Source organism: Komagataeibacter saccharivorans (genome assembly GCF_003207825.1).
GTDB classification, from domain to species: domain Bacteria; phylum Pseudomonadota; class Alphaproteobacteria; order Acetobacterales; family Acetobacteraceae; genus Komagataeibacter; species Komagataeibacter saccharivorans.
Genome location: NZ_NKTY01000022.1, coordinates 1 through 52,323 on the forward strand (window position 1 = coordinate 1; position 52,323 = coordinate 52,323).

The window sequence follows — 52,323 nt, forward strand, 5'->3', positions numbered from 1 at the left end:
CTTCAACCACATCATCGTCAGCCGCAACAGCCAGCTTTACGATCTGGTCGGGCGGGACGGAAACTCCGTCGCCGGACGTATTCAGGCCGCTTTCTAAAACGGGGCATATTTCATAATTCAGTCATAACGACCTTCCAGTTCATAAGATGTTTTACCTGTATCCCCGCATGGATGTACCGAAATGCGGGGATACTTTATTTTTCAGATACGTAAATATGTTCAGAGGGCAGATAGAATAATAAACAAATGTAGAAATAATATATCTGTGCTGCATATATGTGGAAAATGAATAATGAGCGTGGGCTTCGTAGAGAAAACCCGTAACAGTTTTCTTTCAATGGGGGATATTGCCAAGAAGGGGCCGATTGTACGGCCAGATGACCCCGGTGAGTGCCTGTTTACCCTGTTCCGTAATGATGAAGCCCTTCTGCTTGTGACCGTCATAAACACGGAAGACGAACCCGTGGGCCTTGTGGAAAGGCAGGCTTTTTTTCTCAAGGTTTCGGGGAAATTTGGACATGCGCTTTTCAGTCGGCGGCCTGTTGCCCTTCTGATGGATGCAAGTCCCGTTATTATTGATGCGCAGGTTTCATCATCCGATTTTACGGCTCTTGCATTGCGTGGGCAGGCATCTGACCTTTTGCGTGGTTATATTGTTACTGAAAACGGGCGCTATCTTGGTACGGGGTCGGCGCTGGACCTGATCAGTGCTTCCCATTCCAATGCAATTGCATCAGCCGCGAGCCTGAAGCATTCAGCCGAAGAATTACGCAAGGCCAACCGGAAGATTTTACGCGACAAGCTTTTTATTGATACGATCATAGAAAATATTCCCTCTGCCCTGATCGTACGTTCCATCCGGCATGAACGTCCGGTTCTGGTCAATCGGGCGGCTGAACACATGATCGGATGTGGGCGGGAGTTATTACTTAGAAAGAACGTCGACAACATATTCTGTGAAGATGAAGTCGGGCATTTTCTGGTCAACCGTCCGGATGTGGACCAGCAGGGAGAGGCCGAAAAGACACTGCGCAACAATCAGGGCCACAGACGGGTGGTTTCCACCCGGCGGGTCATGATTACGGATGAAAGCGATGCGCCGCGATGGGAATTATGCGTTGCGGATGATGTGACGGAACAGCGTAATGCCCAGCATCAGGTGGAACAGTTCGCGCATTATGACCCGCTGACCGGTCTGGCCAATCGTGCCCTGTTCAGTTCACGTCTGAATGCGGGTTGCCGCAAAGGGCTGAATGCAACATTGCTATGTATCGATCTTGATTACTTCAAGACGGTCAATGACGTGTATGGGCATGCGACGGGTGATGCGTTGTTGCGACTTGTCGCGGCTCGCCTGCGGGCATGCAGTCGGGAAGAAGATCTTGTCGCCCGTCTGGGCGGGGACGAATTCGCCATTATCTGGCCCGCTGTCCCCACGCAGGCTGAACTGAAGGGCCGGGCGCGCGAAATCGTCGAGACCGTGGGGCGGCCTTATATTATTGACGGCCATCATATTGTTATTGGCGCAAGTATTGGCGCGGCGCTGTATCCGTTTGACGCGGATTCATCAGAAACATTGCTGCAATATGCAGATATAGCACTTTATCGCGCCAAATCGTTGGGGCGCAATGGTTTCCAGTTATTCGATGCGGAACTGCGCGATGAGATCCAGACCCGTGCCCGTCTGGGTAACGAATTGCGTGCCGCCATTGCGAATGACGAACTGACCCTTCATTTCCAGCCGCTGTACACAATGCCGGGGAACCGGATCTGTGCATGTGAGGCCCTGACGCGGTGGCAGCATCCCGTGCAGGGGATGATACCCCCGGACCAGTTTATCGGTCTGGCTGAAGAAAACGGCCTGATACACGATCTGGGGGAATGGGTCCTGCGGGCTGCGTGCAGGGAGGCCGCGACATGGCCGGAACACCTGAAGGTGGCGGTCAATGTTTCGCCAATACAGCTTCGTAATCCGCGGTTTGTGGATATAGTTGAAAGCGCGTTGCAGCAGGCTGGCCTTGAGCCGGCACGTCTTGAGATCGAGATTACGGAAAACATCTTCGTCCAGAATAGCGCGACCAATCGTGATATCCTGCAAAAGCTGGGTGAGATGGGGTGTGGCATCGTACTGGATGATTTTGGCACGGGGTATTCCTCGCTGGGTTATCTGCGTTCCTTCCGGTTCCAGAAAATCAAGATTGACCGCTCCTTTGTGCGTGAACTGCCGGAAAAGGGGGCATCCAGTATTATACAGGCCATTATCAACCTGGCGCATGGCATGGATATTCCGATCACGGCGGAAGGCGTGGAAACGCAGGACCAGTGGGCGCAGCTTAACGCGCTTGGCTGCAATCAGGTGCAGGGCTTCCTGCTTGGCAGGCCGCAGCCTGCTGACAGCATCCGCCAGCATATCCAGTGCGCAGCCGAAATGGTGTGATGTAAGGGGGCGAGGCCAGACTTCGTGCCCTTGTCATGTAATGTCCTGCGGGTAAGGGCAGGGGACATATAGGCACCGCAGGTTTTTCACGGGAGGAGGGGAGCAGTTCTCCGTCCTGCCATAAAAGCTTGCCGTCGGGGCGGAAAATGCCTAGCATCGCACCTGCATCAAGAGTTGGGGCGACGCCCAACGCCAACCTGCCGTTCCGGGCAAGGTGGCGCTCCTGAAAGGGAGGATGTGGCCGAACCGGCAACCAAACGGAGCAAGCCACCATGTCGTCCCTGCCTGAATGGAGGAACGACGTCGCAATGCCTATCAGAATTCCGGATGATCTTCCCGCCCGCAGCACGCTTGAGGCTGAGGGCGTTATGGTACTGGGTGAGACCGATGCCACGCGTCAGGATATCCGCCCGCTGCGTATCGGCCTGCTGAACCTCATGCCCAACAAGATCTGTACCGAGACGCAGATTGCCCGTCTGGTCGGGGCAACGCCGTTACAGGTGGAACTGACGCTGGTACGCATCAACAGCCATGTGCCGCGCAATACGCCAGCCGATCACATGACATCGTTTTATCGGGCATGGGAAGATGTGCGTGATGAACGGTTTGACGGCTTCATCATAACAGGTGCGCCGGTTGAGCGGCTGCCTTTTCATCAGGTGAAATACTGGGACGAACTGCGGCGGATATTTGACTGGACCCAGACCCATGTGCACCGATGTTTCAATATCTGCTGGGCTGCGCAGGCGGCGGTGCATCATTTCCATGGCATGCCCAAGCATGCGCTGGCGGAAAAGGCGTTCGGTGTCTATGACCACCGCATTCTTGTTCCATCCTCACCCTATCTGGTCGGGTTTGCCGATGACCTGTCCATTCCCGTCTCCCGCTGGACCGAGGTAAGGCGGGCCGATATTCCTGCCCGCAGTGGCATGACCATACTGGCGGAAAGTGCGGATACGGGTCTTTGCCTGCTTGATGACCCGGATCATCATGCGCTGCATATGTTCAATCATCTTGAATATGATTCCACCTCACTGGCGGATGAATATTTCCGGGATCGGGCGGCGGGTCTCGACGTTTCCGTGCCGTATAATTACTTCCCTGGCAACGATCCCGAACTGCGCCCCATAAACCGCTGGCGTGGTCATGCCCATCTGCTGGCGGGTAACTGGATCAACCAGATTTACCAGACCACGCCCTTTGACATATCAGCGATCGGTCGGGATGCAGTCGTGCGCGATAAGGTGCCTGCATAAAAGGGGAGGCAGTAAAAACGCCGTGGGGGCAGGGATGGCTGTCCCCTTCATGTCATGCGGCGGATGGTATTTTCCGAAAGGAAAGGGAGCGTGACGGGCACGGGACAGGTGATTCACACCTGTTCTTTTTTGTAAAATTACGTCACAAGTCCGGGCATGACGTTACGTAATCTCAGGATCGGGTTCCTGTTCAATCATGACTGCACCCATCAGGTTTCCCATACCGCCCCGATAGTTTCCGAGCTTGTCCGCCTGGGGCAGGATGTAACGGTCATTACCTCCTCAATCGAGCAGGAAGCCCACGCACGCCGGACAATAGGGGCGTGTTCGGCCCGCATCAAGTATGTCCGCATTGACATAAGCCGGTTGTCCAAGGCGATCAATGTGGTCGCCCGTGCTGTCGTGCCCTTCCGCCGGATTGCCAATCTGCGGGAGAATGTGGACCTGTTTGCAGGCTTTGACGCACTGGTGGTGCCGGAGACGACATCGGCCCTGCTGAAAAGCCATTTCCGGCTGGATACCAGACTGATCTATTTTCCCCATGGGGCTGGCGACCGTTCGATCGGCTTTCGGGACGTGACGCGGTTTTTCGATCTGGTCCTGTTGCCCGGAACCAAGACCCGTGACCGGATGCTGGAAAAACGGCTGATCCGCCATGGTCATCATGCGGTGGTGGGGTATCCCAAATTCGATACCGTGGATATGGCGACGCGCAGGCGCTTTTTTGATAACGACCGGCCCACCGTTTTATACAATCCGCATTTCGATCCCGTCCTGTCCTCGTGGTGGGATATGGGGATGGAGGTGCTGGAATGGTTTGCGGAACAGGATAAATACAACCTGATCTTCGCCCCGCATGTCATGCTGTTTCGCAGGAAGATGCATATTTCGGTCGAACACCGCCGCATGCGCCTGCGCAGGCTGATCCCCCCGCATTTACGTAACCTGCCCCATATCCGTATCGATACCGGCAGTCCGTATTCAGTGGACATGTCCTACACGCTTGCGGCGGACATCTATCTGGGCGACGCCAGCAGCCAGATCTATGAATGGATCTGTCAGCCGCGCCCGTGCATCCTGCTCAACAGCCATGGCGCACGGTGGCAGGGCAATCCCAATTATGCCCACTGGAACATGGGGCAGGTGATCGACCGGGTGGCTGACCTGCCACATGCGCTGGCGGTGGCCCAGGAACAGCAGCGCGTATATGCGCAGCGGCAGGAAGCAGCCTTTCAGGCCACATTCCATACTCAGCCCCCCGAAACCGCTGCCCAGCGCGCGGCCCGTGAAATCGTTTACTTTTTGTCACAGGATAAATCCCCCGCCGCCTGATGGGCGGGCGGGTAATGCGGTATGTTCTTCTCCAGCCTGAAAGGGGCAGTCGAGAGAAATATGCGCATTGCTTACATAATCAATACGTTTGAAGGGGGTGGCGCAGCCTTGCCCATTCCGGCCATTGTGGATGTGTGCCGGGGGCGGGGGCATGACGTGCATGTTGCCGCCCTGATACGGCGCAATGGCCGTGCCGTGCCCGCAATGAACAGCGCTGGCATAACAGGCGACGTGCTGGCGGCGGATACGGCTTCTGCCCCCCGGATCCTGCATGCACTTGACCGCTGGGTCCGGCGCGTAAGGCCGACCCATATCTGGACATCCCTGACGCGGGCGACCGTACTGGGGCAGATGGTGGGCGCGCGACAGAGCATCCCCGTTGTAAGCTGGCAGCATAATGCGTTTCTGAAACCCGCGAACCTCGCGCTGTTACGGCTGATGAAAAAGCGTAGCCGGCTCTGGATCGGGGATTCCGATTTCGTAACCGAACTGACCCGTAAAAGGCTGGGACTGGCGGATAGCGAACTGGCGTGCTGGCCGATTTTTCGTACACGCCCAGACATTCAGCCTGCGTCCCCATGGGCAGCGGGGGAGGAGATACGGATTGGCACGCTGGGGCGCCTGCATACGGCCAAGGGGTATGACATACTCTGTCGCGCCCTTGTCCTGTTGCGGGCTGCTGGCGATCTGCCACCATTCCGCGTCATGATCGGTGGGGAAGGGGCCGATTATCCGGCCCTGCGCGACTTCTGCGTCCGGCATGGTCTGAAAAACGTAGAGTTCATGGGCTATGTCGAGGATACTGCCGCGTTCCTGCGGCCATGCCATCTGTATGTGCAGCCATCGCGCCGGGAAGGGTTCTGCATTGCCGCGCATGAAGCCATGAATACGGGGCTGCCCGTACTGGCCAGCAATGTGGGTGAGATGAGCCACTCCGTACAGGATGGCGTGACGGGATGGAAAATACGCCCGCAGCGCCCGCAGGAACTGGCGGATGCGCTGGCGGTAGCCTTGCGTCACCCTGAACAGCTTGCCGCGATGGGGCAGGCTGGCCGCGATCTGGTCATGCAGCGTTTCAGTCCGGCGACCTTTGCGCAGGCGGGGGAAGCAGTTCTTCAGCGGATGGAGACGCTTTGAACGCCGACAGCCGCCCCGCATTGTTACGGAGCGGCCGTTTGGTGACGGATCGATTTAGATAATTTCGTCCGGCTGGATCAGCTTGGTCAACTGGTCATAGCGCTGCAGGCAGGTCAGCAGGTCTTCCATGCACGAAAGCGGCAGCATGGTCGCGCCGTCGCTGGGTGCGTGGTCGGGGTCGGGATGGGTTTCGATAAATACCCCACCAACCCCGATGGCCAGCGCGGCACGTGCAAGGATGGGCGCGAATATCCGCTGTCCGCCCGAAGACGACCCCAGCCCCCCCGGCTGCTGCACCGAATGGGTGGCGTCGTAAATGACCGGATAACCCGTCCCCGCCATGATCGGCAGGGCGCGCATGTCATTGACCAGCGTGTTGTAGCCGAAAGACGAGCCACGTTCGCACAGCATGATGCGTTCATTGCCGGTGGAGGCGACCTTGGCGGCTACGTTCGCCATGTCCCACGGGGCAAGGAACTGGCCTTTCTTGATGTTGATCGCAGCCCCGGTTTCCCCCGCCGCCAGCAGAAGGTCTGTCTGGCGGCACAGGAAGGCCGGGATCTGGAGCACATCCACCGTTTCGGCAACGATGGCGCACTGGTCAGGCTGGTGAACATCGGTCAGGACCGGCACGTCGTAACGCTGGCGCACCTGCCCCAGAATATCCAGCCCGCGCGCCATGCCGACGCCGCGCGCACCGTTGATGCTGGTACGATTGGCCTTGTCGAACGAGCTTTTGTAGATCAGCCCGATACCAAGGCGCGTGGTGATCCCGTGCAGCGCATCAGCCACTTCCAGCGCATGGCTTGCCGATTCGATCTGGCAGGGGCCAGCGATCAGCACAAAGGGGGATTCGTTGCCAACCTTCAGCGAACCGATGGATATGGTATGACTGGTCGCCATCATTTCGCCGCCGCTTTGGCCACGGCCGCCCCGATAAAGCCGGAGAAAAGCGGATGCGGGTCAAACGGCTTCGACAGCAGTTCGGGATGGTACTGCACCGCGATGAACCACGGGTGGTCGGGATATTCCACGACCTCGGGCAGGATATCGTCGGGCGACATGCCCGAAAAGCGCAGGCCCGTCTTTTCCAGCTTGTCGCGGTAATGGACGTTGACCTCATACCGGTGACGGTGGCGTTCACGGATGTCCGTGCGGCCATATGTATCGGCTGCACGTGACCCCGGCGCCAGTTTGGCGGGATAGGCCCCCAGACGCATGGTGCCGCCCATCTCGCCGCCTTCGCGGCGGCGCAGCAGTTCATTGCCACGCGCCCATTCGGTCATGAGCCCGACCAGCGGCTGATCCGTCGGCCCGAATTCGGTGGAGGACGCATCGGCAATGCCCGCAAGGTTGCGTGCGCATTCGATCACCGCCATCTGCATGCCGAAGCAGATACCCAGGAAGGGTATGTTGTTTTCACGCGCATAACGTACGGCGCGGATCTTGCCTTCGGACCCGCGTTCGCCAAATCCGCCGGGTACCAGTATTGCGTCGCTGCGGGCCAGCATCTGCACGGCGTCGTCCGACTTCTCGAAGCTTTCCGCCTCGACCCAGTTCAGCCGCACGCGGGCACGGTTGGCGATCCCGCCATGCTGCAGGGCTTCGATCAGGGATTTGTAGCTGTCCAGCAGGGCGGTGTACTTGCCAACCACCGTCACGATCACTTCGCGGTCCGGGTGGCGGACGGCGTCGACAATCTTTTCCCACCGCGACAGGTCGGGATCCGGCGTGGTGGGCAGGCCGAAATGGCGCAGCACCTCGGTATCCATCCCTTCCGCATGATAGGAGATGGGGCAGGCATAGATCGTGTCCACATCGCGCGCGGCGATTACGGCCTGCGGGCGGACGTTGCAGAAGCTTGCGATCTTGCGGCGTTCGTTTTCGGGAATTTCCCGGTCCGAACGGCAGACCAGCATCTGCGGCTGGATGCCGACATTCTGCAGTTCCTTGACGGAATGCTGCGTCGGCTTGGTTTTCAGTTCGCCCGCCGCCGCGATCCACGGCAGCAGGGTCAGGTGAATGAACATCGTCTGGTCAGCCGCAAGGTCGTTGCGCAACTGCCGGATGGATTCAAGGAAGGGCAGGCTTTCGATATCGCCGACCGTGCCCCCGATCTCGACGAGGACAAAATCCAGGTCCTCGGTATCCGCCACGATCGTTTCCTTGATCGAGTCGGTAATGTGGGGGATGACCTGCACGGTCGCACCCAGATAATCGCCACGCCGTTCGCGCGCGATCACGCCGGAATAGATCTGCCCCGTGGTGGCATTATCCGCCCGGGTGGCATGCACACCGGTAAAGCGTTCATAATGGCCAAGGTCGAGATCCGTTTCCGCGCCGTCGTCGGTCACGAAGACCTCGCCGTGCTGGTAGGGACTCATCGTCCCCGGATCGACATTCAGATAGGGGTCAAGCTTGCGCAACCGGACCCGATAACCACGGGCCTGAAGCAGGGCAGCAAGGGCAGCCGAAGCGATGCCTTTGCCGAGGGAGGACACCACGCCGCCGGTGATGAATACAAACCGCGTCATGGATGGCCTTCCTACACTGCCTGCGCGCCTGCTGCAAAGGCTACGATGGGGAATGGGGGAAAAAAATAAAAAAAGCCCCCGCGCACTGCACGGGGGCCATTCGTCCTGCCCGGACTGACCGGACCGGTCAGTTGGTGCTGGCGGGGCTGGAGGATGCCGGGGGCTGGGACAGGATGTCATGCCCGGTACCGGTGGACGCCCCGCGGTTCATGACCGCAAGCGCCAGCGACAGCACCATGAAGGCCGTGCCCAGCACCGCGGTGGAGCGGGTAAGCAGGGTGGCCGTGCCCCGGCCGGACATGAAGGAGCCCATGCCCTGTGACCCGCCGATTCCAAGCCCGCCGCCTTCGCTGCGCTGGATCAGGATGGTGCCGATCAGTGCGATGGTGACAAACAGGTGCAGTAAAAGAAGAACTGTGATCATGCGTCTTTCCAGTTGATCCCCGCTGGCCGCGCGGCAATCACGATGCGCGGGCGGCGCGGACAAGCGGCACGAAGGCATCGGCCTTCAGGCTGGCATTGCCCACCAGCGCCCCGTCCACGTGTTCGACAGGCAGGATATCGGTGACATTGCGTTCGTTGACGGACCCACCATAAAGGATTCGGATCGTTTTGCCAGCTTCCCCGAACTGGCGCACCAGTTCCGCGCGGATAAAGGCGGACATGTCGGCAATATCCTGCTGCGACGCCGCCGTGCCGGACCCGATGGCCCAGATCGGCTCATACGCCACGATGCCCCTGAAACCCTGCGGCAGGGACCCCTGGATCTGCCAACCCACTGTCTCCTGCGAATCCCCGGCGGATCGCTGGTCATCATTTTCGCCAACACACACGATGGGGGTCAGGCCCGCTTCCATGGCGGCGACGGCCTTCTCGCGCACCGTCTCGTCAAGTTCGTGGTGTTCGCCCCGGCGTTCGGAATGGCCCAGGATGACATATTCCACCCCAAGGTCCACCAGCATCGGGGCTGAAATGTCCCCCGTATGCGCGCCCGCCCTGTCCTGATGGCAGTCCTGCGCGCCCAGGGCGATTCCGGCCCGTTTCAGGGTGGGGGCCAGACGGGCAAGCTGCGTGAAGGGGGGGCATACGACAACATCGGCCCGCGTGGGGAGTTCACCCAGCCCCTTCACCAGACCGTCCACCAGCGCATCGGCATCAGCGCTCAGCCCGTTCATCTTCCAGTTGCCGACAATGATCTGCTTCATGCTTCCACTCCTCGGCCCGCGCCCGCGCCGCGTTATCCGCATTGTCTGCCGGGCATGGCCATCATGGGCGGCAGCCTACACCATGGCGGCCCCGGCGTTGCAACCCGCACACATGCACAACGGATGCGCGGGCATGGTAGTGCTGGTCAAACCGGCGGCGTGACCGTATGGTGCGCGACCGGAAAACAGGGTGCCCGGCAGGGGGCGCATCATGCGCATGCCATTTTCCGTCCGCCTTATGTCTTGGTCCTGGTGCAGGGTTTTTCATGCTTTCTTTTCTGTGTCGCGTGTTTATCGATTCATGGGTGGGACGCATCATCGCGGGGCTGTTTTTCCTTGCCTTCATCGGCTGGGGGGTGGGCGACGTGCTGATGGGTATCGGCACGGAACGCGCCGATGTCGCCGCCCGCGTGGGGGGCAGGCCCATTCTGGTGCAGGCTTACCAGAACGCGCTCCAGTCCGAGATGCCGCAGGTGGCGCAGTCCATGCACCTGTCCGATCCATCGCAGATCCCCCCCGGCACGCGTGAGGAAATTGCCCGGCAGGTGCTCCAGCGCCTCGTGCTGCAGGCTGAAATCGCGGAAGCGGCGGACCGTCACGACCTGATCGTTCCCGATTCCGTCGTGCGTGACGAGATATTCTCCATTCCCGCGTTCAAGGGGCGTGACGGGCATTTCGATCGTGCGCTGCTCAATGCCCGCCTGCGCAGCACGGGCATGTCGGAAGGCAGGCTGGTTGATCTGGTGCGGCAGGAACAGGCGTCGCGCGTGCTGCTGCAGCCGATTCGCGATGGCGTAGGCGTGCCGGATGTCATGGTCCGCCGCCTGTTCGATTTCGAGGCCCAGACCCGCACCATCGACCTCGTGCGCGTGCCCTTCGCCAGCCAGCAGGTCACGGCCATCCCGACCGATGCCCAGCTTGCGCGCTATCATGCCAATCACCCGTGGGAATTCCATGCGCCGGAATACCGGCATGCGCGCATCGTCGTTCTTTCTGCGGATACGATCGGCCACCAGATCGATATATCGGATGCCGACCTGCACAAGGCGTATGAAGCACAGGCCCAGACCTTCAACGCGCCCGAACGCCGTAACGTGCAGATCGTGACCGTGCCGACACAGGAACGCGCCGCAGCCCTGCGCGCGCAGTGGGCGGATGCAGGTAGCTGGGCGCTGGTGCAGAAAAACGCGGGCAAGGACGCAGCCGCCGTGGAGCTGCCCGGCGTGCGCCAGAGCGATGTTCCTTCCACTGATCTTGCGAAGCAGATTTTCTCCGCCCCCGCCGATGCGACGCAGGGACCGGTCAAAAGCGAAGGCGGCTGGGTTGTCTTCCGTGTAACCGGTGTCACCTCCGCGCATGTGACACCGTTTGATGAGGTGAAGCAGGCCCTGCATGACCAGATCGCGCATGGCCGCGCGCAGGCGCTGCTGGGTGATCGCGTGCAGAAGGTGCAGGACGCGATCGCAGGTGGTGGTCTGGACGCCATTCCTGCCGATCTGGGTGCCGCCGCCGTGTCGGGCGAGCTTGACCAGAATGGCATGACCCATGAAGGCGCGGCGGCCCCGATACCCGGTGGTGATGCTGCGCGGCAGGCAATCGTGGCACGCATCTTTTCACAGGCGAAAGGCGCCAGTCCGGAACTGGTGCAGGGGCCTGATGGCGTATGGTACGCGGTATCGGTCGATAGTGTGACGCCGGGCCATGACCTGAGCCTGACCGAGGCTGGTCCGCGCGTTGCTGCCGCATGGCAGGCTGAAGCGCGCCGTCACATGGCGGACCAGCAGGCGACCACGTTCTATACGCAGGCAGCCGGGCAGGGCGGTCTGGCCCATGTCAGCCCGGCCATTGCGGGGGTTGAACACAGCCAGCCGATTTCGCCCATGCAGCCTTCGCCGGAAATCCCGCGTGAGGTCGCGGCCCTGATCTTCCGCCTTGACCATCCGGGACAGAGCGTGATGACGCAGGCAGGTGATTCCTACGTGATCGCAACGCTGACGGCGATCAACCATCCAGACCCCGCCGCGCAGAAGCCGCTCTACGACCGCGTGCGCGCCGGGCTGGCGCAGTCGATGGGTGATGATATTGAAATGACCTACGGCACGGCGCTTGAGGGCATCGTAAAGCCCAAGCCGAACAATTCCGCCATCCGCGCGGTCATGACCGAGGTTACGGGTAGCCAGAACACGGGAACAGGACAGTGACAGCAGACGCATCGCGCATACGCCCTTCCTTCCGGCAGCCGGATGCTGCCATGCGCGCGGCGGCACTCGCCGCGCTGCGCAAGGGTGATGCCACGGTTACATGGCGCGTCGAGCCTGCCGATCTGCTGACACCTGTGGCGGCGTTCCTGCGGCTGTCGCATCTTGCGCGCAGCCATGGCGGGGCCAATGGCGGCCATAATGCGTTCCTGCTGGAAAGTGTGGAAGGCGGCACGTCACGCGGGCGCTATTCCGTAATCGGCCTGCTGCCCGACCTGATCTGGCGCTGTCACGATGGTCAGGCCAGTATCTGCCATGACCCGGCGGCAGGCGTGCATGAATTCGTGCCGGAGGCGGACGCCCCGCTGGTGTCCCTGCGCCGGATGCTGCACGAAAGCCGGATGACCCTGCCCGAAGAACTGCCCCCCATGACGGGTGGCGTCTTCGGTTATCTCGGTTACGACATGATCCGGCAGGTCGAATACCTGCCCGATATGCCTGTCGATGATCTGAACCTGCCTGAAGGGATACTGATCCGTCCCGGCCTGTTCGCGATATTCGATACGGTGCGCGACGAACTGTTGCTGGCCGCGCCGCTGCGGCCGCAGGCGGGTGTCGCGCCCGAAGCGATATGGGATGATGCGCAGGCGCGGCTGCAGCAGGCCCGCGCCGCGCTGTCCACCCCCGTCGAACTGCCGGAAGGGAACGAGGGCGAGATCGCGCCCCCCGTGCCGGAATCAAACATGACGCGGCAGGCATTCTGCGACATCGTGCGCCGGTTGCAGGATTATATCGCGGCGGGCGATGCGTTCCAGATCGTGCCGAGCCAGCGTTTCAGCGCGGCGTTCAGCCTGCCGCCGTTCGCGCTGTACCGCGCGCTGCGCCGGATCAATCCAGCACCCTTCCTGTTCTATCTCGACCTTGACGGGTTCAGCCTTGTCGGTTCATCGCCGGAGATACTGGTCCGCCTGCGTGAAGGCACCATGACCGTCCGCCCGCTGGCCGGAACCCGCCCGCGTGGGCGCACGACGGAAGAGGATCTGGCGCTGGAAGCCGAACTGCTGGCCGACCCGAAGGAGCGCGCCGAACACCTGATGCTGATCGATCTCGGTCGCAACGATGTCGGGCGGGTGTGCGAACTGGGTTCGGTCAAGGTGACGGAACAGTTCGTGATCGAACGCTTCAGCCATGTCATGCATATCTCGTCCAACGTGGAAGGGCGGCTGCGTCCCGATCTGGAGGCGCTGGACGCCCTCATGTCGGGCTTTCCCGCAGGCACGCTGACTGGCGCGCCCAAGATCCGCGCCATGGAAATCATTGATGAGGTTGAACCGACCCGGCGCGCGACCTATGCGGGGTGCATCGGCTATTTCGGCCCTGATGGTGACATGGATACCTGCATCGGCCTGCGCATGGCGGTGGTGAAGGATGGCCGGATGTATGTGCAGGCCGGCTGCGGCGTGGTGGCGGACAGTGTTCCCGATGCGGAATACGAGGAAACCCGCCAGAAAGCCCGCGCCCTGTTCCGCGCGGCGGAGGAAGCGGTCCGCTTCGCTACGGGCGATGCCGGATAAGGCGATTTTATAACATCCGCGAACGTGATATGATGTCTTGAGACATGCCGGGTCAGGCCCGAAGGTTTGACCCGGCCCAGCGGAAAAGCCATGATACGACCATGCTCCTTCTGATCGATAATTATGACAGCTTTACCTTCAACCTCGTCCACTATCTGGGGGATCTGGGGGAAAAGTGCGCCGTCTACCGCAATGATGCGATCAGCGTGGCGGACGCGCTTGCGCTCCGCCCGGAAGCCATTGTCATCTCCCCCGGTCCGTGTTCCCCGAACGAGGCCGGGATATGCTGCGACCTGATCGCCCAGGCCGCGGGGAAGGTGCCCATATTTGGCGTCTGTCTGGGGCATCAGGCCATAGGGCAGGTTTTCGGCGGCAAGGTCGTGCGTGCGCCAGTGCCCATGCACGGCAAGGTCTCGCCCGTCTATCATGACGGGACGGATATCTTCGCCGGTGTGCCCGACCCGTTCAACGCGACCCGCTATCACAGCCTGACCATCGATCCCGACAGCCTGCCCGATACGCTGGTGGCCACTGCCCGGTCATCCGACGGGGTCATCATGGGACTGCGGCACGCCACCCTGCCGATATTCGGCGTGCAGTTCCATCCCGAAAGCATCGCTTCCGAACATGGCCACGACATCATGGCCAATTTCCTGTCGCTTGCGCGGGGCAGGAACACACCGCGCAAGGCTGCCTGACCGTATGTCCGGCATTACGGACGCGGCACAGGGCCAGCAGGCGGAGTTCAGGGATATTCTGGCGGTCCTGCTTGCGCAGCGGGACCTCTCCCCTGCCATGGCGGGGATAGCGTTTGAACAGATCATGGATGGCGCGGTGGGCGAAATACCGCTGGCCGCCTTCCTGACCGCGCTGCATATCCGTGGAGAAACCGTAACCGAACTGCATGCCGCTGTCCGCGCGGCGCGCGCGCGCATGCTCGCGGTACCGGGCATGCCTGCTGGTGCGCTGGATGTGTGTGGCACGGGCGGGGATGGTCTGGGCACGCTCAATGTGTCAACCGCCGTGGCGTTCGTGCTGGCGGCCCTTGGGGTGCCGGTGGCCAAGCATGGCAACCGGGCGCTGTCGTCGCGGTCCGGGGCAACGGATGTGCTGCTGGAACTCGGCGTGCCGCTGCCCGTCGGCAATGCGCCGATAGGCCGGATGATGGATGCCTGTGGTGTCACGTTTCTCGCGGCCACCAATCACCATCCCGCCATGCGCCACTTCGCGGCAGTGCGGCGCGGGCTGGGCTTTCGCACCATTTTCAATCTGATCGGTCCGCTGTGTAATCCCGCGGGTGTTACGCGCCAGCTTGTGGGTGTGTTTTCCCCCCAGTGGCTGGAGGTGATGGTCAAAACGCTGCACGAGGCCGGGTCCGATCGTGTATGGGCCGTAAGCGGCGCCTGTGGCGATAGCCGGTTTGTGGACGAACTGACGCTTGCCGGTCCCACGCGGGCCTGCGTGCTGGAAGATGGCCAGATCCACAACCTGACTGTCTGGCCGGAGCAGACGGGACTTGAGCCCGCGCCCATCGACGCCATAGCCGGTGGCACGCCCGCGCATAATGCACGTGTAATGCGGGAACTGGCGCAGGGCGCGCGCGGTGCCTACCGCGATACCGTGCTGCTCAATGCCGCAGTGGCATTGCATGTGGCGCAGCGGGGCGACAATATCATTCATGGCGGCGCGATTGACTATGCCGCCTTGCGTGGGAACATCGCCATGGCTGCTGATGTTCTCGATCGTGGCGCGGTTCTGGCCGTGCTGGACGCTGTCCGGAGTTTCCGGGTGGATGAGCCTAACAGAGTAACAGGGTAGAAAATGAACGACACGCCAATGACCTCCCCCCAGACAGGTAGTGTCCAGCCAGCGGATGTAGACAGCATCCCCGATGTTCTGGAGCGTATCTGTGCACGGACACGGGTGGACGTGGCGCAGCGGTCAAAGGTCATGACGCTGAAGGAAATTACGTCCCGTGCGCGTGAAGTGACAACGCCACCACGCGGTTTCGGGCAGGCGCTGAAGCAGAAGACCGCCGATCACCAGATCGGGCTGATCGCGGAAATAAAGAAGGCGTCGCCTTCCGCCGGTATCCTGCGTCCCGACTACGAACCGACGCTGATCGCGCAGGAATATGAAAAGGCGGGGGCCGCCTGTATCTCGGTGCTGACCGAAGGGTCATGCTTCCATGGCAGCGCGGAGGATCTGAGCCGGGTGCGCGAAGCATGCAAGCTGCCGCTGCTGCGCAAGGACTTCATCGTCGATCCGTGGCAGGTTCATGAAAGCCGCCTGATCGGGGCGGACTGCATCCTGCTCATCATGGCGATCCTGACCGATGCGGAAGCGGCCGAACTGCTGGACATCGCGCGCGGACTGGACATGGACGTGCTGGTTGAGGTGCATGACGAACAGGAACTCAATCGCGCACTGGCGCTTGATACATCCCTGATCGGCATCAACAACCGCAATCTCAAGACCCTGCAGACCGATATCGAAACCACCCTCCAGCTTGCGCCGCTGGTGCCGCCTGACCGGATCATCGTATCCGAAAGCGGCATCCGCACGCATGCGGATGTCATGAAGCTGAACGCGGTTGGGGCATCGGGTTTTCTGGTGGGGGAAAGCCTGCTGAGGCATGAAGATGTGGGGACCGCCGTCCACGCCCTGCTTGGCACGCAGCCGGACGGGGCCGGCGCATGACATCGGGTGGCCTGTCGCATCTGGATGCGGCGGGGCATGCGGTCATGGTCGATGTATCGGCCAAGCCCGATACCCGGCGTGAGGCCGTGGCCCATGGTCTGATAAAGATGCGCCCGGAAACGCTGGCCATGATCCTGTCGGGACAGATGCCCAAGGGGGACGTGCTGGCGACCGCGCGTATCGCGGGTATCATGGCGGCGAAGAAAACATCGGATCTGATTCCGTTGTGCCATCCGCTGGCCATTTCCTCCGTCACGGTGGATCTGGTCCCGGATGCGGCGGGGCAGGGGGTCGAGATCACGGCGCGCGTCCGTACCACCGGGCCGACCGGCGTGGAAATGGAAGCCCTGACTGCGGCCTCCGTCGCCGCCCTTACACTGTATGACATGTGCAAGGCCGTGGAGCGGGACATGGAAATCTGTCAGATACACGTGATCCATAAATCCGGCGGGGCTTCCGGAACTTATAACCGTGCGACAGGTGCATGACGAAAGGCGGTTACGCCCGGCAGTCGTGACGGTCGTGCTGCGGCATGGCTAGGCAACAGCGCTGGCAACATGAACCAAGGACATTCGATGAGTAACGAGACAGATCCCGGCCTGTCGGGTGGGCACAACAGCCGGACCATGACGGAAGCCGACCTGAAGCACGCCTATTACCAGATGGTGCTGATCCGAAGGTTTGAGGAACGTACCGGCCAGTTGTACGGCATGGGGCTGATCGGTGGTTTCTGCCACCTGTATATCGGTCAGGAAGCGGTCGTGGTCGGGATCCAGATGGAGCTGAAGCAGGGGGACAAGATCATCACCTCCTATCGCGATCATGGACAGATGCTGGCAGCCGGCATGGACCCGCGCGGTGTGATGGCGGAACTGACCGGTCGTGAGGGGGGCTATTCCCAGGGCAAGGGCGGTTCGATGCACATGTTCTCCAGCGAAAAGCATTTCTATGGCGGCCATGGCATCGTGGGCGCACAGGTCTCGCTGGGTATCGGGCTGGCGTTTGCCAACAGGTATCGTGGCACGGATGAAGTCTCCGTCACCTATTATGGCGAAGGCGCATCCAATCAGGGGCAGGTTTACGAAAGCTTCAACCTTGCCGCGCTCCACAAGCTGCCCTGCCTGTTCGTGCTGGAAAACAACCACTATGGCATGGGCACTAGCGTCGAACGGGCTTCCGCATCGAAGGAACTGTGGCGCAATGGTGAGCCGTGGGGCATTCCGGGCATGCATGTGGATGGCATGGATGTGGGTGCGGTGCGTGCCGCGGCACAGGAAGCTGTAGCCCATTGCCGTGCGGGCAAGGGGCCGGTGCTGCTGGAAGTCGATACCTACCGTTATCGCGGCCATTCCATGTCGGACCCGGCGAAATACCGCCAGCGCACCGAAGTGGACGAAATGCGCAGGAACCACGATCCCATTGATCGCGCCCGTCGTGAACTGCTGGATATGGGCGTGGCCGAAAGCGAACTGAAATCCATGGATGACCAGATCAAGTCGATCGTGGCTGATGCAGCATCCTTTGCCCAGACCAGCCCTGAACCCGATCCTTCGGAGCTGTGGACAGACGTGCTGGTGGAAAGCTGATTAGAAATGGCAACAGAAATACTCATGCCCGCCCTCTCTCCCACCATGACGGAGGGGAAGATGGCCCGCTGGCTGCGCAAACCGGGGGAAGCCGTCGCCGCAGGTGACGTGATTGCCGAAATCGAGACCGACAAGGCCACGATGGAAGTGGAAGCAGTGGATGAAGGCATAATGGGCGACATCCTGATCCCCGAAGGGACGGAAAACGTCGCTGTCAACACGCCTATCGCCATCCTGCTGGCGGAAGGGGAAGATGCGAAGGCCCGGCCCAGCGCCGCCCCCGCGCAGCAGCCTGCCGCAGCCACGTCCTCGGCCCCGGCTTCGGCTTCGTGTGGGCCGACGCCCGCTGCCCCCAGCACGCCGCCCGCCAGCGCCCAGCCTGAAAAGGACTGGGGCGAATGCAGCGAAATCACCGTGCGCGAAGCCCTGCGCGATGCGATGGCCGCCGAACTGCGCCGTGACGGGGATGTGTTCCTGATCGGTGAGGAAGTGGCGCAGTATCAGGGGGCTTACAAGGTTTCCCAGGGGCTGCTGGATGAGTTCGGTGAAAAGCGGGTGATTGACACCCCCATTACCGAACAGGGCTTTGCCGGCATGGCCATCGGTGCCGCGCTGACCGGGCTGAAGCCGATTGTGGAGTTCATGACCATGAACTTCGCCATGCAGGCCATTGACCAGATCATCAATTCCGCCGCCAAGACGCGCTACATGTCCGGTGGCCAGATGTCGTGCCCCATCGTATTCCGTGGCCCTAACGGTGCCGCCGCCCGCGTGGGCGCGCAGCATTCGCAGTGTTATGCAAGCTGGTATGGCCATGTGCCGGGCCTGAAGGTCGTGGCGCCGTGGTCGGCAGCCGATGCGAAGGGCCTGCTGCGCGCCGCCATCCGCGATCCGAACCCGGTCATCTTCCTTGAAAACGAAATCCTGTACGGACAGCGTTTTTCCTGCCCGGTGGATGAGGATTTCATCCTGCCCATTGGCAAGGCGAAGGTCGAGCGCGAGGGACGCGACGTAACCATCGTCGCCTTCTCCATCATGGTTGGCGTGGCGCTGGAAGCCGCGGCCAAGCTGGCGGAGCAGGGGATCGAGGCCGAGGTCATCAACCTGCGCACCATCCGCCCGCTGGATACCCGGACGGTGGTGGACAGCGTGAAGAAGACCAGCCGACTGGTCACGGTGGAAGAAGGCTGGCCGTTCGCCGGTATCGGTGCCGAAATATCCATGCAGGTGATCGAACATGCGTTCGACTACCTCGATGCGCCGCCGGTGCGCGTGGCCGGGGCCGATGTGCCCATGCCGTTCGCCGCCAACCTTGAAAAGCTTGCCCTGCCCAATCCGGACTGGATCATCAATGCCGTCCGGCAGGTTGTGTGAAGGGGAAACGCACGATGTCCATCAACATCCTGATGCCCGCGCTTTCGCCTACCATGAAGGAAGGCAAGCTGGCCCGCTGGCTCAAGACGGAAGGCGACACCATCGCATCCGGTGACGTGATTGCCGAAATCGAGACGGACAAGGCCACGATGGAAGTCGAGGCCGTGGATGAAGGCGTGCTGGGCCGTATCCTGACCCCGGAAGGGACGGAAGGCATCGCGGTCAATACGCCCATCGCCATTCTGGTGGCCGAGGGTGAAAGCGTGCCGGACATCTCGGCGGCTTCTGCCACGCCCCCGGTGGCGCAGGCACCCGTGGTCGCCCCGGCTGCGGCTCCGGCCCCTGCGGTGGCTCCGTCTGCTGCCCCCGCTGCATCCAGTGGAAAGCGTGTTTTCGCCTCCCCGCTGGCCCGCCGTATCGCGGCGCAGAAAGGGGTTGATCTGTCCACCCTGAAGGGAAGCGGCCCCAACGGCCGCATCGTGCGCCGTGATGTGGAGCAGGCCGGGCAGACCCCGGCCGCGACACCGAAAACCGCATCCCCTGCCGCAGTGGCGGAAGCCGCGGGCACGGGTTACGCGAAGGTGCCCCATTCCACCATGCGCAAGGTGATCGCCCGCCGTCTGACGGAAGCGAAATCCACCATTCCGCATTTCTATGTGGAAATGGATGTGCAGCTTGATGCGCTCATGGCGCTGCGCAGCCAGATGAACGCGGCATCCCCTGCGGAGGGACCGGGTGCGTACAAGATTTCCGTCAATGATATGCTCATCAAGGCAGTCGCCGTTACGCTGCGGCGGGTGCCGAAGGTCAATGTATCGTACACGGACGATGCGGTTCTGGTTTATGACGACGTGGATATTTCCGTGGCCGTCTCCATTCCCGATGGGCTGATTACCCCTATCGTGCGTAAGGCCGATACCAAGAGCCTGCGGCAGATCAGCACCGAAACGCGCGATCTTGTCGCCCGCGCGCGGGCGGGCAAGCTGAAGCCGGAGGAATTTCAGGGGGGCACCTTCTCCATCTCCAATATGGGGATGTACGGGGTCAAGGCGTTCTCGGCCATCATCAACCCGCCGCAGGCCGCCATACTGGCCATTGCCGCAGCCGAGCGCAGGGCGGTGGTGAAGGGCGATCAGATTGCGATCGCTACAGTCATGACGGTTACCCTGTCGGTCGATCACCGGGTGGTGGATGGCGCGCTGGCGGCGGAATGGGTTTCGGCCTTCCGCGCCGTGGTGGAAAACCCCATGAGCCTTGTGGTCTGAGGAAGCGGTCCAATGAGCACCACGCAATTTGATGTCATTGTTATTGGCGGTGGTCCCGGCGGTTATGTCGCGGCCATCCGCGCCGCCCAGCTTGGGCTGAAGGCTGCTGTGGTCGAAACCGCGCAGCTTGGCGGCATCTGTCTGAACTGGGGCTGCATTCCGACCAAGGCGCTGCTGCGCGCGTCGGAAATCAATCACCTGCTGCATAATCTGGATGAATTCGGCTTTGCCGCCGATAACGTGCGCTTTGACTTTACCAAGGTGGTCAAGCGTTCGCGTAAGGTTTCGGCGCAGCTTTCCGCCGGTGTCAGCCATCTGCTGAAAAAGAATGGCGTGACCGTCGTCAACGGCTTCGGTCGGCTTGCAGGCACGCAGGGCACATTGCGCAAGGTTTCCGTCACCAGTGATGGCGGGGAAACCATTCTGACCGCCCCGAACGTGATTCTGGCTACGGGCGCGCGGGCGCGTGTGCTGCCCGGACTGGAACCTGATGGCAGGCTTGTCTGGTCCTACCGCGAGGCCATGGTGCCCACCGAACTGCCGCGCAGCCTGCTGGTGATCGGGTCGGGGGCAATCGGGGTGGAATTCGCGTCCTTTTACCGGAACATGGGGGCGGAGGTCACGATTGTGGAAGTGGCCGACCGCATCCTGCCGGTGGAAGATGCCGAAATCAGCACCTTCGCCCGCAAGGCCCTGGAAAAGCAGGGCATGAAAATCCTGACCGGTGCGAAACTGGGCCGGATTGGCAAGGATGGGGACAGCGTGACGGTGGAGGTCACCGCCGGGGGAAAAACGCAGTCCGTTGTGGTGGAGCGCGTGATCTCGGCTGTGGGCATTGTCGGCAATGTCGAGAATATCGGGCTTGAGGGCACGGCGATCGAAGTCGACCGGACCCACATCAAGGTCGATCCCTACTGCCGCACGGGTGAAAAGGGTGTTTACGCCATCGGTGATATCGCATCCCCGCCATGGCTTGCCCACAAGGCCAGCCATGAAGGCGTGATGGTGGCCGAACAGATCGCGGGCCGCACGGTCCACCCGATCAGCCCGCTGAACATTCCCGGCTGCACCTACTGCCGTCCGCAGGTGGCGTCGGTCGGGATGACGGAAGAACGCGCAAAGGCGGCTGGTCACAAGATCCGTGTCGGGCGCTTCCCCTTCATTGGTAACGGCAAGGCCATTGCGATGGGTGAGCCGGAAGGGCTGGTGAAGACCATTTTCGATGAGGCAACGGGCGAACTGCTGGGTGCCCATATGGTCGGGCCGGAAGTGACCGAGATGATTCAGGGATACGTGATCGCCCGCACGGGTGAACTGACGGATGCCGAACTCAAGGAAACCGTATTCCCGCATCCCACCATATCGGAAACCATGCACGAAGCCGTGCTGGCGGCGTATGACGGGGCGCTGCATATCTAACGCTGCCTGCGGCGGGGAAGGATCACGCGGTACCTGATCGTGCGGTTGTGATCCCGTCACGCGGGGAAGCGGGCAAGAACGCTTGACGCGGTGGGGCTGGCGTTACACTTGTGCTTATCTGCCTGTTTGCGGGGACCTGGTACATGTCTGTGCGTGTGATGATCGACCACCGGAAGAAGGGGGACACGCCCCTTCGCCATCCAGAAAAGGCGCACAAGCCCGACAATCCCATCGCGCGCAAGCCCGACTGGATACGGGTGCGCGCGCCCAATCACCCCACCTATCATGAAACGCGCAAGCTCATGCGTGACAACAAGCTTGTCACGGTATGCGAGGAAGCGGCATGCCCCAATATCGGGGAATGCTGGTCCCAGCGTCATGCGACCATGATGATCATGGGGGAAATCTGCACGCGGGCCTGCGCATTCTGCAATGTCACGACCGGCATGCCCAATGCGCTTGATGCCGATGAACCCGAGCGCGTGGCGGATGCGGTGGCCCGTCTGGGGCTGCGGCATGTCGTTATCACTTCCGTTGACCGCGATGATCTGGCTGATGGTGGCGCACATCATTTCGCACGGGTGATTGGTGCCCTGCGTGCCAGCGCGCCGGATACGACGGTCGAGATCCTGACGCCTGATTTCCTGCGCAAACCCGGCGCGCTGGAGGTTGTGGTCCGTGCGCGGCCCGATGTGTTCAACCATAATCTGGAAACCGTGCCCCGGCTGTATCCCACGATCCGCCCTGGTGCACGCTATTACCAGTCGCTGCGCCTTCTGGACGATGTGAAGCGGATGGACCCGTCCATCTTCACGAAGTCAGGACTGATGCTCGGCTTGGGCGAAGAACGGACCGAAATCACGCAGGTCATGGATGATCTGCGTATTGCGGACGTTGATTTCATCACTCTGGGGCAATATCTCCAGCCTACGGTCAAGCATGCCGCGGTGGCCCGGTTCGTTACGCCGGATGAATTCGCTGATTACGCGACGATCGCGCGCGTAAAGGGCTTTCTTCAGGTCAGTGCCTCGCCACTGACCCGGTCATCGTATCATGCGGATTCTGATTTTGCGGAACTGCGCGCCGCACGCGAACACCGCCTGCGGACAGAGCGTGGCGCGATGGAGAGTAACTGATGCCCACCCATGCCGAACGTCGGCTTATTGCCTATTCCCCCGATCAGCTTTTTGATCTGGTGGCCGACGTCGGGAAATACCCACAGTTTCTGCCGTGGTGTACCAACGCGCGGGTTCGTACGCGCACCAGCACCGAACTGGTTGCGGACCTGACCATAGGGTTTGGTCCGTTTCGGGAGACATTTACCAGCCGCGTCCTGCTTGAAGCACCCAGTACGATACGGGTCAGCTACGAAAAAGGGCCTTTCCGCTATCTGAACAACGTATGGACGTTCACGCCCGATGCGCGTGGATGTCTGGTTGATTTCTTTGTGGATTTCGAATTCCGTTCCCGCCTGTTGCAGGCGGCGATCGGCGTTGTCTTCAATGAAGCCGTGCGTCTCATGGTTTCGGCCTTTATCCGCCGTGCGCGGGATATTTACGGCCAGCCCGCAACGCCGGCTCCGCCGCCGATCGGCACGGCAAAAGCCGGTAATGCCTGATCCCCTCAAACCGTCAGTCCGGATTGGGAAACCTCATCATGAAAAAATTCATTTCCGCCATGGCAGGCTGCATGCTGCTGGGCATGACATCGCTTGCCAGTGCTGCGCCGGCAGCCCATCATCCCGCCCCCGGCAGTGATGCCGAAACGGCGGACCTGAATGCACAGAGCCTGCAGAAAGCCCGCGCCTCACTTCCCCCGCAGGCCGCGTCTGCTGCCCCGCCGGTAGCCGCCCCCGGCCATCCGGTACAGGCAGCGGGAACAGGCGAAACCGCCAGCCCCATCCGTGTGCCGGAAACAGGTAGCACGGTTTCCGGATACTGATCGTCCCATCCGTGGCAGGTAGGCGGCTCTTCCTGCCAGTATTGCGGCAGCGCGCCTAAAGCATTCCTGTAATGCAGTGCTGCCGTTTATCCCGCATTCAGCCGGTCCGCATGGTCAAGCAGTAGCGAAAGGGCGATGCGGACGGCCTGCGCGCGGATTTCGGTGCGGGTGCCTGCAAATACATGGGAAACCGTGTCAACCTGTCCCCCGCACGCCGTACCAAACCAGACCAGTCCCACCGGTTTGTCCGGCACGGCGCCACCCGGCCCGGCAATGCCGGTGATGGACACGGCCATATTGGCATCGGGCGCATGCGCAAGGGCGCCCTGTGCCATGGCGGCGGCGACCTCCCGGCTTACGGCGCCGTGGCGTTCCAGTAGGCTGAGGGATACGCCCAGCGTATGGTGTTTCATGCTGTTGGAATAGGTGACGAAACCACCCGCCACCACATCGGACGATCCGGCGGCATGGGTCAGCGATGCGGCCAGCAGTCCGCCCGTGCAGCTTTCCGCCGTGACAATGCGGCGGCCCGCAGTGCGTAGCCGCATCAGGGCATCGGGCATGCGGGCAAGAAATGTATCAGGTAACATCCGTCACATTCTCCTTTGCTGTGGCGGTAACGCGTCAGGCCAGATAACGGATGCCTGTCAGGATGATGGCGGCCATGATCCCGGCCACGACATCATCCCCCATGATGCCGAGCGCATCATGCCGCCGGTCGAACCAGCCTACGGGACCGGGCTTGGTGATATCGAACAGGCGGAACAGGGCGAAGGCCAGCAGCAGCCACAGCACATCCACCCAGCGCAGGGCGGAAACGGGCAGGGGCACCAGCGGGAACATCGCCAGCCACATGCCCGCGACCTCATCAATCACGATCCAGCCGTGATCTTCCCCGTTGGATACCAGTGCCGTGGCCCGGTAGCCGATCAGGGTGCAGGCAATGATGGCCAGCGCCATCCATGTCCATTGTCCCAGCAGGAGGACACCCACAACCATGGCCGCGAATGATCCCACCGTGCCTGGCGCACGCGGGGCAAAGCCGCAGCCCCCGAAGCTGGCAATCAGGCGGGCAGGGGATACCGCCATCAGTCCTGCGCCAGTGCGGGGTCGGTTGCCTGATAAATGGCCATGTTCTCCTCCACCCTTTCAACGTAATTGCGTGTTTCCCCGAAAGGAATGCTTTCGATCCAGTCCAGCAGGGCATCGGGCACAGGCGTATCGCGCGCCGGGTTGCCCAGTGTCAGCAGCCAGTTGTCCGTGCGGTGCGGCCCGGCATTATAGGCCGCCGCAACGTAAGGAACGGCTCCCCCCACGCGCTGGGCTATATCCGCCAGATAGGCGGCACCCAGCCGCATGTTCAGTTGCGGATCGGTCAGGGTGGCTGCACTGACCGGCACATCCGTCATGCCGACCTTGCGCGCAACGTCGCGCGCCGTGGACACCAGAAGCTGCATGAGACCCACTGCATGGGCGGGGCTGACCACCGCGGGGTCAAACCCGCTTTCCTGCCGCGCCACGGCCAGTTCCACATCCGCAGGCAGGATGCTTGTGGGCGGGGTATAGGGGCGGGGCCAGCCTTCGCGTATCAGCGTCAGCCCGTCGCGTCCGGCCAGACGGGCGATCATGACCGCGGCATCCGGCACGTTCAGCCGTGTCGCCATGCGTGCGGCCAGCACATGCGTCATCGCATCCGTGCCCTGCGCATCAAGGGCCAGGATGAAATCACGCGCATGATGCCCGTCACCCCATGCCGCCAGAATTTCCGCCGCGCGCGCCAGTTCCGTCGTATCGAACCGCACGGCATCGGCTACGGTGGGGCTGGGTTCCTTTTCGCGCAGCAGGTGCGCGCGGATCTGACGGCCCGCCTGATCGGGAACCAGCAACTGGTTCATCCGGTTGCCCGCCAGCCATTCAATCGCCATCTGCCCGTAGAAGGTATTGGCCAGTTCCGCCGCGTGCGTCCATTGGGTCCGCGCGGGTTCATGCCGGCCACAGGCCCATAACGCGCGTCCCAGCCAGAACTGCCCCCGGCTGCGGGTAATAACGGGAACCGCCTGCGCCAGCGGGGTGAAGTCAGCCTGTGCGTGTTCGGCGTCATGCAGGTATTCGAGCCTGATCCAGCCAGTCAGGAACAGGGCGTCAAAATGGTTGGCCGCGCCGATATCCGCCGTGTCGTTGGCGATGAGCAGGGCGTCCTGTGGCCTGCGGGCCTGAAGCAGGTCGCGGGCCAGCCCGTCACGTTCGCGCCAGAATGCGGCTGCGGTGCCGCCGGTTGCATGCTGTTCCGTCTCGATGCCCCGTGCGCGCCACAGGGCCAGCGCATCATCCAGCCGCTGTGCATGGTGCAGCCAGCGCAGGCGGTCCAGCAATAATGCCGCATCAGCCTGCTGTTCAGGCGGTAGCAGGGCCAGTGTCGTTTCCGCCTGCGGATCATTGCGGCGGAAGGCGATGCGCGCGCGGGCAATGGGCTGCTGCGCCGGGGTCAGCAGGGGTACCTGCCGGGTCGCGGCTTCGACCTGTCCCGCGCGTTCCTGCCGGTCGAAGCGCTGCCAGTGGTCCTCCGGCGTGAAAGCACTGCCGAAGGCCGCCAGCATCGCCTGCGCGTCGGTCGGGCTGTCGGCGCGGTGTATCCATGTATCACGCGCCCAGTCATCCAGCTTCGCCGGGCGGGGGGATGCACTGTTGCAGCGCAGCAGGGCATGCACATCCTTCAGCGGCAGCACGCCGCACAGCCGCCCCGCCGTGGCGTCATCCGGTTCGGCTGCAAGGGTCTGCTGAAACCGCGCCAGCAGGGTGGGGCGCTGTGGCCAGGCGGCATTTTCGCGCAGGAAGGTCGCGTATTCATCGGAGCTTCCCCCCACCGGGGAAAGCAGGCGCAGGTAGACCACCAGCTTCGCGGCAATCGGGTCATCATCCGCATTGCCGGTCGCGGCCTGCGCTGGGGTGGGCCAGTTTTCTGCCTTCACCGCAGGCGGCGGGGATGATGCGGCAGGGGAAGGCAGCGCAAGCAGGCCGGACAGCGCCAGCCCCGTCGCAATGCCCAGACGATGGCTGGCGCGTGTACTCGTCATGCGGTGCCCCCGATATGGGTCCAGACCTCGCCACCACCCTTGATGATGAGTTCGATCGCCACAACCAGCACAACCAGCAGCCCGATCCACGAAATCCAGCGATACCGTTCCAGCAGGCGCGCGATCAGGGATGCCGCAACTGCCATCAGCACGACCGATATGACCAGCCCCGTGACCAGCACGCCCATATGCTCGCCCGCGGCCCCGGCTACCGCCAGAACGTTATCAAGGCTCATGGACAGGTCGGCCACCATGATGCGGATGATGGCATTGCGCAGCGATCCGGGGGCGGGGGCTGCATCGTTCTCCACGGCATCACCGCGCATTTCCCGATACATGCGCCAGCACACCCACAGCAGCAGCAGGCCGCCCGCCAGCGTCAGCCCGATAATGGCCAGCAGCCTGACGGCGACCAGCGCCAGCCCGATCCGTATGACTGCAGCACCCAGTATCCCGCACAGGATGGCGATTCGCCGCGAACGGTGCGGCAGGTTACGCACCGCCAGCCCCACCACGATCGCGTTATCGCCCGCGAGTGTCACGTCAATCAGGATAACCTGGGCCAGCGCATAAAGCGAAGACGGCGAAAAAATAGCGGACATGGAGCAGATACGATCCTGTAGGGGCATGCCCGTGGGCAGCGCGCGGTGCGTTATAACCGCTTTATGCCGTTGTGTGCGCCCATGATGCAATCACACCTGTCATGACAGATGATGTCGCCCCCTGATCGCCTTCATGATGGATCGGACGTGAATTAAGGGAGACGCACGCAACAGAATTGGGTAGGAAAGCGGCCTGATCCCGATTGTGTCGCTACGTGAGGAAGCCTGAGAACATGGTACCGCGCTATACCCGCCCCGTCATGGCCGCCATCTGGTCCCCTGAGAACCGCTACCGCATCTGGTTCGAAATCGAGGCCCTGGCCTGCGAGGCGATGGCGGAATATGGCGCGATTCCCGCCGAATCCGCCCGGACCATCCGCACGAAGGGCGATGCCGCCATGGCCGCCTTTTCGCAGGCCGATCTGGACCGTATTGACGAGATCGAGGCCGAAACCCGTCACGATGTCATCGCGTTCCTGACATGGCTTGCTGAAAAGATCGGACCGGACAGCCGTTTCGTGCATCTGGGCATGACATCGTCCGACGTACTCGACACCTGCCTGTCGGTGCAGATGGTGCAGGCGACGGACCTGCTTCTGGAAGATGTCGATGCCGTGCTGGCGGCGCTGAAGCGGCGTGCGTTTGAACACAAGCATACCCTGACCATCGGCCGCAGCCACGCCATCCATGCCGAACCGACATCGTTCGGTCTGAAGCTTGCGGGTCATTATGCCGAATTCGCCCGCAACCGCGAACGGCTGGTCCGCGCGCGTGCCGAAATCGCGGTCTGCGCCATTTCGGGCGCGGTGGGCACCTATGCCCATATCGACCCGCGCGTTGAGGAATATGTGGCGGAAAAACTCGGGCTGAAGCCCGAGGATGTGTCTACGCAGGTCATCCCGCGCGACCGGCATGCCGCCTATTTCTGCGCACTGGCCGTGATCGCCAGCGGGATCGAGCGTCTGGCGACCGAAGTGCGTCACCTGCAGCGTTCCGAAGTGCGCGAAGCGGAAGAATTCTTCCACAAGGGGCAGAAGGGTTCGTCGGCCATGCCGCACAAGCGCAACCCCGTGCTGTCGGAAAACCTGACGGGCCTGGCGCGCCTTGTGCGTTCGCACGTCATTCCTGCGCTGGAGAACGTGGCGCTGTGGCATGAACGCGACATCAGCCATTCCTCCGTCGAGCGTAACATCTGCCCCGATGGCACGATCGGCCTTGATTTCGCCCTCATGCGCCTTGCGGGCATGATGGAAAAGCTGGTGGTCTATCCCGAGCAGATGCAGGCCAATATCGACAGCCTTGGCGGGGTGGTGCATTCGGGCGAAGTGCTGCTGGCGCTTGCGCGTGCGGGCATCCTGCGCGAGGATGCCTACCGTATCGTCCAGCGTAACGCGATGGCGACATGGACCCGGCTGGGCCACAAGGATGGCCGGACCTTCCGTGAGAACCTTGCCGCGGACCCGGAAGTGGCCGGACGCGTCGCGCCGGAGGTTCTGGACGCCGCCATGGACAGCGCATCCCACCTGCGCATGATCGACCACACCTATACCCGCGTCTTTGGCGAGACAGGCCCCGCGCGGACCTGATCCCGCCTGCGGATAGGGAACAACAGCACAGGATACCGAGGCGTGTGCACAGTCGTCATCTCCCACGATCCACAGCAGGAATGGCCGCTACTGCTGGCGGCCAATCGTGATGAACGTCTCGACCGGCCATGGCTGCCGCCCGCACGGCACTGGGCCGACCAGCCCGATGTCATCGGCGGGCAGGACGAGGTCGCCGGTGGGTCCTGGCTGACCCTTAATGATGCAGGTGTGGTCGCGGGGATCATGAACCGCGTGGGCAGTCTTGGCCCCGCGCCGGGCAAGAACTCGCGCGGGGCGCTTCCCCTCATGGCGGGGCGCTTTTCCACCGCGCGGGAAGCCGTGGCTCATATCGGCCAGATCGACGCCGGGGCATGGCGATCGTTCAACATGATCGTGGCGGACCGGACGGACGCCTTTTTCATCCGGGGGCCGGGCTATGGCCAGCCGCAGGTGGAAGGGCTTGAACCGGGCGTACATATGGTCGCCACGACCGATCCCGATGACATGGCCATGCCGCGCATCCACCGCCACCTGCCGCGTTTCCGCGCCGCCGCGCGCCCGGTGCCGCCGGAATGGACGCAGTGGACCACCCTGCTGGCCGACCGTTCGCTACCGGCGGGCAGCGAGATCAACATTCCCCCGCGTTCGGGTTTCGGCACATGCAGTTCATCGGCCATCGGTGTGGCGGTGGACAGCCGCCGGTCATGGTTTTTTGCCGCGGGCGCACCTGACCGGGTGGGCTACAGCCCGGTCGATCTTGACGCATCGGGCGCGCAGGCAAGGTAAATGGTATCTTCCCGACCGGATCGCTGCTATGGCATGCGCATCATTCGGGATCATGCCGACAGCAGATCCTACAGATCAGGGGAGGGGCCGCTCCCGGCCCGTCCCCGCAGCGTTATGTGAAGGACGAGTATGGGCCGCCGCCGTCAGCTTTACGAAGGAAAAGCCAAAATCCTTTTCGAGGGGCCCGAACCCGGGACCCTCGTGCAGTATTTCAAGGATGACGCCAGCGCCGGCAACGGCGCGAAAAAGGGCATCATCACCGGCAAGGGTGTGCTGAACAACCGTATCAGCGAACACCTGATGCTGCGGCTGCATGATATCGGGATTCCCACCCACTTCATCCGCCGCCTGAACATGCGCGAGCAACTGATCCGTGAAGTCGAGATCATCCCGCTGGAAGTCGTGGTGCGCAACGTGGCCGCAGGCAGCCTGACACAGCGGCTGGGCATTCAGGAAGGCACGCGCCTGCCGCGTCCGATCATCGAATACTATTACAAGAACGACGCCCTGAACGACCCGATGGTGAGTGAGGAACACATCACCGCCTTCGGCTGGGCCTGTCCGCATGACATGGAAGACATCGTGGCGCTGAGCATGCGCGTGAACGACTTCCTGTGCGGCCTGTTCATGGGCATCGGCATCATCCTTGTCGATTTCAAGCTGGAATTCGGCCGCCTGTTCGAGGGCGACAACATGCGTATCGTTCTGGCTGACGAAATCTCGCCCGATAACTGCCGCCTGTGGGATGCCAAGACCAGCGAAAAGCTGGACAAGGACCGTTTCCGCAAGGACATGGGCAAGGTTGAAGAAGCATATCAGGAAGTTGCGATGCGCCTGGGTATCCTGCCCGAGGCCACGAATTCCGACATGAAGGGACCGGAGGTAATGCAATGAAGGTACGCGTGACCGTCATGCTGAAGGAAGGCGTGCTCGACCCGCAGGGCAAGGCCGTGGAACATGCGCTGCATGTGCTGGATTTCGGCAATGTGGGGGAAGTCCGTATCGGCCGCGTGATCGAGCTGGAAGTGGATGAGACCGATCGTGAACGCGCCCGCGCGCAGGCCGACGCCATGGCGCGCGCGCTGCTGGCCAACCTTGTGATCGAGGACTTCGTTACGGAGGTCATTGGATGAAAACCGCCCGCCTTCTTGCCCTGGCCTGCGCCATGGCAGCGAGCATGCCGGTGGCGCAGGCGTACGCCCAGCGGGTGTCGCGGCTGGATGGCACGCAGCTTGGATCGCTGTGCACCAAGGCCGCGAGCGCTGGTGTATGTGATGCCTACATTTCCGGCATCGCGGATTCCGCGGCCCTGGCGCACCTGTTCGAGCGGAATGCCGAAAAGGACACCAAGGATGTCGCGGCCTTCTGCATCGCGCCCGCAACACCGATCGCGGACATGCGCGGCAAGGTCGTAAGCTGGATGAAGGACCATCGCGACGGGCTGAGCCGCCCGGCGGGCGAGGTTGTGTTCACCGCACTGCACGAATCCTATCCCTGCGGCGGCAGCAAATGAAGGCGGCGATTGTAGTTTTTCCCGGCACCAACCGCGAACGCGACATGGCGATCGCGCTGCGTGGTGTGACCGGGCAGGCCCCCGTTATGGTGTGGCATCGTGATACCGCGCTGCCCGCCGGGGTGGACCTTGTGGTCCTGCCCGGTGGCTTCAGCTATGGCGACTACCTGCGCTGTGGCGCGATGGCGGCCCATGCCCCGATCATGACGGCTATACGCGAATACGCGAACAGGGGCGGGCATATCCTTGGCGTGTGCAACGGTTTCCAGATCCTGACGGAAGCGCAGCTTCTGCCCGGTGCGCTGCTGCGTAACGCGGCGCTGCGTTTTCTGTCGCAGGACTGCTTCCTGCGCGTCGAGCGTGACGATACGCCGTTTACCCGCCATTGGGCCAAAGGCGACGTGTTCCGTACCCCCATGGCGCATGGCGATGGCAATTACATTGCCGAGGCCGAAACCATCCGCGCGCTGGAAGACAGCGGTCGCGTGGCCTTCCGCTACGTGGCGGAAAACGGACGGATGGACGCGGGGGATCCGCAGCTCAACCCCAATGGCTCGATGAACGCCATTGCGGGTGTGTTCAGCGAAAACCTGCGTATCTGCGGCATGATGCCCCATCCGGAGGATCTGGTTGATCCGCTGATGGGCGGCGAGGATGGTAAACCCCTGTTTACGGGGCTTGTGGAGGCACTGGTCGGATGAGCGCAAAGGCACAACGGCCCGTTGACGAGGCGCTGGCCCGCGAATTCGGCCTGACGGCGGAAGAATACGGCAACGTCCTGTCGATCATGGGCCGCACGCCCACGTTTACGGAACTGGGCATTTTCTCGGTCATGTGGTCCGAGCACTGTTCGTACAAATCGTCGCGTGCGTTCCTCAAAACCCTGCCGACAAAGGCCCCGTGGGTCATCCACGGTCCCGGTGAAAATGCGGGCGTGGTCGATATCGGGCAGGGACTGGCCGCCATCTTCAAGATGGAAAGCCATAACCACCCCTCCTTCATCGAACCCTATCAGGGGGCGGCGACCGGCGTGGGCGGCATCCTGCGTGACGTGTTCACCATGGGTGCGCGGCCTGTCGCCAACCTGAACGCCCTGCGTTTTGGCGATCCCAACAACCCGCAGACCCGCCGCATCGTTGATGGCGTGGTGCGTGGCGTGGGTGGTTACGGCAACTGCGTCGGCGTGCCGACCGTGGGCGGGGAAATCAATTTCCACCCGGCCTATGACGGCAATCCGCTGGTCAACGCCATGACGGTCGGTGTTGCACGGCAGGACCGCATCTTCCTGTCGGCGGCGGCGGGAATCGGCAATCCTGTCATCTATGTCGGTTCGAAAACCGGGCGTGACGGGATTCATGGTGCGACCATGTCCTCGTCGGAATTTGATGAAGACGCGCTGGCCAAGCGTCCCACCGTGCAGGTGGGGGACCCCTTTGTCGAAAAGCTGCTGATCGAAGCCTGCCTTGAACTGATGGCGACCGATGCGATCGTGGCCATTCAGGACATGGGTGCTGCGGGCCTGACCTCATCCTCCGTCGAAATGGCGGGCAAGGGTGGTGTCGGCATCGACCTTGACCTTGATAACGTGCCCCAGCGCGAGCGCGGGATGACGGCATATGAAATGATGCTGTCCGAAAGTCAGGAACGCATGCTGATCGTGCTGCGTCCCGACCGCACGGAACAGGCGCGCGCCATTTTCGATAAATGGGAACTGGATTTCGCGGTCATCGGCCATCTGACCGATACCGGCAACATCGTGATCCGGCACAAGGGCGAGATCGAGGCGGAGATTCCGCTGGCGCCGCTGGCCGATCAGGCCCCGGTCTATCACCGTCCGACGGCACCGGCGCAGAAGCCGCAGCCGATGGAGCCGATCATTGACCCGGTAGGTATCGAACAGGCGCTGATCCGGCTGATCGGCTGTCCGGATCTGGCGTCGCGTGCCTGGGTGTACAACCAGTATGACAGCACGGTTGGCGGCCAGACGGTGCGCAGGCCGGGTGCCGCCGATGCCGCCATCGTCAAGGTGGAAGATACCGATCTGGGTCTTGCGCTGACCACGGACTGCACCCCGCGTTACTGCCGCGCCGACGCCCGCCTTGGTGGCGCGCAGGCCGTGGCGGAGGCATGGCGCAACATTACCGCGACGGGTGCGCGCCCGCTGGCGGTAACGGACAACCTGAACTTCGGCTCACCTGAAAAGCCGGAAGTGATGGGCCAGTTTGTCGATGCCATCGCCGGTATGGGTGATGCGTGCCGCGCGCTGGATTTCCCGGTCGTCAGTGGCAATGTCTCGCTTTATAACGAGACGCGTGCGCCGGACGGCACGTCCCAGTCCATTCTGCCGACCCCGGCCATTGGTGGCCTTGGCGTGCTGGAGGACGTGCGCACGGCGGTCGGTCTGGAAATGCCCGATGGCTGCGACATCATGCTGCTGGGCGAGACGAAGGGCCAGCTTGGCCAGTCGATCTGGCTGCGTGAGATACTGGGCAGCCAGGATGGCGAACCGCCCACGCTTGACCTTGCAGCGGAACGGCGCAATGGCGATTTCGTGCGCGGCCTGATCCAGAACGGCACTGTTATCGCCTGTCATGACGTGGCTGATGGCGGTATTCTGGTTGCCGTGGCGGAAATGGTCATGGCCGGGCAGGCGGGTTGCGTGCTGGAAAGCCCGCAATCGGGCATGCGGCCTGAAGCGTTCTGGTTTGGTGAGGACCAGTCCCGTTACATCGTGGCGGTGCGCGACGGGCAGGCACTGGCCGATCTGGCGGCTGCAGCGGGTGTTCCATGCCGCAGGCTGGGCCGTTCAGGGGGCGAGGGTTTGACATTGCCCAATGGTTCCACAATATCCAAGGCACGTCTGGTTGCGGTTCATACCGAATTCTTTCCGCGACTGATGGACCGATAGGGCAGGAGTTTAAAGCCAGATGGCAATGACGGCGCAGGAAATCGAGACCTATATCCGTGAAGCCCTGCCGGATGCGAAGATTACGATTGACGATCTGGCGGGCGATGGGGACCATTATGCCTGCCGCGTTGTCAGTGCCGCGTTCCGCGGCCTGACGCGCGTGCGGCAGCATCAGCTTGTCTATGATGCATTGCAGGGGCACATGGGCGGCAAGCTTCATGCGCTGGCATTGCAGACACAGACCCCGGACTGAGCCTGAACGGATCATTATCCATTCCCAAACCAGGAAACCAAATCATGGCCGAAACAATCGCACAGCGCATTCAGGCGCAGATCGACGCGAATCCCGTCATGCTCTACATGAAGGGTGACTCCACCTTCCCGCAGTGCGGTTTTTCCGCGCGCGTGGTGCAGGTGCTCAAGCACATGGGTGTGCCCTTCAAGACCGCGAACGTTCTGGAAGATCCGGAACTGCGTCAGGGCATCAAGGAATTCTCCAACTGGCCGACCGTGCCGCAGCTTTACATCAAGGGCGAGTTCATTGGTGGCTGCGACATCGTGACCGAGATGTACCAGACCGGCGAGCTTGAAAAGCTGCTGACCGAGAAGGGCATCGCGACCGCGACTGCCTGATATCGGGGCAGCACGGCACGATACCGGACGGGCGGGACAGAAATGTTCCGCCCGTTTTGTATTTTGGTCATAACATCGCTTGCGTAGACGGCATTCTTTCGCCTAGCTTCCTCTTGGTTTGAAAATCTGGAGATGGGCCGAATGCGATACGGCGACTTGCGTTTTGCTACTATGCTGCTGCTTGGCGCAGGTCTGATCGGAAGCATCACTACCCCGGCCCACGCACGGACCCACGCCGTGACGGAAAGCGAGGCCGACCGCCTTACACTCGGCGCGCTGATCGCGCCGCCGCCGCCGGTACGCCATGTGGTCTATCACACCACTACCCGCTCGGGTGGACATGCGCCGGTCGTGCTGGCAGCACACCATGGCTCTGCCGCCACAACGCGACATACGATGGTGCATAGCATCGTCTATCATCCGCATGCGGCAGCATCTTCCCGTCATACCCACACGGCGCCGGCCCGGCATCGTACCTGATCCGGGCAGTTCATCAGAACTGCCGGAAGGCGTCCGGTATCCATTCAATGACATTGCCCGGCAGTACCGCACACACATCGAAGCGGACGCTGTCATAAACCCAGTGCGGATTGGCCGCGCACAGGAACTGCGCCGCATTCATGATGCGCGTGACCTGTGACGGGCGGATGGCTTCCCCTGCGGCCAGCAGGGATGGGCGGGCCTTGACTTCGATAAATACAAGACATCCCCCACGCAGCGCCACTAGGTCGATTTCACCCCAGCGGGTGCGCGCGCGATGCAGCAGGATTTCCCATCCCTCCATGCGCAGGGCTGCTATTGCAGCCTGTTCCGCCGCGATGCCATCGGCAAAGGCCCGTCTGCCCCGCCGTTGACGGGGTGTGGGAAGGCCGCCATCGCCATCGCGGCTCACGCCATCCATTCCATGCGGTGGCGCAGGTGGGGAATATCCGGCAGATAAGGTATGGAAAGCCGGATAACAGGTTTCAGGGCCGGGTATCGATGCGCGGCCATGGCAGGATATGTGACATGATCTTTCATTCCCTCACCATATGGGATTTTTCCCTGCTTGTGGTTCGCGTGTGCATTATCGCCGTGGTGATGGTCCATGTCCTGCTGACCAAGCGCGATGTCGGGGCTTCGATCGGGTGGATTGGCGTAACGGTGCTCATGCCGCTGACCGGTGGCGCACTGTATTCCATGTTCGGCATCAACCGCGTGCATCGTCGCGCCCGCCGTCTGGTGGGGCAGCACCCATGGCACAGCCGCACCACGTCATCGCAATGGCGCAGGGAGGAGGAGGGCGTATTCGCGCCTCTGGCCTCCATGGTGGGCAAACTGACTGGCCGCCCGCTGCTCAGCGGCAATGCGGTTATTCCGATGCATGATGGCGATACGGTCTATCCCCGCATGCTTGCCACCATCAATGGCGCGCAACGCAGCGTGCTGCTGTGTTCCTACATCTTTCGTGCCGACCGGATCGGTCGGCAGTTCTGTGATGCGCTGATTGCAGCCCACAGGCGCGGCGTGCAGGTGCGGGTGCTGGTGGATGGGGTGGGGTCTGGTTACTTCCATTGCGGCGTGGAACGCATATTGCGGCGTGCCGGGGTGCCGGTCGGGCGGTTCATGCATTCCATGCTGCCGTGGCGCATGCCGTTCATCAACATGCGCGACCACAAGAAAATACTGGTGGTGGATGGCAGCACGGGTTTCATGGGCGGGTTGAACATAGGGGAGGAAAACATCGCCTCCTCCCACCCCCGGCATCTGGTGTCGGATACGCATTTTGAACTGGCGGGGCCGGTGGTTCACCAGTTGAGCGAAGCCTTCGCGCGGGACTGGTCCTTTACGCGCGGCGAAGAACTGCGGGCCGATATCTTCTTCCCGCCCCAGGCCAGCCACGGACCGACATTAAGCCGCATCGTTACCGCAGGGCCGGATCTGGATCTGGAAAAAATCGAATATACGATGTTGCAGGCCATTGCGCTGGCAAGGCACAACGTCCGGCTCATGACACCCTATTTCCTGCCTGATGACCGGTTCCTGACCGAACTGGCGCTGGCATCCCTGCGTGGGATCGAAGTGGATATCGTGGTGCCGTGGCACAGCAATCATACGCTGCTGGACTGGGCGCGTTCAGCCAACCTGCCGCGTTTTCTGGATTCGGGATGCCGTATATGGCTGGCGCGTCCGCCCTTCAATCATTCCAAGCTTATGGTGGTTGACCGGCACTGGTCGTTCGTGGGCAGTTCCAACCTTGATGTGCGCAGCCTGCGCCTCAATTTCGAGATCAACCTCGAATCCTATGATGATGCGCTGGCCGGTTCGATTGATGACTTCATCAGCATCCACCGGCATGTGCGCCTGACACATCATGATCTGGACCGGCGTTCCTTCCCGCGTAAGCTGCGGGATGCGGCGGCCCGGCTTTTTCTGCCGTATCTCTAGCGCCGGTCGCCCGACGGGCGCAGCATGACCGATATGGGCCGGTGATCGGAGGCATAGTTTTCGATCACATGCCGCGCGGTGCAGGTCAGGCCGCGTACAAGGCAGCGGTCCAGCCTGATGGGCAGCATGTCGGCCATGCGGTGCGTGGGCGCGCGTGGTCCGACATCCTGAAAATGACGGATCAGGGCCGGGCCTACCTGATTGAAATCCCCCAGTATGGCGGCCTGATGCGGCAGAAGCTGTACCACGCGGCGCAACTGCCGCCGGTTCAGAAGCTGCCCGTGGGACAGGTGGACATTGGCCACCACCAGCGAACGACATTCCACCACCTGCGCTACGCGGCGGAACACGGTGCCAGCGGGCAGGGTGCAGGCCAGCGGCTGGCGCGCGAAGGGCCATGGACTCCAGCACGCCAGACCATGGATGCGTCCGGGCAGCGGCGCGCGGGCGTAGTGGCCGCCAATCAGCGTGGGCAGCGCATCGATTTCCACCGTGGCTTCCTGCATCAGCAGCAGGTCGGGCCGTTCGGCGCGGATCAGGTCGATCACGTCGCGCGCGGTGGCCCCGATGCGGCGCAGCAGGTTCCAGCTTACGATCTTGAGCGCACCGTCCTCACGTCTGGGCGGGGTCAGTTCAGGTCGTGGCACCGCACCGTGTAGCGGCGGGGTGGACGAAAGGCGGAGATAGGGACGGGCTAGGATCATGGTTCGGTAAACGGCTCGCGTATTTCGTCTGGGATGGGGTCTTTCAACCGGGGATCACCCGCCGCGAATTCGGCAGTCAGGGTATAGCCCACGCCGATCAGGACGGGGCCAAGAAAAATGCCAAGCCCGCCGAATGTCAGCACCCCGCCCAGCACACCCAGCACGGTCAGCAGATAGGGCATCTGCGCTCCGCGCGCGATGAACATGGGACGGATGACATGGTCCGCGCCGGAAACGATGATCGTGCCATACAGCAGCAGGAAGATGCCCCAGCCCGGATGATGGCTGAGCAGCAGGAACACGGCTGCGGGAATCCAGATCAGTGGCGCGCCAATGGGCAGCACCGCGATGAAGGCGGTGATCGCACCCAGCAGGACCGGGCTGGAAATCCCGGCGATGGCGAAGCCGATTCCGGTCAGGATTCCCTGTATGATGGCCGTGCCAAGGATACCGTAGACCGTGCCGCGGATGGTTCGCCCCACGATTCCCAGTATCCGGTCGGCATAGCTGCCCGCAATGCGGCGCACCACGGCGACGAAGGTATTGCCCAGCGCGTCCCCGCCCAGCCAGAAGAAGAAGGAGATGAACAGCGCCATGGCCAGATGGGCCAGCCCGCTTGCCATCTGCATCATGGCCCGCAGCGCGGACTGCCCGATCCGCCCGGCATAGGGGCGGACCACTTCGTCTATGCTGCCGACGTCAACCGACCATTTCTGCCATTTCTGTGCAATTTCAGGGCCGAAATGCGGAATATGCGTAATCCGCGCGGGCAGCGGCGGCAGGTGCAGCGCGCCCACCGCATCGACCAGATACTGCAGGGTGGCCGGTACATCGGCAATGCTGCTCGACACCACGATAACCAGTGGCACCACCAGAACCAGCGCGCATAGCAGCGTCATGACCAGTGCCGCAGGCAGCAGGGACATGTCGCGCCGCAGCCGCATGAAGACCGGCCACGTGGCAAAGGTCAGGATCGCCGCCCACAGAAGGGCGGTCATAAACGGATACAGGATCAGGACGCAGCCAAATGCGATCCCGCCCAGCATCAAGCCCATCATGATACGTTCGACCATATGGCTGACGTACCCCCTCGCGTGTGGAAACAAAAGACAAATGTTCAGGACTTTCGTTCATGCGCGCTATGCTGCACCCTGTTGGCGAAATGACAATTCCTAAGGACCGGGAGAAGGTATGCATCCGCTGATCTCAGCCACCGATCTGGCGCAGGCCATGCAACACGACAATGTCCTTGTGCTCGATGCCAGCATGGCGCTGCCGGGGCAGGCGTTCGACCCGCAGCAGCGTTTTGCCAACGGTCATATCGCCGGGGCGGTGCGTTTTGATATCGACCAGTTTTCCGACCCGGATTCCCCCCTGCCGCATACCATTCCGGGGCAGGCCCGCTTTGCGGCGCTGGCGACCGAACGCGGCATGGCCAATGACAGGCGGATCGTCTTCTACGATCAGGACGGCATGGCGTGCGCCGCACGCGCATGGTGGCTGACCACCCTGTTCGGGCATGACAGGGTGCAGGTTCTCGAAGGGGGACTGCCCGCATGGAAAAGTGCTGGCCTGCCGCTGGAAACCGGGCCGGATCTGACTGCTCCCGCCCGTTTTGTCAGCCGCCCGCGCTACGGCCGCCTGCGGGGGACGGGCGATGTGCTGGATATAGTGGAAGGGCGGGTGTCGGGGCTGATCCTGGATGCACGCAGCCGCAACCGCTTTGAAGGGCGCGACCCGGAACCCCGGGCGGGGATACAGTCGGGTCATATGCCCGGTGCGCGCAGCCTGCCCTATCCCGAACTGCTGGATGACAAGGGCCGTTTCCTGCCTGCTGACACACTCAGGGATATTTTCGCGCGGCTTGGGGTTGAAAGCAGCACGTCCGTCACCTGCTCGTGCGGCAGTGGCATGACGGCGTGCATGATTGCGCTCGCGCTGGCCAATGTGGGCATGGATGCACAAAAGGTTGCCGTTTATGACGGGTCATGGGCCGAATGGGCATCCACCCCGGATTCCCCCATAGTCGTGGGCGCATAGGACGGATGCCTGAAATGACCGATCACGCCGTTACGGTGCCTGCCGCCCTGCTTGAAAGCGTGGTGCGCGGCTGGCGCGACCTGTCCACGCGCCTTGTCCAGCTTGGGCGTGACAGGCCGGAAGGGGACGGGGGCGTCTTCGTCAATCCCCCGATCACCCGTGGGTCCACTGTGCTGTTCGCAAGCCTTGAGGCGATGGATGCAGCCGGACACCGACGCTATGATGATGAGCAACTGATTTACGGCGCAATGGGTACCCCGGTACAGCACCGGCTGGAACAGGTCATCGCTGCAATCGAGGGCGGGGCGTATGCGCAGATCGTACCCTCCGGCCTGGCCGCCTGCGCGCTGCCGCTGCTGGCCTGTCTGGCGGCGGGGGATCACTGCCTGCTGTCCGATACCGTCTATGGTCCCACCCGCCGTTTTGCCGAAAAGGTGCTGCGTCGCTTCGGGGTGGAGATTACCTATTTCCCCCCGCTGGCGTCCGAATCCGAACTGCTGGCCCTTGCCCGGCCCACGACCCGCGTCATTTATGCCGAAAGCCCCGGCAGCCATTCGTTCGAGGTACAGGACCTGCGGATGCTGGGTCGCGTCGCCCGCCAGCTTGATGCCCGCCTGATCGTGGATAATACATGGGGCATTGGCCTGATCGACCCGTTCGCCCTTGGGGCGCATATATCGGTGCAGGCCCTGACCAAATATCCCGCCGGCCATTCGGACACCATCATCGGCGCGGTTACCGTGGCGTCTGATGCGGACTGGCGGCTGCTGCGCGATACCGCCATCCAGTCGGGCCAGACGGCGGGACCGGATGACTGCTGGCTGACCCTGCGCGGGCTGCGCACCATGGGCGTGCGGCAGGAACGGCAGGCGGCTACTGCCATCGCCGTGGCACTGTGGCTGCAATCCCGACCGGAGGTGGCGCGCGTCCTCCACCCGGCGCTGCCGTCATGTCCGGGGCATGAGAACTGGAAACGGGATTTCACCGGCGCGTCGTCGCTGTTTGGTGTGGTGTTCGACCCCGCCTTTACCGGGGCGGACCTTATGGCGATGATCGACAGCCTTACGCTGTTTGGCATCGGTGCCTCATGGGGCGGGTATGAAAGCCTTGTGCTGCCGACCACGGGTGGCATTTCGCGCACGTGCCAGTCGGTTACGCAGGACGGGCCCGCATGCCGTTTCCATATCGGTCTGGAAGCCGGCGAACTGCTGATCGCCGATCTGGCGCGTGGGCTGGATGGCATGTCCGCTACCCGCCGGGCGCGGGCAGGGGCCTGACGTAGATCAAGGTGACGCGCAGGCAGGAATGGGACACTTGGCGGGCACGAAACGAGCCGCCGCTGTAGCTGTCATGGCTGTTCCGGCGACGTGGATTAGTAATGTGGCCCTGTATCCGGGGCATGATATCGGAACTGAAGGTGCAAGATGCTTGGAAAGATGAAGGCGGCGGTCGTTCGGGAATTCGGCAAGCCGCTGACGATCGAGGAACTGGACATTCCGCAGATCAGGCCGCACCAGATACTGGTCAAGGTCGATGCCTGTGGCGTGTGCCATACCGACCTGCATGCCGCGCGCGGTGACTGGCCGACCAAGCCCAACCCGCCCTTTATTCCGGGGCATGAAGGGGTCGGCCATGTGGTTGAGGTCGGGTCCGACGTGGACTGGATCAAGACCGGCGATGTGGTGGGCGTTCCCTGGCTGTACTCGGCCTGCGGACATTGCGAACACTGCCTGGGCGGGTGGGAAACGCTGTGTGAAAAGCAGGAAGATACCGGCTATTCCGTCAATGGCTGCTTTGCCGAATATGTAGTGGCCGACCCGAATTACGTTGCCCATCTGCCCAGGGATATCGACCCCATCCGTACGGCCCCCGTGCTGTGCGCCGGGCTTACGGTATACAAGGGCCTGAAAATGACCGACACGAAGGCAGGGGAATGGGTTGCCATTTCCGGTGCGGGTGGTCTGGGGCAGATGGCGATCCAGTATGCCGTTGCCATGGGGCTGAATGTCGCGGCGGTCGATATCAGCGATGAAAAGCTGGACGAAGCCCGCAAGCTGGGCGCGCGCGTGACCGTAAACGCGCTGAAGGAAGACCCCGTCGCCTGTATCCAGAAGCATACCGGCGGCACGCATGGCGTGCTGGTGACGGCAGTATCGGACAAGGCGTTCACGCAGGCCATCGGTTACGCCCGCCGTGGTGGGACGATCGTGCTCAACGGCCTGCCGCCGGGTGATTTCCCGCTGTCCATTTTCGATATGGTGATGAATGGCACCACCGTGCGCGGTTCGATTGTGGGCACGCGGCTCGACATGATCGAAGCACTTTCCTTCTTTGCTGATGGCAAGGTCTCGACCGTGGTCAGCACGGACAGGCTGGAAAACATCAACACCATTTTCGACAATCTCGAACATGGTCGTGTGCAGGGTCGTATCGTGCTGGACTTCCGTAACGGGGCCTGAGGCAACCCCGCCTGCCTTTATGCGTTCCTGTTACAGACACGGTGCCGTGGGGTGGTTCAGTCCGCCCTGCGCCCCGGTAGACAGAAAAAAGGACGGTAAGGCATGATGAAAAAAACGGTGATTCTGGCGGGGCTGTTCGGCGCAGGCCTGAACGTGGCGATGCTGACACCGGTTCTGGCCGATACGTGCGACGGCGTAACCGACCATGCGGAATGCGAGGTCAGGCTTAAGGCGCGTGAAACCGGCCATGCCACTACCGACACGGCCCACAAGGCCGATCATAAAGCGGCGGAAGCCGGGGATAGCGTGAAGAACTGGGGTCAGAATACCGGCAAGACGCTGGACAAATGGGGCCACAATACCAAGGGCGACATGAGCCAGTTCTTTACCGGCCACCGATAAGGCTGATGGTATGAAAAAAGGGCGGTACCCGATCCGGGTGCCGCCCTTTTTTCATGCCTGAAACGGATCAGGAATGATGATGGTCTGCTGATTCGTGCTCGCGCCAGCCACTTTCGATGGCATGGAGGAAGGTCTTGAAGTGCTTCTTGATCTCATCGGGGGATGCCTTTTCCATGACATCCTTCTTCGCGGCGGTCAGCGTTGCGGCGGCATGGATCAGGGCGGCGTGGATGGCGTCTGTCGGTTCTTTGCTCATGGTTTCTTTCCCGGTTGCGTAAGGCCGGTACGATGTAAGAAACCTCCTGTTATGACAACCGTTTCCCCCGCATGACTGCCGTTCTTCCATACACCCTTGATTCCCCGTGGGTGCGGAACGGGGGAACCCGGGCACTGTCCTGCCGTTAACATCGGCAGACACTAACTTTATGGAATATAAAATGATTTCTTGCCGCACAGTATCTGCCTTCGCCGCTGTCACCCTTATGGCCCTGCCGCTTGCCGCACAGGCCGAGCCGGGCGGCTGCGTAAAGGGAGCCGTTGCGGGTGGCGTGGCCGGTCATTTTATTGGCAGCGGTCACGGCAAGGGGGGGGCTGCCGCAGGGTGCGCGGCCGGGATGGCGCGCCGCCATCATGCCCGCAAGGAAGCAAGGGAAAACCAGCAGCAGGACAGCGCGCCCACACAGGGCGGTTCCCAGACGCAGCCTTCCGCGCCCGGCGGCAATGGTAACGGCGAATAAACGCCTGTATTCCTTCCGTCAGGGAACAGCCCTGACGGAAGATGCCCTCATGGCCTGCGCGAAGCATGCGGTCAGGAAATTATGGGGATCGGGATTGATCCCGACGAAAATGATATCCTTGCGAACATAAAGCAGCTTGTGCCGTGGCCCCATGGTAATCTGGCGCAGCACGACCGGGCGGCCCTGCGCGACCTGCGCGCGCGTGCTGGCCACCCAGTCATGGCTGATATGGGCCAGCAGGGTCAGGTCCGGTATGACAATGGCCAGATGCATGGCGATCAGGCCCATGCAGGATAATTCCGTAATCCGGCGAAAGACCGGTAACGCCGGGCACTGGAACAGCAGGCATGTCAGGTAGCATGCCAGAAACACGCTGGCCGGGAAGGACAGCCGTGCCGCCAGTGCTGCGCGCGGAAACATGAGCAGCAATGCCATATAGGCCATGGCCATGACCGCGAATATCCAGCCCTTCCCCCCGCGCAGGCAGTCAGGAAAGCACAGGTGCTTGCGGCCCATGAATAGGCCAAGTCCCACAAGCAGCACAAAGGGAAACCAGAACGGGTCAAACAGGCTGCCCAGATTACCCAGCAGACCATCCAGCCGGTCGGTCAGGGGGCTTGGCGGCATGGTGCGCATACGTACGTAATTGCCCGGCGCCATGCCCAGTACCAGCGTGCCCGCGGCATGACTGCACAGCAGGGCCCATGGCGCCGCACGCCCCTGCAGGAAGGCCCGGAGGCAGGTACCTGTCAAAAACAGCGTCAGCAGCAGCGAAAGCGGTTCCAGAAAAGTCGCAATCAGGAATACGACCCCATACTGCACCGCATTCATATGCGCGCGGCGCGAGAGGATACGCGCCATTACCCAGATTTCCCCCGCGACGGGCCACAGATACCCTATTGCGCCGGTCTTCCATAATGCGACCTCGCCAATCGTGCGGGGCAGCCACCACAGCATGAGAAACACCAGAACGGTCTGCGCCAGTCCCAAAATGGCGGAGGGGACGGGCGGGTTGCCCGCGGCACTGCGGCACATACCCACCGTGACATGGACCAGAAAAACGAAGATTCCCGCATTCAGCACGGCGAAGACGGCAAGGGAGCCATACTGGTGCAGGTCAAGGAACAGGAATGTCACCAGCGTGGTGAACCATCGTCCGGTCCAGAAATTGTAATTGCCCCATACGGTGCGCAGGATCGTGGCCAGATGGGGGGGCATGGTCCGGCAGTAATCATCAGCCCATAGCGGTGTGACCCAGTTGGCCCATAATAGAAAGGCAGAACATAACGCCAGCCCGGCCCGTTCACCGGGCAGCAGGCGCGGGGTGGTATCCGCAGGTGATCCCATTGATGCAAAGCCTCTTTGTGGTCCTGTTCTTGGCATGCGCCGTGCGTATTCACCCGAAAAAATGATCTATCACAACATGCGTGCGCCTACACAATCTGCCTGAATCCGGGGTTGTGTCATGGATCATCCCCGTTAGCATCGGTTATGGACCCGGCCTGACCGGTGCCGATCCGTCCAGCGCCGCACATCAGGGGATAGAGTAACGTGTTACAGCCAGCTACGTCGTCCGTCTCTGCCACGGGTGCGCCGTCCACGGATACCGTGTCAGCAGGGCAGGGGCGAAAGGTGCTTCGCGCGGCCCTGACCACCGCATCCGCCGGCCTGCTGGTGGGGCTGGACACTGGCCTGATTGCCGAGGCACTGGGCTTTATCGGTCGTGATTTTCATGCCACGCCCCGCATGCAGGAATGGATCGTGTCGGTGCTGATGGTCGGCGCGCTTCTGGGGTCGCTTGGGGCAGGGGTCTTTTCACAGCGATTCGGACGCAGGCTGGCGCTGGGTTCGGCCACATTGCTGATTGCGGTGGGGGCGCTGTTATGCGCTACGGCCGGGATCATCGGGCAGATCCTGCTGGGGCGGTTCCTGATCGGGATGGCCATCGGCATCTGCACCTTCACCGCGCCACTGTATATTTCGGAACTGACCAGCGGGTCGATGCGCGGAACCATGGTGTCCACCTTCTCCATGCTTCAGTCCACGGGCATTCTGCTGGGTTATCTGGCGGGGGGGATTTTCTCCGGTGGGGGACACTGGCGGCTTATGGTCGGCCTGCCGGTCATTCCGGCTGCCCTGCTGTGTGCAGGGTGTGCGCTCCTGCCTTCCAGCCCGTCATGGCTTGCGGCCCGTGGCCGGTTTGAGGAGGCGCGTAGCGTGCTGCGCAGCCTGCGTGGCGATGTGGCGGTGGCTGACCGGGAACTGGACAACATCCGCCATGAACTGGGGGCGGGTAAGCCGGTGGGCGGGTTTGCCCTGTTGCGCAGCCAGCCGTTCTTTCGCCGGTCGGTCGCGCTGGGTATCGGCCTGCAGGTCATGCAGCAGCTTACGGGCATCAATGTGGTCATGTATTACGCGCCCAAGATTCTGGAAGGGGCGCATTTCGGCACATCCGCCGCCGCATGGGCCACGGTTCTGGTGGGTCTCATCAACGCCGTGGTGGGTATCGTGGCCATTTTTCTGGTTTCGCGCTGGGGACGCAGGCCGCTGCTGGCGGCAAGCTGCATTACCATGGCAGCCGCCCTTGGCTGCGCGGGCCTGATTGAGGGGCTGCACCTGCAGGGGATGGGCGCCACGCTTTCCCTTATGGCCGCACTTCTGGTGTTTGTCGGCGGGTTTGGCATTGGGGCGGGGCCGCTGGTCTGGACGCTGTGTTCGGAAATACAGCCGATCGAGGGGCGTGATTTTGGCGTGGCCTGCTCCACCCTGGCCAACTGGGGCATGGACTGGGCGGTCAGCAACACGTTCCTCAGCATCGTGGCGGTACTGGGCGCGGGGTGGACATTTGCGGGCTTCAGCGCGCTGAATGTCGTGTTCCTGTTCTTCACGCTTCTGCTGGTGCCTGAAACCCGCAATGTGCCGCTGGAAGTCATCGAACAGCATCTGGAAGCGGGCCTGCCCCTGCGCCGGATCGGGCGTTAGGCCACACCACCCGCTGTCAAGGGGCGGAGCGGTTATCGCGGTGGGGTGTAATGAAGCAGCATGCTTCCCACCGCCGCCATATGCGTGCCCGCGCCCAGCACCACCATCACATGCCATAGCGCGTTGGAAAACGGCATGCCCGCGCGCATGTAGAACACGACGCCAATGCAGTAGAAAAACAGGCCGAGGACAATCAGGAAAAACGCAGGCGAAGGCAGCATCCATACCTGCGGATCGGGGCAGAGGAAGAAGATCCACGCCACGCACAGATAGGGGATCACATGAAACCGCCGGGACCATGTGAAAAAGCACATCTTGGCTACAATCCCGGCCAGCGCCATGGCCCATAACACGCCACAGAACCACTGGTTGGCCCAGCCCTTTCCACCCAGCAGGATGAAGGGCGTATAGGTCGCGGCGATCGCTACGAAGATGATTGACTGGTCAAGGCGCTGTAATCCACCCTTGAGCCTGCATGGTGGACAGAAATTGTAAGCTGCCGAGGACAGGCAGGTGCCAAGGATACCGCCGCAGTAAAGAAGCGTCACATCCTTCTCAAGCATGGAATGCGACAGCATGGCGGTATGAATCAGCCAGATCACCCCATATCCAAGCCCGACCACGCCCACGATATGGACAAGCAGGTCAGTCGCCCGTTCGGGCGCGGAATAGATGGGGAAACGTGTGCGGATGTTCATGCGGACCGAAATACCCGTTATTTTTCCGTGGGTCCGGTCCTGTATGATGAATAAGTCTGTTTCCGGATATGCAAAAAACAGCTTCAGAACGGGAATCTGCTTCCGGCTGGCCGGGATGCCGCGAAGGAAAGGCAATCATGGCGTATCCGGCGCTGAAGGCACGTTGGGTGCATGACGGCACACAGGTGCGGAGAGGGTAACCGCCGCCCCGTTTTGGGCGGGGCGGCGCGGTGTCAGCGTTCAGCCATTGCGGAATGTGTAACTGTAGCCGTTAAGGGCGGGGGCACCGCCCAGATGGGCGTAAAGCACTTTCGCCCCCTTGGGGAAAAAGCCTTTTTTGACCAGATCCATCAGGCCCTGCATGGATTTGCCCTCATAGACCGGATCGGTGATCATGCCTTCCAGTCGGCCGGAAAGGCGGATGGCCTCTACCGTCTCCCTGGAGGGAACACCGTAGGCAGGGTAGGCGTAGTCTTCCATCAGGACGATGTCGTCACCGCAGATTTCCGGCCCCTTCACCAGCGCCGAAGTTTTCTGCGCGATGTCGAGTACCTGCGCCTTTGTCTGTGCGGGGGTGAAGGATGCATCGATGCCGATCACGTTGCGCGCGCGGCCATCGGCGGCAAAACCGACCACCATGCCGGCATGGGTGGACCCGGTTACGGTGCATACGACGATGAAGTCGAACCTGGTGCCCATCTGCGCTTCCTGCGCGCGGACTTCCTCCGCAAAGCCGACATATCCCAGGCCGCCATATTTATGGACCGAAGCACCCGCAGGAATGGCGTAGGGTTTGCCGCCCTTGGCCCGGACCTGTTCCAGCGCCCGTAACCAGCTATCGCGTATGCCGATGTCAAAGCCTTCATCCACAAGCTGCGCCTGCGCCCCCATGATCCGGGTCAGCAGGATATTGCCCACACGGTCATAAACCGCATCATCATGCGGAACCCAGCTTTCCTGTATCACATGGCACTTCATGCCGATTTTCGCCGCGACGGCCGCGACCAGACGGGTATGGTTGGACTGCACACCCCCGATGGAAACCAGCGTATCGGCGCCCGACGCGATGGCATCGGGAATGATGTATTCCAGCTTGCGCAGCTTGTTGCCGCCAAAGGCAAGGCCGGAATTGCAGTCTTCCCGCTTGGCATAGATCTGCACATCGCCCCCGAGATGGTCGGACAGGCGTTTGAGGTGTTCGATATGCGTGGGGCCGAAGGTCAGCGGATAACGCTCAAAAGCGGACAGCATGAAAAACCTCGCATCATGATTGTGGCCTGAGCGTATCAGACAAGGCATGAGGGGTGTTTTCATATTCAGTGGAATTATGGCGATATAATTCTGAAATGATGATTACTATGCGGTATATGTTCCTTAAAGACGGTTTATAATGGAAGAAAACACCACAAGGGTCGAACTGGACCGAACGGATATGCGGCTTTTACGCCTGTTGCAGGCGGATGGACGCATGGCCAATGCGGACCTCGCCACACGGGTCAATATCAGTCCGGCCACCTGTCACCGCCGCGTGCAGCGCCTGCTGGCGCTGGGATGTATTACTGGCGTGCGCGCGACCCTGAACCCGCAGAAGATGAACCTTGGCACGCTGGTCATGGTGGGCGTGGTGCTGGATCGGTCCACACCGGAAAGTTTCGCAGCGTTCGAGGAAGCCGCGCGTAACCTGTCCATTGTGATCGACTGTCATCTGGTTGCGGGGGATTTCGACTATTTCCTGAAAATTCGGGTGCGCGACATGGCGGATTTCAATCGCCTGCACGGGCATAAACTGATCAGCCTGCCAGGCGTGCGACAGACACGGACGTTTTTCGTGATGAAGGAAGTGGTCGATAACCGCAGCCTTGATATCTGACGTGCCAGCCAGCGGGGTATTTTTGCGCAAACATCTGTTTTCTGACGCGCCCCATGCGTACCCATCAATCCATCGCGGCCTGAAGAACAATCTGGCCCCAGTGCACTGTCCGACTGTTTCATGGCTGTGCATGTTGAGGGGAGGAAGGGAAGATGACCGTCCGTTCCTTTAACGCAAAGAAAGCATGAGTACAGGCCGCACCCTCGGGAAGCGTTCATGACAGTTCCTTCATCTGCCATGGTGACATGGCGAACAGAGCGGAAGGGAGCAGTTCCATGTCTGCATTCTGTTATGACAAAGTGCCTGTTTTCCCTGCAGGCTCGGGGAAAAGGGCATGAAGTCAGCCCATCACGATCCTGACCATGTGCGATTGAGGAGGCAGACGCAGGCGTTCTGTCCCTATAGTTTCGGGGACGTGCGGATCGTCCCGAATGGCTGATGGTAGCGCAGTATGCATTAAATGTCTGACAGGTATGCATTGATCGTTGCGTTTTCGCATGCGTCATGTTGTTATCAGCCATGCGCAGGAAGCGGCGTTTCTTACTACCCTTGCCGGAGACATGACATGGATCGTTTGAAGACAATGCTCCAGGGCCGTGCCAACATGCTGCTGGGTCAACTGAAGCAGGAAATCGGCTACGCAACTGGCCTGCGTCGGCTGGAGCGACAGGGCATCGTGCAGGAAATGCGCGGCTTTTCCCAAACCGCCCGCCTGCACCGCATGGCCGCGATGGAACAGGCCGAGCAGGGCTGAACCGTTCCCGATCGGGATCTGATGACAAACGCATAACCGCATCGCGTGCAGGGTGGTTGCCCGTGGGCAGCCAACCCGTACGATGGCCGCATTACATAATTCATGCAGGAATGCGGCCATGAGCGAAGACCAGATTATCGACATGCCTTTCACCACCGACGCCATGAAGGCGGCTGTGGAACGGCGCATCATCCAGTCCCCCGAACTGTCGGATCAGGAAAAACACGATCTCAGCGTGACTCTGGCCGGACTGGACGCACGCCGTCTGGCGGAACTGGTCGAAACCGTACTGGGGCATGCGATTGAATCCGGCCCGGAAATCCTGCCTTACCTGAAGCGGATCGGTCAGCGCGGCTGATTTTTACGGGGCGGCAGGCTGCATCGTGCGGGCAGCCTGCCGTGCTTTCCACAATGCCGCCAGCCGGGCATGCAGCCGGGGTTCGCTGGCATAGATATAAAGTCCCCTGACACCCCGCGTCATAAGGACATTGATGGAATTGAGGATGATCCGTTCCATCACTGCTGGCGGATTGGTTATGCCGTCACGCCCGGTAAAGGCGGCCCTGTCCTCATAGCGGGCGGGATCGATCACGATCCGGTCTGCCGTCGGGTCATATGTGACGGATGGGCCAAGTATGATGCCCGCATAATTCAGGTCGAAACCCTGAATGGTGTAGACTGATCCCACCTCGTCAATCGTATCGGGCCGTTCAGCCCACGGCAGGCGGGCCTGTGGCATGGCGCGGTCCCAGCGCAGGTGAAAGCGGCCTTCGGTAATGAAATGGTCCCGCCCGTTCAGGGTATAGGGATAGTCATAGGTCGCCAGCATGCGGCACAGGCCGAATTCCGCATTACGCTGCCTTATGGCTTCGTACATGGATTGGGCATCGTCAAAAATGCGGAAATCGAAATGTTGCGGGGCGGGCAGGGAGGCAAGACGGCCATCACGCAGGGCGCGTATCCAGTCCATGACATCGGGGTTCGCGTGCATGCGGAACTGATGGTCCAGCCTGCGGGTTACGACCGGATAGCCCGCGACCAGACGGGCCAGCGTGGCATCATCCCACAGGCTCTTGAACTTCAGCACCTGCCTTGCATCAAATACCATCACGACAACATGGGCGTGACGTATGATCTCCTCCAACTGGTTATCCTGCCGGAAGCGGTTATAGGGATCGCTGCGGGTCAGGAGCAGATGGGCTTCATCCACCAGTACGATATCGGCGCGTCTGTCCGTGCCATCCATCTGGTTGATGAATGTTGTCGGGCGCTCGAAATCCTTCTTGCGCAGGGCGGGCTGGGTTTCGGAAATATTGCGGTACAGCTTGATCATTTCCGGGTGGTTCACCAGCACCCGGTTATCGCTGCCATGCAGCGGGTCATGCCGATCAGTCCCGCGTGCGGCCTGCTGGATGGCCGTAAACAGCGTATTGAGCAGCAGGCTTTTGCCGGTTCCCGCATCGCCTTCAATAATGAATAGTGCGTGCCGGTCCGTGCGGTGGGCACGGCAGAAAGCCAGTACTTCGTTCTTCAGTTGCAGTTGCTGCGCCGTCAGCGCCACGGTAGGGGCAAGTCGTGTCAGGGCGCTGTCAGGACCGGAATGGATGGGCGTGTGCATGTCTCTCCCCATAAGCCCGACGGGACGGTGGTTCCACTACTATCCGGCAGGGCAGGGCAGATATGTGAAATATGCCCCAAGGTCAGGCATCCTATCGGTTTTCGCGCGCTTTCTTAAGTTATAACATGAATGGACGCGCATATCGCGCATCACCGGACAGGATGACAAGCCATGACTGACAAACCCACCGCCGCCGCGCGCGAACATCTGCACAAACTGGCCAGCAAGGGGCTGAAGGAACCCAAGCTGCTGCAGAAAGAAGAAGTAATTGCCCTGGCCCAGCATGTGGCCAAGGAACATGGCCGCGCCAGCGGTGCCGAGCACGAAATCGCCAAGAAGGCAGAGCATAATCCCGAAGGCGTTACAGCAGCCGAAATCCAGGCCCTGTGCGCCCATGTGACAGGCGAACGTACGGCCCGTTAAGTCGTATTTCGGGGAGCAGGAGAAAACTCCTGCTCCCGGTCTGTGCCGGGCTAGGTTCTGTTGACAAAAGACGGTAGCCACAATTTTACGGCTGCGAGGTTAAGAAAGGCGAGAAATGATTTTCTTGTCTTGTCATATCGTGTGGCGAT

55 protein-coding genes and 1 riboswitch are annotated in these 52,323 nt (G+C 61.7%); of the genes, 39 read left to right on the forward strand and 16 right to left on the reverse strand.

Features of this window, described 5'->3' with window-relative positions:
* Nucleotides 1-292: 292 nt before the first annotated feature.
* The 4 genes from CFR79_RS11750 (at nucleotide 293) to CFR79_RS11765 (ending at nucleotide 6,162) form a co-directional block, all read left to right on the forward strand.
* The gene (locus tag CFR79_RS11750) at nucleotides 293-2,437 is read left to right on the forward strand and encodes a putative bifunctional diguanylate cyclase/phosphodiesterase (RefSeq protein ID WP_254057876.1); all 2,145 of its coding nucleotides are present in this window, start codon (nucleotides 293-295) and stop codon (nucleotides 2,435-2,437) included.
* Nucleotides 2,438-2,596: 159 nt separating this feature from the next.
* A riboswitch (SAM-I-IV-variant riboswitch) is annotated at nucleotides 2,597-2,704 on the forward strand.
* A 41-nt stretch (nucleotides 2,705-2,745) separates the two neighbouring features.
* Nucleotides 2,746-3,693 (forward strand): homoserine O-succinyltransferase, encoded by a 948-nt coding sequence (locus tag CFR79_RS11755; RefSeq protein ID WP_110548022.1) that lies wholly within the window; start codon nucleotides 2,746-2,748, stop codon nucleotides 3,691-3,693.
* A gap of 156 nt (nucleotides 3,694-3,849) precedes the next feature.
* A complete protein-coding gene (locus CFR79_RS11760; RefSeq protein WP_110548023.1) occupies nucleotides 3,850-5,025 on the forward strand; it encodes a hypothetical protein in 1,176 nt (391 codons plus the stop codon).
* A 60-nt stretch (nucleotides 5,026-5,085) separates the two neighbouring features.
* The gene (locus tag CFR79_RS11765) at nucleotides 5,086-6,162 is read left to right on the forward strand and encodes a glycosyltransferase family 4 protein (protein ID WP_110548024.1); all 1,077 of its coding nucleotides are present in this window, start codon (nucleotides 5,086-5,088) and stop codon (nucleotides 6,160-6,162) included.
* A gap of 54 nt (nucleotides 6,163-6,216) precedes the next feature.
* Here the strand turns inward: CFR79_RS11765 and kdsA are convergent, their stop codons facing one another.
* The 4 genes from kdsA to tpiA all read right to left on the reverse strand — a co-directional run bounded on the left by kdsA (nucleotide 6,217) and on the right by tpiA (nucleotide 9,901).
* Complete coding sequence (gene kdsA / locus CFR79_RS11770; RefSeq protein ID WP_102324169.1) at nucleotides 6,217-7,065, reverse strand: 3-deoxy-8-phosphooctulonate synthase; 849 nt, start codon at nucleotides 7,063-7,065, stop codon at nucleotides 6,217-6,219.
* Nucleotides 7,065-8,696, reverse strand: a complete 1,632-nt coding sequence (locus CFR79_RS11775) for a CTP synthase (RefSeq protein ID WP_102323403.1) — start codon at nucleotides 8,694-8,696, stop codon at nucleotides 7,065-7,067. Before CFR79_RS11775 ends, kdsA begins: the two co-directional genes overlap by 1 nt.
* Nucleotides 8,697-8,823: 127 nt before the next feature.
* Nucleotides 8,824-9,120, reverse strand: coding sequence for a preprotein translocase subunit SecG (gene secG, locus CFR79_RS11780; protein ID WP_102323404.1), 297 nt, complete (start codon nucleotides 9,118-9,120; stop codon nucleotides 8,824-8,826).
* 37 nt (nucleotides 9,121-9,157) lie between these two features.
* Nucleotides 9,158-9,901, reverse strand: a complete 744-nt coding sequence (tpiA, locus tag CFR79_RS11785) for a triose-phosphate isomerase (RefSeq protein WP_110548025.1) — start codon at nucleotides 9,899-9,901, stop codon at nucleotides 9,158-9,160.
* On the opposite strand from tpiA, the gene CFR79_RS15930 reads away from it, so the two are divergent.
* The 14 genes from CFR79_RS15930 to CFR79_RS11850 all read left to right on the forward strand — a co-directional run bounded on the left by CFR79_RS15930 (nucleotide 9,900) and on the right by CFR79_RS11850 (nucleotide 23,958).
* Entirely contained in the window at nucleotides 9,900-10,064 is a 165-nt protein-coding gene (locus CFR79_RS15930) for a hypothetical protein (RefSeq protein ID WP_162900459.1), read from the forward strand. The two genes, tpiA and CFR79_RS15930, sit on opposite strands and share 2 nt — an antisense overlap.
* Before the next feature lie 103 nt (nucleotides 10,065-10,167).
* On the forward strand, nucleotides 10,168-12,102 hold the full coding sequence (locus tag CFR79_RS11790) for a peptidylprolyl isomerase (RefSeq protein WP_110548026.1): 1,935 nt from the start codon (nucleotides 10,168-10,170) through the stop codon (nucleotides 12,100-12,102).
* Between the two features lie 50 nt (nucleotides 12,103-12,152).
* Complete coding sequence (trpE, locus tag CFR79_RS11795) at nucleotides 12,153-13,673, forward strand: anthranilate synthase component I (RefSeq protein ID WP_162900533.1); 1,521 nt, start codon at nucleotides 12,153-12,155, stop codon at nucleotides 13,671-13,673.
* 101 nt (nucleotides 13,674-13,774) lie between these two features.
* Nucleotides 13,775-14,371: an anthranilate synthase component II gene (locus CFR79_RS11800; RefSeq protein ID WP_102324170.1), complete on the forward strand. Its 597-nt coding sequence runs from the start codon at nucleotides 13,775-13,777 to the stop codon at nucleotides 14,369-14,371.
* Nucleotides 14,372-14,375: 4 nt separating this feature from the next.
* Nucleotides 14,376-15,491, forward strand: a complete 1,116-nt coding sequence (trpD, locus tag CFR79_RS11805) for an anthranilate phosphoribosyltransferase (RefSeq protein ID WP_181417425.1) — start codon at nucleotides 14,376-14,378, stop codon at nucleotides 15,489-15,491.
* Between the two features lie 3 nt (nucleotides 15,492-15,494).
* On the forward strand, nucleotides 15,495-16,373 hold the full coding sequence (gene trpC, locus CFR79_RS11810) for an indole-3-glycerol phosphate synthase TrpC (protein ID WP_181417426.1): 879 nt from the start codon (nucleotides 15,495-15,497) through the stop codon (nucleotides 16,371-16,373).
* Entirely contained in the window at nucleotides 16,370-16,861 is a 492-nt protein-coding gene (gene moaC, locus CFR79_RS11815) for a cyclic pyranopterin monophosphate synthase MoaC (protein WP_102323410.1), read from the forward strand. Before trpC ends, moaC begins: the two co-directional genes overlap by 4 nt.
* Before the next feature lie 138 nt (nucleotides 16,862-16,999).
* Nucleotides 17,000-17,959, forward strand: coding sequence for a pyruvate dehydrogenase (acetyl-transferring) E1 component subunit alpha (gene pdhA / locus CFR79_RS11820; RefSeq protein ID WP_258373573.1), 960 nt, complete (start codon nucleotides 17,000-17,002; stop codon nucleotides 17,957-17,959).
* Nucleotides 17,960-17,965: 6 nt separating this feature from the next.
* On the forward strand, nucleotides 17,966-19,333 hold the full coding sequence (locus tag CFR79_RS11825; protein WP_110548031.1) for a pyruvate dehydrogenase complex E1 component subunit beta: 1,368 nt from the start codon (nucleotides 17,966-17,968) through the stop codon (nucleotides 19,331-19,333).
* 14 nt (nucleotides 19,334-19,347) lie between these two features.
* Nucleotides 19,348-20,598 carry a pyruvate dehydrogenase complex dihydrolipoamide acetyltransferase gene (locus CFR79_RS11830; protein ID WP_110548049.1) on the forward strand — a complete coding sequence of 417 codons (1,251 nt, stop codon included), beginning with the start codon at nucleotides 19,348-19,350 and terminating at the stop codon, nucleotides 20,596-20,598.
* Nucleotides 20,599-20,610: 12 nt separating this feature from the next.
* On the forward strand, nucleotides 20,611-22,017 hold the full coding sequence (gene lpdA / locus CFR79_RS11835; RefSeq protein WP_110548032.1) for a dihydrolipoyl dehydrogenase: 1,407 nt from the start codon (nucleotides 20,611-20,613) through the stop codon (nucleotides 22,015-22,017).
* 143 nt (nucleotides 22,018-22,160) lie between these two features.
* A complete protein-coding gene (gene lipA, locus CFR79_RS11840) occupies nucleotides 22,161-23,153 on the forward strand; it encodes a lipoyl synthase (RefSeq protein WP_110548050.1) in 993 nt (330 codons plus the stop codon).
* Nucleotides 23,153-23,635, forward strand: a complete 483-nt coding sequence (locus tag CFR79_RS11845; RefSeq protein ID WP_102323414.1) for a type II toxin-antitoxin system RatA family toxin — start codon at nucleotides 23,153-23,155, stop codon at nucleotides 23,633-23,635. Before lipA ends, CFR79_RS11845 begins: the two co-directional genes overlap by 1 nt.
* 38 nt (nucleotides 23,636-23,673) lie before the next feature.
* A complete protein-coding gene (locus CFR79_RS11850) occupies nucleotides 23,674-23,958 on the forward strand; it encodes a hypothetical protein (protein WP_174234109.1) in 285 nt (94 codons plus the stop codon).
* Between the two features lie 86 nt (nucleotides 23,959-24,044).
* Here CFR79_RS11850 and CFR79_RS11855 read toward each other — a convergent pair whose 3' ends face one another.
* Genes CFR79_RS11855 through CFR79_RS11870 form a run of 4 tightly spaced genes read right to left on the reverse strand, consistent with a single transcriptional unit; the run spans nucleotide 24,045 to nucleotide 27,634 of the window.
* Nucleotides 24,045-24,548, reverse strand: a complete 504-nt coding sequence (locus CFR79_RS11855) for a CinA family protein (RefSeq protein WP_102323415.1) — start codon at nucleotides 24,546-24,548, stop codon at nucleotides 24,045-24,047.
* A 34-nt stretch (nucleotides 24,549-24,582) separates the two neighbouring features.
* Nucleotides 24,583-25,047 carry a phosphatidylglycerophosphatase A family protein gene (locus CFR79_RS11860; protein ID WP_110548033.1) on the reverse strand — a complete coding sequence of 155 codons (465 nt, stop codon included), beginning with the start codon at nucleotides 25,045-25,047 and terminating at the stop codon, nucleotides 24,583-24,585.
* Nucleotides 25,047-27,032, reverse strand: a complete 1,986-nt coding sequence (locus tag CFR79_RS16350) for a lytic transglycosylase domain-containing protein (RefSeq protein WP_110548034.1) — start codon at nucleotides 27,030-27,032, stop codon at nucleotides 25,047-25,049. Before CFR79_RS16350 ends, CFR79_RS11860 begins: the two co-directional genes overlap by 1 nt.
* Entirely contained in the window at nucleotides 27,029-27,634 is a 606-nt protein-coding gene (locus tag CFR79_RS11870; protein WP_110548035.1) for a YjbE family putative metal transport protein, read from the reverse strand. Before CFR79_RS11870 ends, CFR79_RS16350 begins: the two co-directional genes overlap by 4 nt.
* A gap of 233 nt (nucleotides 27,635-27,867) precedes the next feature.
* Between CFR79_RS11870 and purB the strand changes: the two genes are divergently transcribed.
* The 10 genes from purB to CFR79_RS11920 all read left to right on the forward strand — a co-directional run bounded on the left by purB (nucleotide 27,868) and on the right by CFR79_RS11920 (nucleotide 35,540).
* Nucleotides 27,868-29,220: an adenylosuccinate lyase gene (purB, locus tag CFR79_RS11875; protein ID WP_102323419.1), complete on the forward strand. Its 1,353-nt coding sequence runs from the start codon at nucleotides 27,868-27,870 to the stop codon at nucleotides 29,218-29,220.
* Nucleotides 29,221-29,262: 42 nt separating this feature from the next.
* Nucleotides 29,263-30,006, forward strand: coding sequence for an NRDE family protein (locus tag CFR79_RS11880; protein ID WP_102323420.1), 744 nt, complete (start codon nucleotides 29,263-29,265; stop codon nucleotides 30,004-30,006).
* Nucleotides 30,007-30,135: 129 nt separating this feature from the next.
* Entirely contained in the window at nucleotides 30,136-30,900 is a 765-nt protein-coding gene (gene purC / locus CFR79_RS11885; RefSeq protein ID WP_102323421.1) for a phosphoribosylaminoimidazolesuccinocarboxamide synthase, read from the forward strand.
* Nucleotides 30,897-31,139, forward strand: coding sequence for a phosphoribosylformylglycinamidine synthase subunit PurS (gene purS, locus CFR79_RS11890; protein WP_102323422.1), 243 nt, complete (start codon nucleotides 30,897-30,899; stop codon nucleotides 31,137-31,139). Before purC ends, purS begins: the two co-directional genes overlap by 4 nt.
* Complete coding sequence (locus tag CFR79_RS11895; RefSeq protein ID WP_102323423.1) at nucleotides 31,136-31,519, forward strand: Rap1a/Tai family immunity protein; 384 nt, start codon at nucleotides 31,136-31,138, stop codon at nucleotides 31,517-31,519. Before purS ends, CFR79_RS11895 begins: the two co-directional genes overlap by 4 nt.
* Nucleotides 31,516-32,220 carry a phosphoribosylformylglycinamidine synthase subunit PurQ gene (gene purQ / locus CFR79_RS11900; RefSeq protein WP_102323424.1) on the forward strand — a complete coding sequence of 235 codons (705 nt, stop codon included), beginning with the start codon at nucleotides 31,516-31,518 and terminating at the stop codon, nucleotides 32,218-32,220. Before CFR79_RS11895 ends, purQ begins: the two co-directional genes overlap by 4 nt.
* Nucleotides 32,217-34,427, forward strand: a complete 2,211-nt coding sequence (gene purL, locus CFR79_RS11905; RefSeq protein ID WP_110548036.1) for a phosphoribosylformylglycinamidine synthase subunit PurL — start codon at nucleotides 32,217-32,219, stop codon at nucleotides 34,425-34,427. Before purQ ends, purL begins: the two co-directional genes overlap by 4 nt.
* Nucleotides 34,428-34,446: 19 nt before the next feature.
* On the forward strand, nucleotides 34,447-34,680 hold the full coding sequence (locus CFR79_RS11910; RefSeq protein ID WP_102323426.1) for a BolA family protein: 234 nt from the start codon (nucleotides 34,447-34,449) through the stop codon (nucleotides 34,678-34,680).
* A 44-nt stretch (nucleotides 34,681-34,724) separates the two neighbouring features.
* Entirely contained in the window at nucleotides 34,725-35,060 is a 336-nt protein-coding gene (grxD, locus tag CFR79_RS11915) for a Grx4 family monothiol glutaredoxin (protein ID WP_110548037.1), read from the forward strand.
* Between the two features lie 141 nt (nucleotides 35,061-35,201).
* On the forward strand, nucleotides 35,202-35,540 hold the full coding sequence (locus tag CFR79_RS11920; RefSeq protein WP_174234110.1) for a hypothetical protein: 339 nt from the start codon (nucleotides 35,202-35,204) through the stop codon (nucleotides 35,538-35,540).
* 13 nt (nucleotides 35,541-35,553) lie between these two features.
* On the opposite strand, the gene CFR79_RS11925 is transcribed toward CFR79_RS11920, so the two are convergent.
* Nucleotides 35,554-35,880 carry a YraN family protein gene (locus CFR79_RS11925; RefSeq protein ID WP_110548051.1) on the reverse strand — a complete coding sequence of 109 codons (327 nt, stop codon included), beginning with the start codon at nucleotides 35,878-35,880 and terminating at the stop codon, nucleotides 35,554-35,556.
* A gap of 188 nt (nucleotides 35,881-36,068) precedes the next feature.
* Between CFR79_RS11925 and CFR79_RS11930 the strand changes: the two genes are divergently transcribed.
* Nucleotides 36,069-37,487 carry a phospholipase D-like domain-containing protein gene (locus CFR79_RS11930; RefSeq protein ID WP_102323429.1) on the forward strand — a complete coding sequence of 473 codons (1,419 nt, stop codon included), beginning with the start codon at nucleotides 36,069-36,071 and terminating at the stop codon, nucleotides 37,485-37,487.
* Here CFR79_RS11930 and CFR79_RS11935 read toward each other — a convergent pair.
* Both CFR79_RS11935 and CFR79_RS11940 read right to left on the reverse strand, forming a co-directional pair.
* Nucleotides 37,484-38,191, reverse strand: coding sequence for an endonuclease/exonuclease/phosphatase family protein (locus CFR79_RS11935; protein WP_110548039.1), 708 nt, complete (start codon nucleotides 38,189-38,191; stop codon nucleotides 37,484-37,486). The genes CFR79_RS11930 and CFR79_RS11935 overlap by 4 nt on opposite strands.
* Nucleotides 38,188-39,264: an AI-2E family transporter gene (locus CFR79_RS11940; RefSeq protein ID WP_110548040.1), complete on the reverse strand. Its 1,077-nt coding sequence runs from the start codon at nucleotides 39,262-39,264 to the stop codon at nucleotides 38,188-38,190. The genes CFR79_RS11935 and CFR79_RS11940 overlap by 4 nt, the downstream gene beginning before the upstream one ends.
* Before the next feature lie 118 nt (nucleotides 39,265-39,382).
* Here CFR79_RS11940 and CFR79_RS11945 point away from each other — a divergent pair, with 118 nt between their 5' ends.
* The 4 genes from CFR79_RS11945 (at nucleotide 39,383) to CFR79_RS11960 (ending at nucleotide 43,092) form a co-directional block, all read left to right on the forward strand.
* Nucleotides 39,383-40,231: a sulfurtransferase gene (locus CFR79_RS11945; RefSeq protein WP_110548041.1), complete on the forward strand. Its 849-nt coding sequence runs from the start codon at nucleotides 39,383-39,385 to the stop codon at nucleotides 40,229-40,231.
* A gap of 14 nt (nucleotides 40,232-40,245) precedes the next feature.
* Nucleotides 40,246-41,508 (forward strand): cystathionine beta-lyase, encoded by a 1,263-nt coding sequence (gene metC, locus CFR79_RS11950; RefSeq protein ID WP_110548042.1) that lies wholly within the window; start codon nucleotides 40,246-40,248, stop codon nucleotides 41,506-41,508.
* 147 nt (nucleotides 41,509-41,655) lie between these two features.
* Complete coding sequence (gene adhP, locus CFR79_RS11955) at nucleotides 41,656-42,690, forward strand: alcohol dehydrogenase AdhP (RefSeq protein WP_110548043.1); 1,035 nt, start codon at nucleotides 41,656-41,658, stop codon at nucleotides 42,688-42,690.
* Between the two features lie 102 nt (nucleotides 42,691-42,792).
* Nucleotides 42,793-43,092, forward strand: coding sequence for a hypothetical protein (locus tag CFR79_RS11960; RefSeq protein WP_254057877.1), 300 nt, complete (start codon nucleotides 42,793-42,795; stop codon nucleotides 43,090-43,092).
* A gap of 67 nt (nucleotides 43,093-43,159) precedes the next feature.
* Here CFR79_RS11960 and CFR79_RS11965 read toward each other — a convergent pair whose 3' ends face one another.
* A complete protein-coding gene (locus CFR79_RS11965) occupies nucleotides 43,160-43,348 on the reverse strand; it encodes a hypothetical protein (protein WP_102323435.1) in 189 nt (62 codons plus the stop codon).
* A gap of 181 nt (nucleotides 43,349-43,529) precedes the next feature.
* On the opposite strand from CFR79_RS11965, the gene CFR79_RS11970 reads away from it, so the two are divergent.
* Nucleotides 43,530-43,829 carry a hypothetical protein gene (locus CFR79_RS11970; RefSeq protein WP_102323436.1) on the forward strand — a complete coding sequence of 100 codons (300 nt, stop codon included), beginning with the start codon at nucleotides 43,530-43,532 and terminating at the stop codon, nucleotides 43,827-43,829.
* An 18-nt stretch (nucleotides 43,830-43,847) separates the two neighbouring features.
* Here the strand turns inward: CFR79_RS11970 and CFR79_RS11975 are convergent, their stop codons facing one another.
* A complete protein-coding gene (locus CFR79_RS11975; RefSeq protein WP_110548044.1) occupies nucleotides 43,848-45,176 on the reverse strand; it encodes a DUF6056 family protein in 1,329 nt (442 codons plus the stop codon).
* 204 nt (nucleotides 45,177-45,380) lie between these two features.
* On the opposite strand from CFR79_RS11975, the gene CFR79_RS11980 reads away from it, so the two are divergent.
* Entirely contained in the window at nucleotides 45,381-46,811 is a 1,431-nt protein-coding gene (locus tag CFR79_RS11980) for a sugar porter family MFS transporter (protein WP_258373570.1), read from the forward strand.
* A 32-nt stretch (nucleotides 46,812-46,843) separates the two neighbouring features.
* Here CFR79_RS11980 and trhA read toward each other — a convergent pair whose 3' ends face one another.
* Nucleotides 46,844-47,509 (reverse strand): PAQR family membrane homeostasis protein TrhA, encoded by a 666-nt coding sequence (trhA, locus tag CFR79_RS11985; RefSeq protein WP_110548053.1) that lies wholly within the window; start codon nucleotides 47,507-47,509, stop codon nucleotides 46,844-46,846.
* Nucleotides 47,510-47,749: 240 nt separating this feature from the next.
* A complete protein-coding gene (locus CFR79_RS11990; protein ID WP_110548046.1) occupies nucleotides 47,750-48,760 on the reverse strand; it encodes a 1-aminocyclopropane-1-carboxylate deaminase in 1,011 nt (336 codons plus the stop codon).
* A 139-nt stretch (nucleotides 48,761-48,899) separates the two neighbouring features.
* Between CFR79_RS11990 and CFR79_RS11995 the strand changes: the two genes are divergently transcribed.
* From CFR79_RS11995 to CFR79_RS12005, 3 genes are all read left to right on the forward strand, one after another.
* A complete protein-coding gene (locus CFR79_RS11995) occupies nucleotides 48,900-49,379 on the forward strand; it encodes an Lrp/AsnC family transcriptional regulator (protein WP_110548047.1) in 480 nt (159 codons plus the stop codon).
* A 583-nt stretch (nucleotides 49,380-49,962) separates the two neighbouring features.
* Nucleotides 49,963-50,133, forward strand: a complete 171-nt coding sequence (locus CFR79_RS12000) for a CsbD family protein (RefSeq protein WP_258373571.1) — start codon at nucleotides 49,963-49,965, stop codon at nucleotides 50,131-50,133.
* A 118-nt stretch (nucleotides 50,134-50,251) separates the two neighbouring features.
* A complete protein-coding gene (locus CFR79_RS12005; RefSeq protein ID WP_102323442.1) occupies nucleotides 50,252-50,491 on the forward strand; it encodes a hypothetical protein in 240 nt (79 codons plus the stop codon).
* A 3-nt stretch (nucleotides 50,492-50,494) separates the two neighbouring features.
* Here CFR79_RS12005 and CFR79_RS12010 read toward each other — a convergent pair whose 3' ends face one another.
* Nucleotides 50,495-51,751 (reverse strand): DUF2075 domain-containing protein, encoded by a 1,257-nt coding sequence (locus CFR79_RS12010; protein WP_110548048.1) that lies wholly within the window; start codon nucleotides 51,749-51,751, stop codon nucleotides 50,495-50,497.
* A gap of 171 nt (nucleotides 51,752-51,922) precedes the next feature.
* Between CFR79_RS12010 and CFR79_RS12015 the strand changes: the two genes are divergently transcribed.
* On the forward strand, nucleotides 51,923-52,174 hold the full coding sequence (locus CFR79_RS12015) for a hypothetical protein (protein ID WP_102323444.1): 252 nt from the start codon (nucleotides 51,923-51,925) through the stop codon (nucleotides 52,172-52,174).
* Nucleotides 52,175-52,323 lie beyond the last annotated feature (149 nt).

Bases quoted from the DNA above. Each gene is read 5' to 3' on its own strand.
- lpdA (WP_110548032.1), top strand. From the start codon at position 20,611: ATGAGCACCACGCAATTTGATGTCATTGTTATTGGCGGTGGTCCCGGC.
- grxD (WP_110548037.1), top strand. From the start codon at position 34,725: ATGGCCGAAACAATCGCACAGCGCATTCAGGCGCAGATCGACGCGAAT.
- CFR79_RS11850 (WP_174234109.1), top strand. From the start codon at position 23,674: ATGAAAAAATTCATTTCCGCCATGGCAGGCTGCATGCTGCTGGGCATG.
- CFR79_RS11830 (WP_110548049.1), top strand. From the start codon at position 19,348: ATGTCCATCAACATCCTGATGCCCGCGCTTTCGCCTACCATGAAGGAA.
- CFR79_RS15930 (WP_162900459.1), top strand. From the start codon at position 9,900: ATGCTTCCACTCCTCGGCCCGCGCCCGCGCCGCGTTATCCGCATTGTC.
- CFR79_RS12005 (WP_102323442.1), top strand. From the start codon at position 50,252: ATGAGCGAAGACCAGATTATCGACATGCCTTTCACCACCGACGCCATG.
- CFR79_RS11860 (WP_110548033.1), bottom strand. From the start codon at position 25,047: ATGGCGGTATCCCCTGCCCGCCTGATTGCCAGCTTCGGGGGCTGCGGC.
- CFR79_RS11825 (WP_110548031.1), top strand. From the start codon at position 17,966: ATGGCAACAGAAATACTCATGCCCGCCCTCTCTCCCACCATGACGGAG.
- purS (WP_102323422.1), top strand. From the start codon at position 30,897: ATGAAGGTACGCGTGACCGTCATGCTGAAGGAAGGCGTGCTCGACCCG.
- trhA (WP_110548053.1), bottom strand. From the start codon at position 47,509: ATGAACATCCGCACACGTTTCCCCATCTATTCCGCGCCCGAACGGGCG.
- CFR79_RS11800 (WP_102324170.1), top strand. From the start codon at position 13,775: ATGCTCCTTCTGATCGATAATTATGACAGCTTTACCTTCAACCTCGTC.
- tpiA (WP_110548025.1), bottom strand. From the start codon at position 9,901: ATGAAGCAGATCATTGTCGGCAACTGGAAGATGAACGGGCTGAGCGCT.
- CFR79_RS11990 (WP_110548046.1), bottom strand. From the start codon at position 48,760: ATGCTGTCCGCTTTTGAGCGTTATCCGCTGACCTTCGGCCCCACGCAT.
- kdsA (WP_102324169.1), bottom strand. From the start codon at position 7,065: ATGGCGACCAGTCATACCATATCCATCGGTTCGCTGAAGGTTGGCAAC.
- secG (WP_102323404.1), bottom strand. From the start codon at position 9,120: ATGATCACAGTTCTTCTTTTACTGCACCTGTTTGTCACCATCGCACTG.
- CFR79_RS11750 (WP_254057876.1), top strand. From the start codon at position 293: ATGAGCGTGGGCTTCGTAGAGAAAACCCGTAACAGTTTTCTTTCAATG.
- CFR79_RS11755 (WP_110548022.1), top strand. From the start codon at position 2,746: ATGCCTATCAGAATTCCGGATGATCTTCCCGCCCGCAGCACGCTTGAG.
- trpD (WP_181417425.1), top strand. From the start codon at position 14,376: ATGTCCGGCATTACGGACGCGGCACAGGGCCAGCAGGCGGAGTTCAGG.
- CFR79_RS11995 (WP_110548047.1), top strand. From the start codon at position 48,900: ATGGAAGAAAACACCACAAGGGTCGAACTGGACCGAACGGATATGCGG.
- purB (WP_102323419.1), top strand. From the start codon at position 27,868: ATGGTACCGCGCTATACCCGCCCCGTCATGGCCGCCATCTGGTCCCCT.
- CFR79_RS11775 (WP_102323403.1), bottom strand. From the start codon at position 8,696: ATGACGCGGTTTGTATTCATCACCGGCGGCGTGGTGTCCTCCCTCGGC.
- CFR79_RS11970 (WP_102323436.1), top strand. From the start codon at position 43,530: ATGATTTCTTGCCGCACAGTATCTGCCTTCGCCGCTGTCACCCTTATG.
- metC (WP_110548042.1), top strand. From the start codon at position 40,246: ATGACCGATCACGCCGTTACGGTGCCTGCCGCCCTGCTTGAAAGCGTG.
- purL (WP_110548036.1), top strand. From the start codon at position 32,217: ATGAGCGCAAAGGCACAACGGCCCGTTGACGAGGCGCTGGCCCGCGAA.
- CFR79_RS11975 (WP_110548044.1), bottom strand. From the start codon at position 45,176: ATGGGATCACCTGCGGATACCACCCCGCGCCTGCTGCCCGGTGAACGG.
- CFR79_RS16350 (WP_110548034.1), bottom strand. From the start codon at position 27,032: ATGACGAGTACACGCGCCAGCCATCGTCTGGGCATTGCGACGGGGCTG.
- trpC (WP_181417426.1), top strand. From the start codon at position 15,495: ATGAACGACACGCCAATGACCTCCCCCCAGACAGGTAGTGTCCAGCCA.
- CFR79_RS11940 (WP_110548040.1), bottom strand. From the start codon at position 39,264: ATGGTCGAACGTATCATGATGGGCTTGATGCTGGGCGGGATCGCATTT.
- CFR79_RS11910 (WP_102323426.1), top strand. From the start codon at position 34,447: ATGGCAATGACGGCGCAGGAAATCGAGACCTATATCCGTGAAGCCCTG.
- trpE (WP_162900533.1), top strand. From the start codon at position 12,153: ATGCGCGCGGCGGCACTCGCCGCGCTGCGCAAGGGTGATGCCACGGTT.
- CFR79_RS11790 (WP_110548026.1), top strand. From the start codon at position 10,168: ATGCTTTCTTTTCTGTGTCGCGTGTTTATCGATTCATGGGTGGGACGC.
- CFR79_RS11935 (WP_110548039.1), bottom strand. From the start codon at position 38,191: ATGATCCTAGCCCGTCCCTATCTCCGCCTTTCGTCCACCCCGCCGCTA.
- CFR79_RS11920 (WP_174234110.1), top strand. From the start codon at position 35,202: ATGCGATACGGCGACTTGCGTTTTGCTACTATGCTGCTGCTTGGCGCA.
- CFR79_RS11895 (WP_102323423.1), top strand. From the start codon at position 31,136: ATGAAAACCGCCCGCCTTCTTGCCCTGGCCTGCGCCATGGCAGCGAGC.
- CFR79_RS11845 (WP_102323414.1), top strand. From the start codon at position 23,153: ATGCCCACCCATGCCGAACGTCGGCTTATTGCCTATTCCCCCGATCAG.
- CFR79_RS11960 (WP_254057877.1), top strand. From the start codon at position 42,793: ATGATGAAAAAAACGGTGATTCTGGCGGGGCTGTTCGGCGCAGGCCTG.
- moaC (WP_102323410.1), top strand. From the start codon at position 16,370: ATGACATCGGGTGGCCTGTCGCATCTGGATGCGGCGGGGCATGCGGTC.
- CFR79_RS11760 (WP_110548023.1), top strand. From the start codon at position 3,850: ATGACGTTACGTAATCTCAGGATCGGGTTCCTGTTCAATCATGACTGC.
- pdhA (WP_258373573.1), top strand. From the start codon at position 17,000: ATGACGGAAGCCGACCTGAAGCACGCCTATTACCAGATGGTGCTGATC.
- CFR79_RS11870 (WP_110548035.1), bottom strand. From the start codon at position 27,634: ATGTCCGCTATTTTTTCGCCGTCTTCGCTTTATGCGCTGGCCCAGGTT.
- lipA (WP_110548050.1), top strand. From the start codon at position 22,161: ATGTCTGTGCGTGTGATGATCGACCACCGGAAGAAGGGGGACACGCCC.
- purQ (WP_102323424.1), top strand. From the start codon at position 31,516: ATGAAGGCGGCGATTGTAGTTTTTCCCGGCACCAACCGCGAACGCGAC.
- CFR79_RS11765 (WP_110548024.1), top strand. From the start codon at position 5,086: ATGCGCATTGCTTACATAATCAATACGTTTGAAGGGGGTGGCGCAGCC.
- CFR79_RS11945 (WP_110548041.1), top strand. From the start codon at position 39,383: ATGCATCCGCTGATCTCAGCCACCGATCTGGCGCAGGCCATGCAACAC.
- purC (WP_102323421.1), top strand. From the start codon at position 30,136: ATGGGCCGCCGCCGTCAGCTTTACGAAGGAAAAGCCAAAATCCTTTTC.
- CFR79_RS12010 (WP_110548048.1), bottom strand. From the start codon at position 51,751: ATGCACACGCCCATCCATTCCGGTCCTGACAGCGCCCTGACACGACTT.
- CFR79_RS11855 (WP_102323415.1), bottom strand. From the start codon at position 24,548: ATGTTACCTGATACATTTCTTGCCCGCATGCCCGATGCCCTGATGCGG.
- CFR79_RS11930 (WP_102323429.1), top strand. From the start codon at position 36,069: ATGATCTTTCATTCCCTCACCATATGGGATTTTTCCCTGCTTGTGGTT.
- CFR79_RS12015 (WP_102323444.1), top strand. From the start codon at position 51,923: ATGACTGACAAACCCACCGCCGCCGCGCGCGAACATCTGCACAAACTG.
- CFR79_RS11965 (WP_102323435.1), bottom strand. From the start codon at position 43,348: ATGAGCAAAGAACCGACAGACGCCATCCACGCCGCCCTGATCCATGCC.
- adhP (WP_110548043.1), top strand. From the start codon at position 41,656: ATGCTTGGAAAGATGAAGGCGGCGGTCGTTCGGGAATTCGGCAAGCCG.
- CFR79_RS12000 (WP_258373571.1), top strand. From the start codon at position 49,963: ATGCTCCAGGGCCGTGCCAACATGCTGCTGGGTCAACTGAAGCAGGAA.